The following is a 56775-nucleotide window of genomic DNA, read 5'->3' on the forward strand; positions in this document are numbered from 1 at the left end:
GTCGCCGCCCTTGAGCCGCCACACGAAACCGGGCGCCTCGTCGGAGAGCCGGTTGATGGGGTCGAGGGCCGCGACGAAGTCGGCGAGCTCGGGCGAGTCCTTGGGCGCGCGCATGTGGGCGATGTTCAGCTGAGCCAGGTGCATGACGGTCAGCAGACCACCCCGTCCCCTTCTATGTCAATTTTTATTATTTTTAGAGATCCTCCTTGGCGAAGGCGACACAGCACTCCCCCGGGCGCGGGTCCAGCTGGGCCGCCACGGCCTCCTCGCCGAGCCCCGCCAGCAGCCCCTGGCACAGCGCCAGGTTCACCGAGCAGACCAGCAGCGGATGCTCCTCGGCGAGCAGGTGGAAGGGACAGTTGCGCAGCCGCAGCCGCCCCTCCTCCTCGTACGGCTCGTAGCCGCGCCGGCGCAGCACCTCGCCGAGGTCCTCCCCCGGCCCGGCGAGCCCGGCCCCGGCCCGGCGGGCCACCTGCTCGGCCTGCTCGTCCCCGCCCAGCAGGTCGACCACCTCGGCCAGCGTCCGCGCCAGCGTCCGGTAGTCCCTGGGCGGGACGCTGACCTGCCACTCCCCCGGCGTCCGGCGGTAGACCTTCGACGGACGGCCGCTGCCCGGGCCGGTCCTGTCCGTCAGCCGTTTGAACCCCGCCTCCAGCAGCCCGGCCTCGACCAGCTTGTCCAGGTGGAAGGCGGCCAGGGTCCGCTGCACCCCCACCGCCTCGGCGGCCTCGTTGCGTCCCACCTCGCGCCCCCGGGAGGCGACGTAGTCGTAGACGGCCCGCCGTACCGGATCGTGCAGGGCCGCCACCGCGTCGAGGTCATCGCTGCTCACAGCCCGGATTCTAGGGCGGGGCCGGGGCCGCCGCGCCGTACGGGGAAGACGCCCGGTCAGTAGGCGGCCAGGACGTCGACGACGAAGACGAGGGTGTCGGACGGTTTGACCAGCGGCGGCAGGCCCCCGCGGTAACCGAGCGCCGGGGGGACGATCATGGCGACGCGGCTGCCGACCGGGACGCCGACCAGGGCCCTGTCCCAGCCGGGGATGACGCTGCCGTCACCGATCCGCACGGCCTTGGGCTGCCCGTCGCCCCACGTGGACTCGGCTGCGCCCGTGCCCCAGACCCGGCACTCGTACTGGGTGACCAGGAGCTGCCCGGCCTGGATCCTGGGCCCGTCGCCCCGGATGAGGACCTTGCTCCGCAGCTGCGCGGGCGGCCTGGCGTCCGGCAGGCTGACGGCCGGGCGCTCGCCGGGCCCCCCGCCGATCTCGACCCCGGCGAGGGCGCCGGGGCCGCCCCTGCCCCGGGCCGCGGCATCCGGCGAGAACGCGCCCAGGACGTCGACCACGTAGAACAGCTCGTCGTCGGCGGTCATCCCGCCGGGCGGGTTGGGGCCGTAGCCCTCTCCGGGCGGGATGGCGGCCACGACGCGGCTGCCGACCCGGCGCCCCTGCAGGGCCTTGCCCACCCCGGAGATGGACCGGCCCAGCGGGAAGGAGGCGGGCGCGCCCTGGTTGAAGCTGGAGGCCAGCAACCGGTTGTCGGCACCGTCCCACACGTGCGCGGTGTAGTGGGCGACGACCAGGTCACCGCCCTTGATCACGTTCCCGGTGCCGGTCATCTGCTCGCGGATCCGCAGGTCACCGGCGGGCTCACCCTCAGGGAAGACGACCTTGGGCCTGACGCCGAAGTCTCCGAGCACCTCGATGTCCGGGCCCGGCCGCCCGCCGGCGGAGGTGCAGGCGGCGGCCAGCACGAGCGAGAGCGCGGCGAGCAGTGGCGGGGTACGCATGCGACTCCCAGGGCCGGGGATGAGCCAACCCTAACGCCCTATTGGGAGAATTGTCAGTAGAGCGCGGAGCCCGGCCGTGCGGGCGCACGGCCGGGCTCCGGCGAGATCCGCGGCTGTCCGCGGAGCCGTCAGTAGGCGGCGACGACGTCCACGAGGAAGACCAGGGTGTCGGTGCCCTTGATCTTCTCGCCGGAGCCCTGCTTGCCGTAGCCGAGGTCCGGCGGGATGCTCAGCAGCACCCGGCTGCCGACCGGGACGCCGACCAGACCCTGGTCCCAGCCCTTGATGACCTTGCCGGTGCCGATCTGGAACATGATCGGCTCACCGCCGCGCGACCAGCTGCTGTCGAACTCCAGGTCCGAGCCCCAGATCTTCCCGGCGTACTGGACCAGGATCGACTGGCCGGACTTGACCTCCGGCCCGCTGCCCTTGATCACCGTCTTGGCGACGAGCTCCTTGGGCGCCTTCTCCTTGGTCTTGGTGGTCAGCTTGGGCGCGGCGTCGCCGCCCGGGTTGTCCACCTTCACACCCTTGAGGCCCGGGTCGGTCGCCTCACCCTTGGCCGCCTTGCCCTCGGGGACGCCCACCACGTCGACCACGAAGACCTGCGACTGGCCCGCGGGCGCCTGCGCCTGCTGCGCGGCGGGCAGCGCGTCCTTGGCGACGACCGACAGGAAGCGGCCGCCCCCCTTGGTCTCGGCGAAGCCCTTGCGCAGGATCTGCGGGACCTGCTCGTTCATCGTGATGAGCTGGGGGCCGCCCTCGTCGTAGGTCGAGCCGGCCAGCTTGTTCTCCTTGCCGTCCCAGGTGTAGACGGTGAAGTTGGCCACCACGCTGCCGCCCTCCTTGGCGGCGGCGCCGACGGTGCCGGGCGTGATCACCTGGTAGGAGGAGGTCTCGACGACCTTCGCGGGGAAGGCCACCGTCGGCTTGGCGTTCGCCGCACCCGTCACCTTCAGCTCTGAGACCGCGCCGGCGGGGCTGCTGGAGGCGGTGCCGGTGGCGGCACCGCCTCCGGCACCGCAGGCTGCGGCGAACAACAGAGGCACTGAGGCCAGGACGGCCAGGCTGCGGCGGCGCATAGGTATCCCTCAAGCAGACGTCAGGTTCGCGCCACATTACCCGCCCGGGCATACGGATGAGTTAAGCCAGGGACCGATCTTGCCGAAGCGTGACCATCACATTCCCGCGATCAGTTTGTCCACCCTTTCGTCCACGCTGCGGAAGGGGTCCTTGCACAGCACGGTGCGCTGCGCCTGGTCGTTGAGCTTCAGGTGCACCCAGTCGACGGTGAAGTCGCGGCGCTTCTCCTGCGCCTTGCGGATGAACTCCCCGCGCAGGCGCGCCCGGGTGGTCTGCGGCGGCACCGACTTGGCCTCGAAGATCTTCAGGTCGGAGGCCACCCGCTCCACCGCGCCGCGCTTCTGCAGCAGGTAGAACAGGCCGCGGCGGCGGTGCACGTCGTGGTAGGCCAGGTCGAGCTGGGCGACCCGGGGGCTCGACAGGGGCAGGTCGTACTTCTTGCGGTAGCGCTCGATCAGCTGGTATTTCGTCACCCAGTCGATCTCGCGGGCCACCAGGTCCAGGTTGCCGGTCTCGACGGCGTTGAGCGTGCGCTCCCACAGCTCCAGCACCCGGTGGCTGGTCTCGTCGCCGCCGCGGCGGTCGACGAAGTCACGGGCCTTGGAGAGGTATTCCTGCTGGATCTCCAGCGAGGACGCCTCACGGCCGTTGGCCAGCCGCACACGCCGCCGCCCGGTCATGTCGTGGGAGACCTCCCGGATCGCCCGGATCGGGTTCTCCAGCGACAGGTCACGCATCACCGTGCCCGCCTCGATCATGCGCAGCACCAGGTCGGTCGCGCCGACCTTGAGCAGCATGGTCGTCTCGCTCATGTTGGAGTCGCCGACGATGACGTGCAGGCGGCGGAAGCGCTCGGCGTCGGCGTGCGGCTCGTCGCGGGTGTTGATGATCGGGCGCGACCGGGTGGTCGCGCTGGAGACGCCCTCCCAGATGTGCTCGGCCCGCTGGGAGACGCAGTAGACCGCGCCACGGGGGGTCTGCAGCACCTTCCCGGCGCCGCAGACGATCTGCCGGGTCACCAGGAAGGGGATCAGCACATCGGCCAGGCGGCCGAACTCGCCGTGCCGCCCCACCAGGTAGTTCTCGTGGCAGCCGTAGGAGTTTCCGGCCGAGTCGGTGTTGTTCTTGAACAGGTAGATGTCGCCGGCGATGCCCTCCTCGCGGAGCCGCTTCTCGGCGTCGACGAGGAGACCCTCCAGGATCCGCTCCCCCGCCTTGTCGTGGGTGACGAGCTCCACGACGTTGTCACACTCGGGGGTGGCGTACTCGGGATGGCTGCCCACGTCCAGATAGAGACGGGCGCCGTTGCGCAGGAAGACGTTGCTCGATCGGCCCCATGAGACGACCCGGCGGAATAGATAACGCGCGACCTCGTCGGGTGACAGCCGCCGCTGCCCCCTGAACGTGCAGGTGACGCCGTACTCGTTCTCAAGCCCGAAGATGCGACGATCCATTGCCTCACACTATTCGCCGAACCCCTCTTGCGGGAGGGATCAATGAGGTTTTCGGTCGTACGGCTTATGCCCCGGGCGATGTACTGCTAAGCACGGGCACGGCCGCGCGCGGCGGCCGTGCGGCCCGGCTCAGGGGGTGTAGATCTCCTGGAGCTTGACGATCTCCCCCCGGTAGACGGTGATCAGCGCCGGGCGCCGATACTCCTTGACCCGGGCCAGCAACGTCGCGCGGGAGCAGCGCTTGGCGCCCAGACCCTGCCTGTTCACGGTGAAGCCCGCCAGATCGGCCGAGCAGCCGAAGGCGCTGAGGAAGACGACTTTCTTGGCGACAGGCGAGGCGTAGGCGGAGACGTGGCCCTCCGACGGGCCCACGAAGTGGCCCTCGCTGTATTTGTCCTTCACCCACTTGATCGGCGTGTACTCCACCTGGCCGGTGCTCACATGGGTGATCCAGCCGCGCAGGATGCCGTTTTTGCGGGGGCTGATGCGCTTGGTGAAGTCGTGGCCGGGGTCGGCCTGGAACGTCGTGCCGAAGATCTTCGGCACGGGGAAGTCGGGGACCGTCGCGGCCTCGGCGGGGACCGCCCCGGCCAGGGCGAGGGAGAACACGGCGGCGACAGCCGGCAGGGAGCGCTTCATGCCCGATACGACGACGGCTGCGGGGGTCCGGTTGCCCGGGGACCCGGTGATCCGCATCACACGGCGAGCGCCGCGCCCCCCGCGTGGGGGGCGCGGCGCTCGCCGTCGCGTGGTCAGCCGCCCGAGCCGGTGTCGATCTCCCCCTCGGGCGCGGTGGGCGGAGCGTCGGCCGCCCCGGGCTCGGGGGCCGGCGCGGCCGCCCCGGCCCCCTCGGCCAGCAGCCGCTCCAGCCTCGGGCCGGTGAGCCGCAGGAACTTGCGGTGCGGCCGGTTGCGGTCGAGCACCGCGACCTCGAGCTGGCTCGCCGGGGAGCGTTCGCCGCCCGGTTCGGTCAGCGCGAACAGCGCCGCCTCCAGCGCCTCGGCCAGCGGCAGGCCGTCGCGGTAGCGCTCCTTGAGCCGGCCCGCGACCGCCTCGGCCTGACCGCCCATCGCCACCAGGCCGGTCTCGTCGAAGACCGAGCCGTCGAAGGTGAGGCGGTAGATGTGGTCCTCGTCGGAGGAGTCGCCCACCTCGGCGACCACGATCTCGACCTCGAAGGGCTTCATCGACTCGGTGAAGATCTGGCCGAGGTTCTGCGCGTAGAGGTTGGCCAGGCCCCGCGCGGTGACGTCGTCGCGGGCGTAGTTGTAGCCGTTGATGTCGGCGTAGCGGATGCCGCCGAGCCGCAGCGCCTCGAACTCGTTGTAGCGGCCGACCGCGGCGAACCCGATCCTGTCGTAGATCTCACTGATCTTGTGCAGGGCACGCGAGGGGTTGGGGGCGACGAACAGGATGCCGTGCTCGTACTGCAGAACGACGACGCTACGGCCCCGCGCGATCCCCTTGCGCGCGTAGTCCGCCTTGTCCCGCATCTGCTGCTCGGGCGAGACATATCCAAAAGGCATGGACACCTGGGGTGTTCCTCTCGTGTTAGCGCAGCGGGGCGGCGGGGCCGTCGGGGGAGCTCATCCGCTCGTCGAGGACGGTGTGGACGTATCCGGCCACCTCGTCGTCGGACAGGCGGCGGAAGCCGTCGGCGGTGATCAGCGCGACGACCGGCCAGATCTTGCGGGTGACGTCGGGGCCGCCGGTCGCCGAGTCGTCGTCGGCGGCGTCGTAGAGGGAGTGGATGAGCGCCAGCACGGTGTCCTCCGGCGAGGCGTTCTCTCGGTAGAGCTTCTTCAGGGCGCCGCGCGCGAAGATCGAGCCGGACCCGATCGAATGGTATTGCTGCTGTTCGTAGGGGCCGCCTCCGACGTCGTAGCCGAAGATCCGGCCACCGTCGATCTCGGGGTCGTAGGCGGCGAACAGCGGCACCACGACCAGTCCCTGCATCGCCATGCCGAGGTTTCCGCGGATCATGGTGGCGAGCCGGTTGGCCTTGCCCGCCACCGAGAGCGTGCGGCCCTCCATCTTCTCGTAGTGCTCAAGCTCGACCCGGTAGAGCCGGGCCATCTCGATGCCGGTGCTCGCCGCCCCGGCGATGCCCATGCACGAGTAGTCGTCGGTCCGGAACACCTTCTCCATGTCCCGCTGGGAGATGATGTTGCCCGAGGTCGCCCGGCGGTCACCGGCCATCACCACACCGCCCGCGCAGGTCGCCGCGACGATCGTGGTGGCATGTGGAATCCGGTCGCCGACCGGCGCTGCCAGGGCCTCGTTCCGGCCGGGCAACAAGTCCGGCGCGTAGGAGCCGACGAACTCGGTGAACGAGGAAATGCCGCTGTTCGTGAAGATGTGATTCACCATGCCGGCGGGCAGGTCCCTGTGCGATCCCACGCGACTCCCTCCAAAGGTGCGGTCCTTTAAGGCCCGACCTTACTCATCTTGCCGTGCTGCTTGCACTTCCCTGGATCAGCTCAGCGCGAACCACCTCCGATCGGATCTTTGAATCTTTACGCCCGGGTAAGCCCGTGTAATCGTCGAGTTGTCGTGACATGCCTAACCCCCAAGAAGAGGTCACCGTGAGACTCTTCCGCCGACCGGTCCTGATTGCGACACTTACCGCCACCGTCCTCACGCTGCCCGCCTGCGGCTCCGGCGCCCCCGCCGGGGCGGGCGGCACCACCCTGACCATCACCGCCAACTCCATCTCCGGCGGCAAGAACGCCGCCGGCGCCGACTGGATCAAGCAGTGGGTCATCCCCCGGTTCGAGGCCGCGCAGAAGGCCGCCGGACACGAGGTCCGCGTCCTGTTCCAGCCGAACGGCGTGGACGACGAGCAGTACAAGACCAAGGTCGCGCTGGATCTGAAGTCGAGGACCGGCGCCGACGTGATCGACCTCGACGGGATCTGGGTGGGCGAGTTCGCCCAGGCGGGATACGTCAAACCGCTCACCGAGGTGGGCGGGGCGGCCGTGGAGACATGGGAGGGGTGGAGACAGATCCCCCAGGCCGTGCAGGGGCTGGGCATCTTCGACGGCAAGAAGTACGGGCTGCCGCAGGGGACCGACGGGCGGGTCCTCTACTACAACAGGGAACTGTTCCGGCAGGCCGGCCTGCCGGAGCGGTGGCAGCCGGGCAGCTGGCAGGAGATCCTCGACGCGGGGGCCGCGCTGAAGAAGGTCCCCGGCGTGACGCCGATCCAGATCAACGCGGGCACCGCGATGGGCGAGGCGACCGCGATGCAGGGCGCGCTGCCCCTGCTGGCCGGCGCCGGCGCGGAGATCTACGCCGGCGGCAAGTGGGCCGGCTCCTCCCAGGCGGTCAAGGACGTGCTGGGGTTCTACCGGCAGATCTACGCCGGCGGGCTGGGCGACCCGAAGCTCCAGCAGGAGGCCAAGGGCCGCGACAAGTCCTTCGCCGAGTTCGCCGACGGCAGGATCGGCATCCTCGCCGAAGGTGACTACTTCTGGCGGGCGGTGATCGACCCCAAGGTGGGCGTGGCCCCGATGGCCGACCGCGACCGGGTGGTGGGCTACGCCAAGATCCCCGCCATGCGGCCCGGCGCCGGGATCCGCGGCCAGGACTTCGTCAGCATGTCCGGCGGGGCCGTACGGGTGCTGAACCCCTTCTCCAGGAATCCCCGGCAGGCATGGGAGCTGCTGTCGTTCATGCACTCCGCCGAGGCGGTCAAGGCCGAGCTCGCCGGGGCCGCCCGCGTCACCTCCCGCTCCGACGTCAACGCCGAGGTCCTCGCCGCCGACCCGATGCTGAGGTTCATCTCCGAGGAGGTCCTGCCGATCACCGCCTACCGCCCCGGCCTGGCCGTCTACCCCCAGGTGTCGGCCGCCCTGCAGGAGGCGACGGCGGACGTCGTCGCCGGCCGGACCGCCGAACAGGCCGCCACCGCCTACCGGGCCAAAGTGGAAGGACTGGTCGGTGGCTCCGGCAACCTCGCCGACTGACCCCAAGGCCGTACCGGCCAACCGGACCGAGGAGCGAGGGAAGCCGTCGGTCATCGGCACCCGAGCCGCGACGCGCGGCGTCGCCGTGAGCACGCCGTGAGCACCGACGCGGCGGGGCTGGGCCGGGCACGGGCGGTCGGGTTCGTGCTGCCCGCGCTCGTGCTCATCGGGGTTTTCCTGATATTCCCGGCTGTCTGGACGGTCTATCTCGGGCTCACGGACTACCGGCTGACCGGCCTGGCCGCGGCGGAGCCCCGGCTGGTGGGGGCCGACAACTACGTCACGGCCCTCGGCGACGGACGGTTCCGGAACTCGCTCCAGTTGACCGTGCAGTACGTGCTGGGATCGGCGATCATCGGGCAGGCGGGGCTGGGGTTCGCCCTCGCGTGGATCATGCGCGACCGGCGCGGGCCCGTGCGGCGGCTGGTCGAGGGGCTGGTGCTGCTGTCGTGGATCCTGCCGGGATCGGTGGTGGCGTTCCTGTGGATCGCCCTGCTGGACCGTGACGGCGGCACGCTCAACGCCCTGCTCGGCACCCCCGGCGCGGCCTGGCTGCTCGACCACCCGATGCTGTCGATCATCGTGTTCAACACCTGGCGGGGCACCGCCTTCTCGATGATGCTCTACGCGGCGGCGCTGGAGAACGTCCCCCCGTCCCACCTGGAGACCGCCCGCCTGGCCGGGGCTTCGACCTTCCAGCAGCTGCGCGACGTGGTCCTGCCCCGGATCAAGGGACACGTGCTCACCAACGTGCTGCTGACCAGCCTGTGGACCTTCAACGACTTCACCCCGTTCCTCATCACCGCGGGCGGGCCCGAGGGCCGGTCGGAGATCCTGCCCTTCTACGTCTACAGCACCGCCCTGCGCGGCGGGCAGCTCGGCTTCGGCGCCGCCGTCTCCTTCCTCATCCTCCTGATCAACCTCGTCTTCGCCCTGGCCTACCTGCGCCTGCTGCGCGAGCGGCGGGAGGTCTCCGGATGAACCTCGTCCGGCACGTGCTGGGCCGGCTCGCCTCGGCCGCCTTCCTGGCGGTCGTCGTCGCCTTCTTCGCGCTGCCGATGCTCTGGCTGGCCTCGGCGCCCTTCGACGCGCACCCCTCCGTCACGGTGTCGCCGCCGGAGTTCACGCTGGACAACTTCCGCGCCATCCTCGACAACCCCTACGCGCTCGGCTCCATCGGCAACTCCGTGATCCAGGCGGGCGGCGCGGCGGTGACCGTGGTCGTCCTGGCCGCGCTGGCCGCCTACGCCCTGTCCCGGGTCCGGGTGCCCGGCCGCGACGCCCTGCTGTACGTGCTGTTGCTGCTCTCGTCGGTCGTCACGGGCACCGCCGCGATGGTGCCGATCTTCGAGCTGGCCACCCGGCTCGGCCTCGTCGACACCCATCTCGGGGTCGTCCTCGTCGTCTCCGGCGGCCTGCTCCCGGCGGCGATCTTCATCCTCAAGGACTTCATGGACGCCACCCCCACCTCCTACGAGGAGTCCGCGCGGGTCTTCGGCGCCTCCCCGCTGCAGATCCTGCGGCACATCGTGGTCCCCCTCGTGCGGCCGGGCCTGGCCACGGTCGCGGTGTGGGCGGTGGCCAGCGTGTGGGGCGGCTTCCTGATGCAGTACATCCTGCTGCGCGACCCCGGCAAGTCCCCCAGCGCGGTCGTCCTCTACACCCTCTACACCGAGGGCGGCCAGCCCGACCTCGCCCTCATCTCGACGTTCTCGCTGCTCTACTCGCTGCCGGTGGTACTGATGTACCTGTTCGTCAGCAGCAGGTACGGCTTCCGCTTCCATGGAGGGATCAAGCGGTGATCTCCGTACAGGGTCTGACCAAGGTGTTCCCCGGGGGAGCGCGGGCGCTCGACTCCCTCGACCTCGACGTCGGGGAGGGGGAGTTCTTCGCGCTGCTGGGCCCGTCGGGCTGCGGCAAGACCACGCTGCTGCGGAGCATCGCCGGCCTGGAGACCCCCACCTCCGGAAGGATCGGCATCGGCGGGAGCGACGTGACGGCGCTGCCGCCCGGCCGCCGCGACGTCGCCATGGTCTTCCAGGACTACGCCCTCTTCCCCCACATGGACGTCACCGCCAACATCGCCTACCCTCTGCGGATCAAGAAGACGCCCCGCGTCCGGCGGGAGGCCAGGGCCGCCGAGGTCGCCGCCAGGCTCAGCCTGACCGAGCTGCTCGGCAGGCGTCCCGGGCAGCTGTCGGGCGGCCAGCAGCAGCGGGTCGCGCTCGCCCGGGCCATCGCCTGCCGTCCCCGGGCCTTCCTGTTCGACGAGCCCCTGTCCAACCTCGACGCCCGGCTCCGACTGGAGGCCCGCACCTTCCTCAAGCGCCTGCAGGACGAGCTCGGCGTCACCACCGTGTTCGTCACCCACGACCAGGGCGAGGCCCTCGCCCTGGCCCACCGGATCGCGGTGATGGACGCCGGGCGGATCGCCCAGGTCGGCACCCCGGCCGAGATCTTCCACCGGCCCGCCACCACTTTCGTCGCCTCCTTCATCGGCGCCACCCCGATGAACCTGCTGCCCGGCGAGGCCGGCGGCGGCGCGCTCCACGTGGCGGGGGCGGTGCTGCCCGCACCCGAGGGGCTGCCCGACGGCGAGCGGGTCGTGTACGGCGTGCGCCCGGAGTACACCGACCTGTCGGCCACCAGAAGAGACGACGGGTTCGCCGGGGAGGTCGCCGTGCTGGAGAACCTCGGCACCGCGACCCTCGTCACCCTGGAGGGCGCCGGCCACCTCGTCCAGGCCGTCGTCCCCGAAGGTCACGAGCCCGCCGTCGGCGCGGCCGCCTGGGCGGTCCCCCGGCGCGGGCGCGCCCTGGTCTACCGCGACGACCGACTGGCCGGGCAGGCATGAGGGCGCTGCGCGTCACCGGCCGGTGGACGTTGGAGGACCGGCTGGCCGCCCCCGTCCACGACGTCCCGTTCGAGCTGCCCGCCGACGCCCGGGGCTTCACCGTCCGGCTGTCCTACGACCGCTCGGCGGGTGTGCTGGACCTCGGCTGCCACGGGCCGCTGGGCTTCCGCGGCTGGTCCGGCGGCGCCCGCTCCGAATACACGGTCACCCCCACCTGGGCCACCCCCGGCTACCTGTCCGGCGAGCCCGAGCCCGGCCTCTGGCGGGTCCTCCTCGGCCTCCACCGCGTCCCGCCGGGCGGCCTGCCGTACGAGCTGAGGGTCATCCCGCACCTGTCCCCGCCCCTCACCCCGCCCGCCCGGCCCGGCCTGCGGCCCCCTCCCCCGCCCCGCGAGCCGGCCGCGACCAGGCGCGGCCTGCCCTCGCTCGGCGGGCTGCGCTGGCTGGCCGGGGACCTGCACGCCCACACCGTCCACTCCGACGGCTCGCTCAGCGTCTCCGAGCTGGCCTGCCTGGCCGCCGACCGGGGCCTGGACTTCCTCGCGGTCACCGACCACAACACCGTCAGCCACCACGCCGAGCTGCCCGCCGCCGCCACCTTCGCCTCCATCACCCTCGTCCCCGGCCAGGAGGTCACCACCGATCTCGGCCACGCCAACGCCTTCGGCGACATCGGCTGGATCGACTTCCGCCAGAGCCCGGACCGGTGGGCCCGGGAGGTGCGCGACAGGGGCGGGGTGCTGTCGATCAACCACCCCGTCGCCGGCGACTGCGCCTGGCGCCACCCCATGACCACGCGGCCACCCGCCGTCGAGGTGTGGCACTGGAGCTGGTGGGACCGGACCTGGGGCGCGCCGCTGGCCTGGACCCAGATCTGGTCGGCGGGGGCGGCGATGGTCGGCGGCAGCGACTACCACCGGCCCGAGGAGGGCCATCCGCCCGGCGACCCCACCACCTGGGTGCTCGGCGGCGACCCCCTGGAGGGGCTGCGCACCGGCGCCACCGCCGTGTCCGCCACCCCCGACGGGCCGCTGCTGCTCCGCCACGGCGACGACTTCCTGGTCGTCGGCGGCGACGGGCTGGTGCTGTGGGGGCCGGACATGCGGCGGGCCGTCGTCGGCGACCGGGTCACCGTCCCGGCCCGGCCCGGCCCCCACCGGCTGGAGACCTTCCGCAACGAGGTGATGGCACTGTGCACATGAGGATCGCGGTCGCCGGGCTCGGCGTCGCCGCGCAGGTCATATACCTGCCGCTGCTGGCCAGGCGCCGGGAGCTGTTCGAGGTGACCGACGTGTGCGACCTCGACCCCGCGCAGGCGGAGTCCGTCGGGCGGCGGCTCGGGGCGCGCTGGTGCGCCGACCCCATGACGATGCTCGACCGGGGCGGCTTCGACGCGCTCATCGTGCTCACCGCCGGGACCCACGGGGCCCTCGTCGCCGCCGCCCTGGAGCGCGGCCTCGCCGTACTGTGCGAGAAGCCCCTGGCCTACAGCCAGGCCGAGGCGCGCGCGCTGAAGAACGAGACGCGGCTGATGGTGGGCTACATGAAACAGTACGACCCGGCCGTGCGGCGGGCGGTGGCGCTGCTGGAGGGGCGCACCGTCCGGCACCTGGACGTCACCGTGCTGCACCCCACCGGCGAGGCCCAGCTCGCCTTCGCCCGTGTCCGGCCCTCGCGGCCGTCCCCGGCGGCCCTCGAACCCTGGATCAGAGCCGACGAGAAGGCCCTGGACACCGCCCTCGGAGCCGCGCCCGCACCGATCAGGTCACTGTATTCGGGGGTCGTGCTCGGCAGCCTCTGCCACGACCTCGCGCTCATGCGCACCTTCAGCGGCCCGCCCGCCACCGTCGAGCACACCGCCGTGTGGGAGGGGCCCTCCATCGAGGTCGGCGGAGCCCTGCGGCAGGGCCGCTACAGCCTGCGCTGGCACTACCTGCCCGGCCACCCCGCCTACCGGGAGACCGTCAGCGTCCACCACGAGGAGGGCACACTGGAGCTGGTCTTCCCCTCCCCCTATCTGATGAACGCCCCCACGGTCCTGACCTCCAGCTCCCTGGACGGGACGACGGAGGTCAGGACCGTCCACCGCGACGTGTCCGAGGCGTTCGAACGCCAGCTCGAGGCCTTCCACGCCCTCGCCACCGAGGGCACCGCCCCGCTCACCGGGCTCGCCGGCGGCCTGGCCGACATCGTGACAGCCCAGAGAATCATCAGGTCGGTCGCCGGGCCGTCGACCGGAGGCGAGGCGCATGACGCCTGACATCGTGGTCGTCCCGCACACCCACTGGGACCGCGAGTGGTACCTGCCGTTCCAGCGGTTCCGGCTCGGCCTGGTCCGCATGCTCGACGAGGTCCTCGACACCATGGCCGCCGACCCCGGCTACCGGTTCACCATGGACGGCCAGCTCGCCGCCCTGGAGGACTATCTGGAGATCCGCCCCGAACGGCTCCCCGAGGTGAGGGGGCTCATCGCGCAGGGCCGCCTCGCCGCCGGACCGTGGCTCATCCTCGCCGACGAGTTCCTCTGCGCCGGGGAGACGCTGATCCGCAACCTCGAGTACGGCATGCGCGGCGCCGCCGAGCTCGGCGGCGTCATGCGGGTCGGGTATCTGCCCGACCAGTTCGGGCACTGCGCCCAGATGCCGCAGATCCTGCGCCAGGCCGGCCTCGGGCACGCCTGCCTGTGGCGCGGCGTGCCCGCCTCCGTCGACCGCGACGCCTTCGCCTGGGTCGGCGCCGACGGCACCGCGATCCGCACCCAGTATCTCCCTGGCGGGTACGGCAACGCCGTCGCCCTGTTCAGCGGCCCTCCGGAGGCGCTCGCCGACCGTCTCGCCGCCTTCACCGAGACCATGCGCCCCTGGCGTCCCACCGGCCCCCTGCTGGCCATGTACGGCGCCGACCACAGCGCCCCGGCCGCCGACATCACCGCCGCCGGGCTGCGCGTCGCGACCCTCCACGACTACGTCACCGCCCAGGACCCCGCCGTCACGGGCCTGCCGGCCGTCCACGGCGAGCTGCGCTCCCACGCCCGGGCCAACATCCTGCCCGGCGTCCTCTCGGCCCGCATGCCCGCCAAACAGGCCATGGCCCGCGCCGAGCGCGTCGTCACCCGCTACGCCGAACCCCTGGCGGCGCTCTGGCTGCCCGGCAGCACGGCCGCCTCGAAACTGCTCGACATGGCCTGGCGCCGCCTCATCGCCTGCAGCGGCCACGACTCCATCACCGGCTGCGGCGCCGACGAGACCGCCCAGCAGGTCGCCGCCCGCATCGCCGAGGCCGAGCAGATCGGCCAGGCCGTCGTCGACATGGTCAGCGCCTCCCTCGCCGACCGGGCCGGCCGCGACGACCTCGTGGTCGTCAACCCCTCGCCCTTCCCGCGCACCGCCCTGGTCCTGGCCGACCTGCCCGACAGCCGCGCCGCCCTGTCAGCCCCGGACGGCGGCCGGGTGCCGTCGCAGCGGCTGGAGCTGGCCCCCACCCTCCTCGACGAGACCGTCATGGACGACCTCACCCGGCTCCTCGGCCGGGTTCACGAGCGCGAACTCCTCGGCCTGCAGATCGTCTCCTGGTCCGCCTCCGCGGACGTCTCCGAGAACGTCTTCACCATCGTCGTCGGCCGCCACGCCACCAGCGGCTACGACTACGCCGACCTCCGGGCCGCGGTGCTGCGCGGCGCCGCGGCCCGGCCGGGCCCCTGGCGGGTGCGCACCCTCGCCGAGCCCGTCGTCACCGTCGCCGCCCACGTCACCGTCGCGCCGCTGGGCCGTACCGTGCTGACCTCCACACCCGCGCGGGCCGCCGCGCCGGACTCGCCCGGCTGGGAGCGCCCGGCCGACGGCACGCTCGACAACGGCCTGCTCCGCGTCACCGTCGCCCCCGACGGGACCCTGTCGCTGTCGTCGGCCGGCGCCGAGGCCCACGGCGTGGGCCGCGTCGTCGACGGCGGCGACGCCGGCGACACCTACAACCACGCCCCGCCCCGCGCCGACGCCCTCGTCGACACCCCCGTCAGGGTCGAGGTGGAGAGCGTCTACGCCGGGCCGCTGGTGTCGGTGCTGGAGATCCGCCGCGTGTACGCCTGGCCGGCCGGCGGCACGCCGCAGGCCCGCTCGGAGGCCACCGAGAGCGTCACCGTCACCACCCGGGCCGAGCTCCGGGCGGGCGAGCCCTACCTGCGCCTGGAGATCTCCTTCGACAACCGCTGCCGCGACCATCGGGTCCGCTGGCACGCGCCGCTCCCCCGGCCGGCGGCGGAGTCCTTCTCCGAGGGGCAGCTCTCGGTGGTGCGGCGCGGCCTGACGGGTGAGGGCGGCTGCGGCGAGACCCCCCTGCCCACCTTCCCCGCCGAGGGCTTCGTCACCGCCGGCGGCCTGGCGGTCCTGCTGGACCAGGTGACCGAGTACGAGCTGACCGGCCGCGAGCTGGCGCTCACCCTGATCCGCTCGGTGGGGCTGCTGTCGAGGGACCGCCACGCCTACCGCGACGAGCCCGCCGGCCCCCAGCTCCCCACCCCCGCCGCCCAGTGCCCCGGGCCGGTCACGATGCGCCTGGCCGTACTGCCCCACGCGGGCGCCTGGCACGAGGCGGGGCTGCCGCGCCTGGCGGAGGAGTATCGGCACGCGCTGCTGGCGGTGCCGGGGTCGGGCCGCCTTCCCGCCGCCTCCCCGGGCACGTCCGCCGGGGGCGCCGGCACGCCCATCACCGTCGAGGGCGCGGGAGTGGTGCTCACGGCGCTGCGCGAGCGCGGCGACGTGCTGGAGATCCGTCTCGTGGCCGAGCACCCCTCGGCCACCGAGGCCGTCATCCGCGGCCCGTTCGCCACCGCCCGCCACTCCGACGTGCTCGGTGTGGCGGGCGGGCGGTTGGAGGTCGCCGGCGGCGTGGTGCGGCTGCCGCTGCGCCCCTTCGAGATCGCGACCGTTCACCTGACGAGATCGGGCTGAGCGCGTCCCTTCTCACCCTGTGGCATGGCCGGTGATCCCACCGGAGCGTGTCAGGTGGGTGCGGCCGGGCCCCCGGCAAGCGGCATGCCCGTCAGACTGTGATTGATTACGGCTGAATTCGGCGTGCGAACTGACTCTTTTGTATTTCGGACAGTATTCGTCCCTTCGGAAACCCCGGGCCGCACCCGGAGAGTCTTCCCCCGCCCAGCCCTCCGTTTACCGCGGTCCGAGGTGGAGCCCCTTCGGGAAGTGCTCCTCGCAATGGCGGGCGCGGCCGTCCGCCATCCGCGTGCCGGTCCGGACTCGGCGACCGGCCCGGCCGGCCCGCGGCCGGGACGGGTTTCCGGACTGACCGTTGAATCCACCTCAAGCCTGACCGTTTGTCCGGACCCGTCTTCTACTCGCCGCCCTTTTGGACGTAACTCCGCACGAACTCCTCGGCGTTCTCCTCGAGGACCTCGTCGATCTCGTCGAGGATCGAGTCGACGTCGTCCGAGAGCTTCTCGTTGCGCTCCTGGACGTCGGAGGTGTCCACCGTGGTGGTCTCCTCCACGTCCTTGTCGCTCCGGCTGCCGTGCTTCTGCCCGCCGGTCTCCTTGCTCGCCATCTGTGGCACCTCCGCTTGGGGGACGCTTGTGCTTCATATCTTCCCCGAACCGGCAGACATTTCGCGCGGATCGTCCCGCGATCTTCGCGAGAACGCGTCGCGGCCGCTCCGAGGTCCTGCCTGTCAGAGAACCCGCTCCCGCCCCCCTGAGGCAAATTCTTCCCCACTTGACTGGATAGCGACCCTATCCAATAATTGGCTAGCGCAGCTATCCAATGAAAGGACCCCCATGTCACCCGCATCGCTGAGCACCGCCGGAGTGCTCCTGATCACCGTGCCCACCATCGCCTTCGGCGGCGTCTCCCTGCTCGCGCACATCATGCGCGGCATCCCCGGCTACCTGGACAACCCGGTACGGCGGGGCCTGTGGCGGGCCGGGCACGCGCACGCGGGCATCCTGGTGCTCTTCGCGCTCGTCGCGATGGTCTACGTCGACCAGGCCGACCTGTCCGACGGCCTGAAGACCCTCGCCCGCGTCCTGATCGTCGCGGCACCGATCCTGATGCCGATCGGCTTCTTCCTGTCGGTCGTCCGCCCCTCCGACACCAAGCCGAACAGGCTGATCTGGCTGACGGTCCTGGGCGGGGTGTCGCTGGGCGCCGGGACGTTGCTGCTGGGCATCGGCCTCGTCTGACCGCCTTTACTTGGTAGATTCACATATTTCCGTATTCTTACTGACACGCCCGGACCGCTCCAGTTAGGCCCGAGGGGGACGAAACTGCGATCATTGGCAGGTGAGCACCATCGTCGCCAGCCGGTACAAACTCGTCTCCCCCGTCGGCCGTGGAGCGACCGGCGTCGTCTGGCGCGCCTACGACCTGCTGCTCGAACGAGAGGTGGCGCTCAAGGAGATCGTCCTCCCACCCGGGCCCGAGGCGGCCGAGCGGCGGCGCCTGGTGGTGCGCGAGGCGCGGATGGCGGCGCGGCTGAGCCACCGGGGCATCGTCACGGTGCACAACCTGGCCGAGGAGGCCGAGCGGCTCTGGATCGTCATGGAGTTCCTGGAGGCGCTGACCCTGCACGACACGCTGGTCCAGGCCGGGCCGCTCCCTGCGGACCTGGTGGCCGCGATGGGCCGCCGCCTGCTGGAGGCGCTGCGGCACGCGCACGACGGCGGGGTGATCCACCGCGACATCAAGCCGGCCAACATCATGCTGACCGGCGACCGGGTGGTGCTGGCCGACTTCGGCTTCGCCGCGCCCGAGGGGGCGACCAACACCTCGATGCGGGGCACGCCGGCGTTCATCGCGCCGGAGGCGCTGCACGGCCGGGGCGGCACCCGTGAGGCGGACATGTGGTCGTTCGGGGCGACCCTCTACATGGCGGTGGAGGGCCGGACCCCGTTCCGCACGGTCAACTCGATGGCCGCTCTGGTGGAGGCGCTGCGGGAGCCGGCGCGCGCGCCGCGCCGGGCGGGCCCCCTGGAGCCGGTCCTGCGCGGGCTGCTGCGCAAGGACCCGAGGGCGCGGCTGAGCGCCGAGCAGACCTCGGCCATGCTGGCCAACGTGGCCGTCCCGGCGCGGCCCGGTCTGGTGCGGCCGGACAGCGCGGCCTGACCCGGTGCGGCCCGGCGGCACCGCCGGACCGCACCGATCACCGATTGCCCGCCGGAATTAAGAAGGCAATCAAAACTCCGCCGCACCCGTTCAATACTCGGCTATCCGTGCTACTCAATCGTTATGCGCAATCACCTATCACGGCGGCGGCGTGCACCGTTCCAGATGTAAACATGAATCAGCTGAGGGGCCCGGCTTCTACTGCAACGGATGGTTCATGGGAACGGGAACGGGAAACACACGGCTACTGGGTGGCCGTTATCAGCTGATTTCACCGATCGGGCGGGACGGCGTGGGCATCATGTGGCGCGCCCACGATTCACGGCTCCGCCGGAATGTGGCCATCAAGGAAATTCAGCCGCTGTTCCGGGAACATGGGGCGGACCTGCAGGAGGCGCGCCGCAGGGCGCTGCGCGAGGCGCGTTCGGCCGGGCGGCTGAACCACCCGGCGGTGGTCTCGGTGCACGACCTGCTGGAGGAGGGCGGACGGCTCTGGATCGTGATGGAGCTGCTGGAGGCCCTCACGCTGAAGGAGACGGTACGGCACCTGGGCCACCTGCCGGTCCACTGGGCGGCCTGGATCGGCTTCCAGCTGCTGTCGGGACTACGGCACGCCCACGGGGCGGGTGTGCTGCACCGCGACATCAACCCGGGCAACGTCCTGCTGACCGGCGACCGGGTGGTGCTGTCGGACTTCGGGATCGCGGCGCTGAGCGGGGAGGCGAGCGCCTCGACGACCGTGCCGATCGGCTGCGCGCCCGGCTACCTGGCGCCGGAGCGGCTGCGGGGCAGGCCGGCGACCCCGGCCGCCGATCTGTGGTCGTTCGGGGCGAGCCTGTATTTCGCCGTGGAGGGGCGCGCACCGTATCCCGGCTCCGACTCCCCGGCGGTGCTGGGCACGGCGATGACCAGGAATCCGGACCCGCCGGCGAAGGCCGGACCGCTCCGGGCGGTCCTGGAGGGGCTGCTCCGGCGCGATCCGGCGGCCCGCATGAGCGCCGGGCAGGCCGCGCGCCTGCTGTCGGATGTCCTCCGGCTGGAGGGGGTGACGGTCGCGTCGCCGCGGTTGCCCACGGCCCGGCCCCAGCACTTCACATCGTAGATCAGCCCATCCTCACGAGAGACGCGCGACCGGTGCCGGCCGGGGCCGGCCCGCCCGAGGAGGAGCCGAGCACTAGCGGCACGCCGCCACGAACCGGGCGGCCAGATGGGGGCCGCCGGCCCAGTGCAGGTGCAGGTAGGAGGCGACCACCCGGCCATCGGCGAACCCGTCGCCGCCGCCCCGCCAGCGGAACAGGGGCCGCTCCGGCGCGGGCCGGACGGCGGTGCGGTGGAACTCGTGGCCGCGGTACCGCTCACCCTCCCTGGTCAGCACCGAGTCCCGGACGGCCACCGCGTCCCGGTATCCGAGGGTGAGCGCGCCGGTCATCCCGGCCTCGACGTCCAGGACCCCGCACATCGGCCTGCCGTCCAGCTTCCGGGCGAGATACAGCAGGCCCGCGCACTCGGCTGAGATCGGCCCGTCGAAGGCGGCGATCTCCTTGCGCAGCGGCTCGTTGGCCGACAGCTCGGCCGCGTAGACCTCGGGGAAGCCGCCGCCGATGACGATCCCCCGGCTCCCCTCGGGCAGGGCCTCGTCGGTGAGGGGGTCGAAGGTGACGACCTCCGCTCCGGCGGCCGTCAGGAGTTCGGCCTGTTCGGTGTAGCCGAAGGTGAACGCCTGGCCGCCGGCGACCGCGATCCTCGTCGTGGCCGGCGCGGTCCCAGTGGCCGGCGCGGTCCCAGTGGCCGGCGCGGTCCCAGTGGTCGGCGCGGTCCCAGTGGTCGGCGCGGCCCCGGTGGCCGCCGTCTCCGGTGCGTCCGCCGCGACGGGCCCGGCCGGGCCGGGGCTCCACGGGCGGGCGCGCAGCGGCGGCGCGGTGCGCGCCAGCCGTACCAGTTCCTCCAGGTCGCAGGAGCCGGCCACGAGGGCGGCGACGGCGTCGACGGCCCGGGTGGCCTGCGTCCGGCGTTCGGCGGCGGGGACGAGGCCGAGATGCCGGGAGGGGACGGAGACGGCGTCGCTGCGGCGGATCGCGCCCAGCACCGGGACGCCGCTCTCGGCCAGGGCCTCGCGGCAGAGGTCCTCGTGCCGGGCCGAGCCGATCCTGTTGAGGATCACCCCGCCGAACCTGAGCCGGGTGTCGTAGGAGGCGAACCCGTGCACGAGCGCGGCCACGGACCGGCTCTGTTTCGCCGCGTCCACGACCAGGACCACGGGGGCGTCGAGCAGCCTGGCGACGTGCGCGGTGGAGGCGTATTCGCTCGCGCCCGCCCCGTCGTACAGGCCCATCACCCCCTCGACCACCGCGAGGTCGGCCCCGGCCGCGCCGTGCAGGAACAGCGGGGCGACGAGCTCCTCCCCCACCAGCCACGGGTCGAGGTTGCGCCCGGGGCGGCCGGTGGCCACGGCGTGGTATCCGGGATCGATGTAGTCGGGTCCCACCTTGTGCGGGGAGACCGCCATCCCCCGGCGGGCCAGCGCGGCCATCAGTCCGGTCGCCACGGTGGTCTTCCCGGCCCCCGAGGCCGGGGCGGCGATGACCAGGCGGGCTACCATTCGATGCCCTTCTGGCCTTTCTGCCCGGCGTCCATGGGGTGCTTGACCTTGCCCATCTCCGTCACCAGGTCGGCGACGGCGACCAGGCGGGGGTCGGCGTCGCGTCCGGTGACGACGACGTGCTGGCCGCCCGGCCGCCCGGCCAGGGTGTCGACCACCTCGTCGGCGTCGATCCAGCCCCACTTCATCGGATAGGTGAACTCGTCGAGCACGTACAGGCGGAACGTCTCGGCGGCGAGGTCGCGTTTGATCTGTTCCCAGCCCTCGCGGGCGTCGGCGGCGTGGTCCTCCTCGGTGCCGGGGCGCTGGATCCAGGACCAGCCCTCCCCCATCTTGTGCCAGGAGACCGACCCGCCCTCCCCCGAGTCGCCGAGCACCCGCAGGGCGCGCTCCTCGCCGATGCGCCATTTGGCCGACTTGACGAACTGGAACACCCCGATCGGCCAGCCCTGGTTCCAGGCGCGCAGGGCCAGGCCGAAGGCGGCGGTGGACTTGCCCTTGCCGGGGCCGGTGTGCACGATCAGCAGCGGCCGGGTGCGGCGCTGCCGGGTGGTCAGGCCGTCGTCGGGCACGCTGACCGGTCTGCCCTGGGGCATCGTTGATCACCTTTCATCGTCGTGCGGGCGCCGTCACGCGGCGCTCCGGCGCTCACGGATCATCCCGGCGAGGTCGGTGAGGTCGTCCAGGCGCACGGTCTCGGCGCCCATCCGCTCCGCCAGGGAGCGGGCCAGGCCGAGGCGGACGTGCCCGCCCTCGCAGTCCACCACCACGCCCGTCACCCCGGCCAGCAGCCCGGCGGCGCGGTGGGAGTCCTCGACGGTGCCGGAGGTGGCCCGTCCGTCGGTGACCAGGACCACCAGCGGGCGTCTGGCCGGGTCGCGCAGGCGCTCCACTCGCAGCACCTCGGCGGCCCGCAGCAGCCCCGCGGCGAGGGGGGTGCGCCCGCCGGTGGGCAGCTCGCGCAGCCGGGCGGCGCCCGCCTCGACAGAGGAGGTGGGCGGCAGCACGAGGTCGGCGCGGCTGCCGCGGAAGGTGACCAGCCCGACCTTGTCGCGCCGCTGGTAGGCGTCGAGCAGCAGGCCCAGTACGGCCGTCTTGACCGCGCGCATGCGCTGCCGGGCGGCCATGGATCCGCTCGCGTCCACGACGAACAGCACCAGGTTGCCCTCGCGGCCCTCGCGGACGGCCTCCCTGAGGTCGTCGCGCCGCAGCAGCAGGCCGGGACCGCTCCTGCCCCGGCTGATCTGGTACGGCGCGGCGGCGCCGACGGTCGCCTTCAGGTGCAGGGAGGCGGGGCGGCCCCGGGGGGTCCGGGCGCCGGTGGTCCGGCCGAGGGGGGTCGTGGCCCGTGACCGCCGTCCGGGGGCGCCGGCTCCGACGCCGGGGACGGTGAACAGCCTGGCGGGCCGCGCCGGGTCGGCGTCGAAGGCGTCGAAGGTCTGGTCTCGGCGGGCGCCCCCGGCCGCCGGCCCCGGAGCGGCGGCCGGCGACGGGTCGCCGGGCCGTGCGGGGCCGGCGGCCGGAGCGCCGGGGTGGGCGCGGTCCTCACCGGCGGCGTCCCGGCCGGAGCGGTCCGCCGGGCCGTCCTCCCCGCGACCGTCGTTCACCGAGGTGTCCCGGCCGGGGCCGTCCCCCGCGGGACCCCCCTCCCCCGGGCCGTCCCCGCCGGAGCCACCGGGGCCGCCGGGGTCCGGGCCGTCCGGATCGTCGTCGGGGCCGTCGGGGAACCGGTCGAGGATCTCCTCCAGTTTGGACTCGTCCAGACCGGGGGCGTCGAAGGGGTCGCGGCGGCGGCGGTGCGGGAGGGCGAGCCTGGCGGCCTCCCGCACGTCGTCGGCGGTGACGGCGGTACGGCCCTGCCAGGCGGCGTGGGCGATCGCCGCGTTCGCGGTGACCAGGTCCGCCCGGAGGCCGTCCACCTCGAACGCCGCGCAGACCGTGGCGATCTGCCGGAGCGCGGAGTCCGGCAGGACCACCTGCGCCACCCGGGCCCGCGCCTCGGCGATGCGTGCCGCCAGCGCCCGCTCCTGCCCGGACCAGCGGGCGGCGAACCCGGCCGGTCCGGCCTCGAACTCCAGACGCCGCCGCACCACCTCCGCCCGCTGCGACGGCTCCCGCGACGCCCGGACCTCCACGGTCAGCCCGAAGCGGTCGAGGAGCTGCGGGCGCAGCTCTCCCTCCTCCGGGTTCATGGTGCCCACCAGCAGGAACCGGGCGGCGTGCCGTACCGACACCCCTTCGCGCTCGACGTAGCAGGTGCCGAGCGCGGCGGCGTCGAGCAGCAGGTCGACCAGGTGATCGTGGAGCAGGTTGACCTCGTCGACGTAGAGGACGCCCCGGTGGGCGGCCGCCAGGAGGCCGGGTTCGAACGCCTTCACCCCCTCGGTGAGCGCGCGTTCGAGGTCGAGGGAGCCGGCCAGGCGGTCCTCGGAGGCGCCGACCGGCAGCTCGACCAGGCGCGCGGGCCGCGCGGCCGCCGTCCGGTCCCGGTGCGGCCCGTCCGGGCACTCGGGGTCCGGCGCGGCGGGGTCGCAGGAGAAGCGGCAGCCGTCCACCGCCTCGACGGCGGGCAGGAGCGCCGCCAGCGCCCGCACGATCGTGGACTTGGCGGTCCCCTTCTCGCCCCGGACCAGCACCCCGCCGACGCGGGGGGAGACGGCGTTGAGGATGAGCGCGAGTTTCAGCTCCTCCGACCCCACGATCGCGGTGAAGGGGTAGCGCGGGTCACGCACTTTCGGGATCTCCTTGGATGTCGTCACGCCGGGTAGCTCAGCCGCCAGCGCCCGCCGCGCCCGGTGAGCGCGACGCGGGCCAGCGGCGCGACGTCGACGCGCCAGAAGGCTGGGGCGGGGGCGCCGAGGGCGTGGACGACCGCGGCGCGGATGAACGAGGGGTGGGTGATCGCGACGGTCCGGCCGGGGGCCCGGTGGGAGAGCCAGCCGGCCACCCGGCCGAGGAGCCCGGCGACCGACTCCCCTCCGTGGGGCGCGGCGCCGGGGTCGGTGAGCCAGGCGGCGAGGGCCTCGGGTTCGGCGGCCTCGACCTCCTCCAGCGTCCGGCCGCTCCAGCGTCCGTGGTCACAGTCGGCCAGCAGCGGGTCGGGGTCGATCCGCAGGCCGAGCGCCGTGGCCGTCTGGGTGCAGCGCAGCTCCGTGGCGCAGGCCGCCGGGCCGTGACCGAAGTGCCCGGCCAGGCCGGCGGCCCGGCGCAGGCCGCGTCCGTCGAGCGGTTCGTCGCCCGGGAACGCGGCCCGCGCCGTCGCCTGGGTCGAGGCGTGGCAGACCAGCAGCAGCCGCGTGACCCCCGAGGGGGCCGTCACACCGGGCTGCGCCTGCGCGCGGCGAAGGCGAACAGGGCGCCGACGCCGAGCCAGAAGACCGCTTGGGTGCCGATGGAGGCGATCCGGAAGTCCCACAGCAGGTCGGCGGGGAAGCCCTGGGGCACCTCGCTGATCTCCGGCAGGAGGATCCAGGCCGCCGCGACCGGTATCAGGACCGCGGCGCCGGCCGCCGCCCAGCGCAGCCACGGCTCGCTCCGGTCGGCGTAGCGGTGGGTGGCCGCGCCCGCGGCGACGGAGAGGATCCCGATGGCCACGGCGACCAGGTAGAGCACGGTGCGCTGGTTGATCGTCTCAGGGTCGCCGACGGCGGGCGGGTTGGCGGGATACTTCAGGAAGGGCACCAGGACGATCGCGGTGAACGCGGCGGCCGCGAGGGTGACCGCGAGCGCCGGTTCCGACCGGGGCCCGGCCCGGCCGCGCAGGGCCGCGTAGGCGAGGGCGAACAGCCCGCCGACGGCCAGCCCGTACAGGCCGAGGGCGAGGAAGAGGCCGAACCGCTGGCCGTCCCTGCTGACCAGTGCCTCGTCCTCGCCGTGGGAGTGCCCCGCGGGCGCGGCCTCCCCGTGGGAGTGGGATCCGGTGGCCGGGGCGGCGGCCGCGGCCGCCTCCTCCAGCGCGATGGCCTGGTCGATGCGCGGCTCGCCCACGGTGTAGGCGAAGGCGGCCGCGATCAACCCGGCGAGCAGTCCGACGAGCATGCCCCGGACGATGAGTTTGATGATCACTTGCGGCTCAGTGGCACGGAACGCCGAGCAGATGGCGCCCGTCGTGCATGAGTTCGTGCAGGTAATTCCCGGCCTGCGAGATCGCTCCCTGGTCGAAGGCGACCAGGTAGGCGATGAGCAGCAGCACCGGTACGGCGAGCAGCCAGCGGGTGAGGGAGATCCATGGGATGGGCTGGGCGTGCGGAGCAGAGATCTGGCTCACGGCCACCTCCTTCGGGATTGACGCGTCCCTTTTCGTAGGTCGGTGGCGGCCGAGTGACCTGGCTCCCGGCCCTTGGGCCGGTTACAGTGGCGCGACCGCACCGGAATCTCACCGGATTTCCCTCGCACCGCCACAAAACACCCGGAACGTACCCCGGTTGTCCGCCGCCCGTCAATCCGGGCGGCGCCGGGGACCCGGGCGGGACACGCCGTCCGCACCCTCGGCGGGCACGGGCCGCAGGGCGGCGGCCCGCTCCGGCCGGCGCCCCGCGACAGGATCGGCCCTACTCGCCGGTGAGCGCGTTCACCAGGTCGGCGGCCGTGCGGCAGCGGTCGAACAGCTCGCCCACGTGGGCCTTGGTGCCGCGCAGCGGCTCCAAGGTCGGGACGCGCTGCAGGGACTCGCGGCCGGGGATGTCGAAGATGACCGAGTCCCAGGAGGCGGCCGCGACCGACTCGCTGAACTGGCTCAGGCAGCGGCCCCGGAAGTAGGCCCGCGTGTCGCCGGGCGGCGCCTCGATGGCCCGCTGGACCTCCTCCTCGGTGACCAGGCGCTGCATCCGGCCCCGGGCGACCAGCCGGTTGTACAGGCCGCGGTCGGGGCGGATGTCGGAGTATTGCAGGTCGACGAGCTGCAGGCGTGGGTGGGACCAGGCCAGGCCGTCGCGGGTGCGGTAGCCCTCCAGCAGCTCCAGCTTGGCCACCCAGTCCAGCTCCCTGGACAGTTGCATCGGGTCTTCGGCCAGGCGGGTCAGGACCGACTCCCAGCGGTCCAGGACGTCCTTGGTGAGCTCGTCCACGCCGTTGCCGCTGCGCTCCTCGGCGTATTTGCGGGCCAGCTCCAGATACTCCATCTGGAGCTGGACGGCGGTGAGCTTGCGGCCGTCGCGCATCGCGATCTCGTATCTGAGCGTCGGGTCGTGGGAGACCGCGCGCAGCGCCTGGACGGGGTTCTCGACCGCGAGGTCGCGGGTGAAGTAGCCGTCCTCGATCATGGCCAGCACCAGCGCGGTGGAGCCGAGCTTCAGGTAGGTCGAGATCTCCGACATGTTGGCGTCGCCGATGATGACGTGCAGGCGGCGGTATTTCTCCGGGTCGGCGTGCGGCTCGTCCCGGGTGTTGATGATCGGCCGCTTGAGCGTGGTCTCCAGGCCCACCTCGACCTCGAAGAAGTCGGCCCGCTGGCTGATCTGGAAGCCCTCGCCCCGCGAGTCCTGGCCGATGCCGACCTTGCCTGCGCCGGTGACGACCTGCCGGGAGACGAAGAACGGCGTCAGGTGCCTGACGATGTCGGCGAACGGCGTGGCCCGCCGCATCAGGTAGTTCTCGTGGCAGCCGTAGGAGGCGCCCTTGTTGTCGGTGTTGTTCTTGTAGAGCTGGATCGGGGCGTTGGTCGGGATCGCCGACGCGCGGACCGCGGCGTCGTGCATGACCCGCTCCCCCGCCTTGTCCCAGATCACCGCGGCCCGCGGGTTGGTGCACTCGGGAGTGGAGTATTCGGGATGGGCGTGGTCGACGTAGAGCCGAGCGCCGTTGGTGAGGATCACGTTGGCCAGGCCCAGGTCCTCGTCGGTGAGCTGGCTCTGGTCGGCCACCTCCCTGGACAGGTCGAAGCCCCGGGCGTCGCGCAGCGGGTTCTCCTCCTCGAAGTCCCACCGCGCCCGCCGCGCCCTGGCGGCCGAGGCGGCCAGATAGGCGTTGACGACCTGGGAGGAGGTCACCATCGCGTTGGCCCCCGGCTGTCCGGGCACGGAGATGCCGTATTCCGTCTCGATGCCCATCACCCGCCGTACCGTCATGCGCACCCTCTGTTCATCCGGGACTTGACTTCTCCGCCGTATATATCCCCGACCCTAGACCCTTCACTATGCCCGGTGACCAGACAGTTATGGCACCGAGGCCGTTTCGCCCGTCGCGAAGGGCGTCCGGAAGGGCGGGGAGGGCGGCGCGGACGGCGGTACGGACGGCGGTGCGGCCCCGCGGCGGCGCCTGGCCTTGACGAACTCCTGAACGGGCCGTTCGACCAGCCGGTACACCAGATAGGAGAAGGCCATCGCGGCCAGCGTGGTGACCACGGCGGTCAGCCAGGGCGGCAGCGTGTCCCGCAGGGCGGGGATGATCAGGACGGCGGCCGTGGTGTGGAACAGGTAGAGCGGGTAGGTCAGGGCGCCCAGGACGACCAGGCCGCGCCAGCGCAGCCGGCTCAGCCAGCCGAGCGCCACCATCGCCATGAGCACGTAGAAACCGATCACGGTGGCCGCGACGGCCCACTCCGGCACGGGCATGGCGGCGTAGCCGACCTTCTCGATCCGCCCGGCGACCCGGTCGAGCGCCGAGTTGACCGCCAGGCCGGCGCTGATCCCGGCCAGGCACCACAGGACCAGCTTGGGCCCGTGCTTGGTCATCAGGAAGAAGGCCATGCCGCCGACGAAGTACGCCGCGTACTTGGGCATCACCACGAGGTCGACCCACTTGTCCTCGCTGCCGGTGAAGAACCCGGCCGCCAGCAGCCAGACCCCCATGAAGACGAGGCACCGGTTGAACGTCACCCCGACGAGCACCAGGACCGAGATCAGCACGTAGAAGCGGAGCTCGGCCCAGAGCGACCAGTAGACGCCGTTGGCGTCGTAGACGCCGAAGGCGCGCTGGAGCATCGTGAGGTTGACCCCGTACTCCCCGGCGCTGAGCTTGGGGTCCAGCGCGGTGGCGGCGCTCAGGCCGTAGACCGCGGCCGTGGCGCCGACGCTGACCCAGTAGGCGGGGAACAGCCGCACCAGCCGGGACAGGGCGAAGGCGCCCAGCCCCCGGCCCCAGATGCTCATCAGGATGACGAATCCGCTGATCATGAAGAACAGCTCGACGCCCAGGATGCCGAGGCCGGACAGCGTGGAGATCGCCGGGAACAGCTCCGACGGGCGCTCCCCCCACACCGAGGCGAAGGCGATGAAGTAGTGGAAGGCGAGCACCGCCATGGCGGCGACGAAACGCAGGAGGTCGAGTTCGGCGAGGCGGCCGCTCCCCCGAGCCGCTCCACGGGACCCCACGCCGGTCACCTGACGACCGGGCCGAAATGTTCATGCACGCCACTTGGACGGCGTTTAGATCATTTGGGTTCCATGTGACGCCGTTCGACTTGCGGGACGGACGGGACGGCGCCTCGCGGCCGGGCCGGGGTGCGGGCCGTGGTCTCCGGACCCCGCACCGGCGCGGCCCCGCGGAGGGGCGCCGCGCCGGTGCGGGCGCCGCCGGGAACGCCGACGGCGCGGCTCTCCGGAAGGAGCGCCGCGCCGCCGTGGGTGGTGCCGTGAACGCCGGTGGCGCGGCCATCTCGGGGAACGCCGCGCCGCCGTGGGTGGATCAGAGGTATTGGCCGGTGTTGGCCACCGTGTCGATGGACCGGCCGGCCTCGGTGCCCTGCTTGCCCGTCACGAGGGTGCGGATGTAGACGATCCGCTCGCCCTTCTTGCCGGAGATGCGGGCCCAGTCGTCGGGGTTGGTGGTGTTGGGCAGGTCCTCGTTCTCGGAGAACTCGTCCACGCAGGCCGCCAGCAGATGCTGGATCCGCAGGCCCTTCTGCCCGGACTCGAGGAACTGCTTGATCGCCATCTTCTTGCTGCGGTCGACGATGTTCTGGATCATGGCGCCGGAGTTGAAGTCCTTGAAGTAGAGGACCTCCTTGTCGCCGTTGGCGTAGGTCACCTCGAGGAAGCGGTTCTCCTCGCTCTCGGTGTACATCCGCTCGACCACCCGCTGGATCATGCCCGAGATGGTGCCCTCGCGACTTCCGCCGTGCTCCGCGAGGTCCTCGGGGTGGAGGGGGAGGTCTTCGATGAGGTACTTCGAGAAGATGTCCTTGGCCGCCTCGGCGTCCGGCCGCTCGATCTTGATCTTGACGTCCAGGCGGCCGGGCCGCAGGATCGCCGGGTCGATCATGTCCTCGCGGTTGGAGGCGCCGATCACGATCACGTTCTCCAGGCCCTCGACGCCGTCGATCTCCGACAGGAGCTGGGGGACGATGGTGTTCTCGACGTCGGAGGAGACGCCCGAGCCGCGGGTCCGGAAGATCGAGTCCATCTCGTCGAAGAACACGATCACCGGGGTGCCCTCGGAGGCCTTCTCACGGGCCCGCTGGAAGACCAGACGGATGTGCCGCTCGGTCTCACCGACGTATTTGTTGAGAAGCTCGGGACCCTTGATGTTGAGGAAGAAACTCTTTCCGGACTGGCCGGTCTTCTCCGCGACCTGCTTGGCCAGGGAGTTGGCGACGGCCTTGGCGATGAGCGTCTTGCCGCAGCCGGGCGGGCCGTACAGCAGCACACCCTTGGGCGGACGCAGTTTGTGCTCGCGGAAGAGGTCGGCGTGCAGGTAGGGAAGCTCGATCGCGTCCCGGATCTGCTCGATCTGCCGCATGAGCCCGCCGATCTCCTCGTAGGAGATGTCGGGCACCTCCTCCAAGACGAGCTCCTCGACCTCGGACTTGGGGATGCGCTCGTAGACGTAGCCCGAGCGCGGCTCCAGCAGCAGTGAGTCGCCGGCCCGGACCGGCTGGCCCAGCAGCGACTCGGCGAGCTTCACCACCCGCTCCTCGTCGGCGTGCGAGATCACCAGCGCGCGCTGGCCGTCCTCAAGGAGCTCCTTGAGCATCACGATCTCGCCGATGTCCTCGTATCCGAGGGCCTCGACCACGTTGAGCGCCTCGTTGAGCATGACCTCCTGGCCACGCTTCAGCGAGTCGGCGTCCACCGCTGGACTGACGTTCACCCGAAGTTTGCGGCCACCGGTGAAGACCTCCACCGTGCCGTCTTCCCTGCTTTCGAGGAACACGCCGAATCCGGATGGCGGCTGCGCCAACCGGTCGACCTCCTCCTTCAGCGCGACGATCTGGTCTCTGGCCTCCTTGAGGGTGGCCACCAGACGCTCGTTCTGGCCGGTAACGGCCGCCAGATTCGCCTGCACTTCATGGAGACGCTCTTCGATGACCCTGGCCTGCCGGGGAGACTCCGTCAGCTTCCGACGTAGCGCGGTGAGCTCCTCCTGCAGGAAGGAGACCTGTGTTGTGAGGTCAGCGACCTCCCGTTCGCGCTGCGCGGCTCGAGCCTCAGCGTCGTCGCGAGCTGCCACGGCGTCACCTCCTTCCCAGTCGAGACCGACTACTCAAAACCCTACCCATCTGGGGGCTGTCCGTTACCTGGTAGAGCAGTGTTCGTATGGCTACATTAAGTGGGCAATGATTAATCCCTTATGGTGCGTTTAGCCCTGGGAGCATGAGAACACGTCGATCTGTTCCCTTGTCACGGGTAAACGTACCGTCGTGGCCGAATCGTCATCATCTGGTGGAAGAACCGAGCTCTTCGCCATGTGCCCCCTTTGCCGGACGCCTACGACGGGGTGGTGGCGTCACCCCGTCCGCCATGCGGCGGGCGGTGACGAGGAAGCCGGTGTGCCCGACCATCCGATGATCGGGCCGTACGGCCAGGCCCTCGACATGCCAGTCGCGAACCAGGGTCTCCCACGCATGGGGCTCGGTGAAACTCCCGTGTTCGCGGAGAGTTTCGACCGTGCGCGACAGCTGGGTGGTGGTCGCCACGTAGCAGCAGATGACACCGCCCGGCGTGAGTGCCTTGGCGGCGGCGTCGACGCACTCCCACGGAGCGAGCATGTCCAGGATGATCCGGTCGACGTCGCTCTCGTCGAGCGCCTCCACGAAGTCGCCCACCACCAGGCGCCACTGGTCCATCGGACCGCCGTAGAACTTCTCCACGTTCTTGGTGGCGATCTCGGCGAAGTCCGCACGCCGCTCGTAGGAGGTGACGCTGCCCTCGCCGCCGACGGCGCGCAGCAGGAAGCACGTGAGCGCCCCGGAGCCGACGCCCGCCTCGACGACGCGCGCGCCGGGGAAGATGTCGGCCATGGCGACGATCTGCGCCGAGTCCTTCGGATAGATGACCGCCGCGCCGCGGGGCATGGACAGCGTGTAGTCCTGGAGCAGGTGCCTGAACGCGAGATACTGGGTGCCGCCGGAGGAGCGCACCACCGACCCCTCGGGCTGGCCGATCAGCTCGCTGTGCGGGATCCCGCCCTTGTGCGTGTGGAAGACCCCGTCTTCCTTCAGCGTCACCGTGTGACGCTTGTTCTTGGGGTCGGTGAGCTGAACCTGATCCCCGGCCTGAAACGGCCCATGCCTGCGAAAACCCATGCCCGCAAGGTTATCGGCGTACGGCCGCCGCCCGGTCCGGCCCGGAGCCGCGCGACCCCTGTTCAGGTGAGATCGGAAACGATTCGCCCACGATAGGGGTAGCTGATAGCACTTGAAGGGTGTTTCCTCGAGACGTGATCCCCGCCGGCCCGGTCGTCATGCGGGCACTCAGCACCGACGACGTGGAGCTGATCGCCCGCGCCTGCGCCGACCCGCAGATCCGGCGCTTCATCCCGACCGTGCCGGTGCCCTACACCCACGACGACGCGGTCTCCTACCTGAAAGTCGCCGAGCAGCTGTGGGAGAGCGGCGGCGCCTCCTTCGCCGTGGCGGACGCCGACACCGACGAGTGGCTTGGCAACATCGGGCTCAAGCCCCTCGACTCGCGCGGCAACGGCGAGATCGGCTACCTGATCGCGCCGTGGGCGCGGGGCCGCGGGGCCGCCACGGCGGCCACCAGGGCACTGACCGAGTGGGCCTTCGCCCACGGGGTGCGGCGCATGGAGCTGCTGGCCGACGTGGAGAACCTGCCCAGCCAGCGGGTCGCGCTGGCCGCCGGCTTCCACCGCGAGGGCGTGCAGCGCTCGGCCGAGGACCGGCGCGACGGCACCCGCGGCGACCTGGTCTCCTTCGCCAGGCTCTCGGACGACTCCGGTGACCGCATGCGACCGTATCTGCCCCCCTTCCCCGGCGGCTCGCTGTCCGACGGCGTGGTACGGCTGACGCCGCTGGCCGAGGCCGACGCCGACGACTACCACGCGCTGCAGAACCTGCCGGAGGTCGTGGCCTACAGCGTGCCCCCGCAGGCCCCCGATCCGGTCGAGAGCGAGACGGCCTGCCGGGAGGCGGGCATGCGCTGGCTGGCGGGCGACCGGGTCGAGGCGGCCGTCCGCGACGCCGGGACCGGCGTCTTCACCGGGCACATCCAGCTCACCTCGGTCATCCCGCCGCTGGGCCAGGCCATGGTGGGCTACAGCACGCTGCCGGAGTTCCGCGGCCGGGGCCTCACCACCCGGGCGGTGGGCCTGCTGGTGGAGTGGGCCTTCGAGCACACGCCCCTGGCCCGGATCGTCGCGGGCACCTCCCCGGACAACGTCGCCTCGCACCGGGTGCTGGAGGGCGCGGGCTTCCGCCGGGAGGCCCTCCTGCACGGGCTGCTGCCGGGTCCCGACGGCACGCGCCTGGACGACCTGCAGTGGTACCGCCTGCGCCCCCGGGGGTAGCCCTGCAGTGGTACCGCCTGCGCCCCCAAGGGTAGCCACGCGGCGAGGGGCTCTCAGTCGGCGCCGAACTCCGTCCTGAGCCTGGCGAAGGCCGCGTCGGTGCCCTGCAGGGCACGGTCGATGTCGGCGTCGGTGTGGGCGGCCGACAGGAACCAGTTGTGCCAGGGGTGGAGGTAGACCCCCTCCCGCAGACAGGCGGCCGACCAGAACATGCCCTTCTCCAAGGTGGCGTCGCCCTCGAAGGAGAGCCACGGGATCTGCGCCGGGCCGGTCTGGTTGACCACGAAGCCGTGGGCGGCGGCCTGCGCGGCCAGGCCCTCGCGCAGGCGGGTGCCCGCCCGCTCCATCAGGGCCACTCCGCCGATGTCGCGCAGGGTCTCGATGGTGGCCTTGGCCGCGGCCATCGGCGCCGCGTTGAACCAGAACGAGCCGGTGGAGTAGATCGTCTGGGCCGGGCCCCGCAGGGAGTCCACACCCGTGACGGCGGCGATCGGGTGGCCGTTGGCCATGGCCTTGCTGAAGGCGTACAGATCGGGGCGGACCCCCAGGGTCTCCCACGAGCCGCCGAGGTCGAGCCGCCAGCCGCCGCGCACGTCGTCGATCACCAGCGCCGCGCCGATCCGGTCGGCCAGGGCCCGCAGGCCCCGGGCGAACTCGGCGGCGGCGAGCTCCTGGTCCTCGAAGGAGTCGTGTTTGAAGGGCGTCACGATGATCGCCGCGACGTCGCCCTCCGCCCGGGCCGCGGCCTCCTCCGCGCTCGCCAGGTCGTTGTAGGCGTATTCGATCAGATCGGCGCGCTCGTTGGGGGTGGTGCCCGACGGGCTGGGCGTGCACCAGGGGTCGGCCCCGTGGTAGGAGCCGTGGGCCATGAGCACCTTGGTCCGGCCGGTGGCGGCCCGGGCGACCATCAGCGCCTGGGTGGTGGCGTCGGTGCCGTTCTTGGAGAACATCACCCAGTCGGCCTGCGGGATGGTCTCCACCATGAGCTCGGCGAGCTCAACGTAGACCGGGCCGGGTCCGTTGAGGCAGTCGCCGGCGGCGAGCTGGGCGGCGACTGCGGCCTCCACGGCGGGGTGGCGGTGGCCGAGCACGATGGGGCCCCAGGAGCACATGAGGTCGATGTACTCGCGGCCGTCCGCGTCGAGCTGGCGGCATCCCTGGCCGCCGACGAAGAACTGCGGGTAGCCGGGGCCGTGCAGGGCCGCGTTGAGGTGGCCGTACATTCCGCCCGGGACGACCCTGGCGGCCCGCTCACGGAGGTTGGCGTCGATGGACATGTGTCGTCCTTTCACAGTTGGGACGGTCGCGGCCGGACGGCCGGGGCCGCGCAGGCGGCCGGCACCGGCCGGCTCATCGGCTCTCCCGCAGTTCCTGTGCCCCGTCGAGGCCGGCGTCCGAGCCGAGCCCTCCGGCGACCCGGGCGGCCACCGCGGTGCCGAGTTCCGCGGCGCCGGTCACGTCGCGGCCGTCGACCAGGCCGGCGATGAACCCGGCGCAGTAGGCGTCGCCGCAGCCGGTGGTGTCCACCACGGGGACGTCGAGGGCGGGCAGCCGGGTGAGGCCAGACGCGGTGGCGATCAGGCTGCCCTCGCCGCCCAGCGTGACCAGCACCGCCCTGGGCCCCTCGGCCAGCAGCGCGAGCGCGGCCTCCTCCACGCCGGCCGCGCCGCTCATCATGAGCGCCTGTTCCTCGTTGGGCAGCAGGTAGTCCACATACGGCAGAAAGCTCCGCGCTCCCCGCATCAGATCGGCCATATTGGACAGTAGGTCCATCGTGATGACCGTGCCCGCCCCCCGCGCCTCGGCCAGCAGGGCGAAGAAGTCCGGGTCGTGCAGGCCCCAGGTCACGTCCATGCCGCCCAGGTGCACGACCCGCGCGCCGCTGACGCGCCCGCGGTCGAGGTCGGCGAGGGACAGGCCGAGGTTGGCGCCGGGCACGTGGAAGGAGGGGCGTCCCCCGTCGGGCCTGATGGGCAGGATCGAGGCGGCGGTCTGCTCGCCGTCCTTGCGGACGACGCCGGTGACGTCCACCCCGCGCCGCTCCATGATCATGAGGAGGAGGTCGCCGAGCTCGTCGCCGCCGACCGCCCCCATCGAGGCGACCGGGACGCCGATCCCGGCCAGGCAGACGGCGGTCCCGGCGGCGGCGCCCGCCGCGGTGACGCGGATCTGCTCCAGCAGGTGGGTGTCCTGCCCGGCCGGGATCGATTCCACCGGCCGGGCGAGCACGTCCACGATGTGCACCCCGAGGGTGACGACAGTCATAGTGAGCCCTCCTCATGTCTTCAGCGGATAATAGACGGGCGCCCGAATACCGTGTCAACGAGGGAAACCAGGGAGGGCCGGATGCCGAAGATCGTCGACCACGGGGAACGCCGGGAGGAGGTCGTCGAGGCCGCCCGCCGCATCATCCTGCGCGAGGGCATCGAGGCGGCCACGACCAGGGCCATCGCCAAGGAGGCCGGTTACTCCAACGGCGTGCTCACCCACTACTTCGCCGACAAGGACGACATCATGCTGTCGGCGCTGCGCTCCTCGCACCGGCGCATCGTGGAACGGCTGCACGGCAAGCTCTCCGGCCGCGGCGGACTGGCCGCGCTCCGCGAGCTCCTGCTCGACAACCTGCCGCTGGACGACGAGCGCGCCCGGGAGAGCGGGCTGGAGATCGGCTTCTGGAGCCGGAGCCTGACCAGTCCGGCGATGCTGGAGGCGCAGCGCGCCGAGGCCGAGGAGCTGCGCTATCTGGTGCGCAGCCTGCTCGGCGCGGCGGCCGAGGCCGGGGAGATCTCCACCGGGGAGGATCTCGGCGACGTCACCGAGCGGCTGCTGGCCCTGGTGGACGGGCTGAGCGTGCGCAGCCTGCTCTACCCCGGCCGGCTCGGCGCGCAACGCCTGGAGAGGCTGCTCGGCGCCGAGCTGGACCGGCTTCAGGCCACCAGCGCGTAGAGCCGGTCGGCCAGCCCTCCGGCGGTGGGCCGCCCGGCCACGTCCCCGATGCAGGCCTGCACCAGCTCGGCCAGCTCGGGCCCCAGGCCGGGGTGGAGCGACGGCGGCGTGCTGTAGACCTTGCGCAGGGTCAGCAGCGGATCGTGGACGGGCAGCTCGCCGTACAGGCCGGTGCGGGTCGCCGCCCAGTGCAGCGTCGCGCCGAGCGACCACACGTCCCCGGCGGGAGCGGGCCTGTCGCCCTGCAGCAGCGCCGGGTCGGTGAACTCCACCGAGCCGATGCCGCCCATCCCGGTCACCGTCGCCCCCGGCATCAGCACCTGCGACAGCCCCAGGTCCGAGAGCTTGCCCCCCTCGTCGGTGAGCAGCACGTTGCCGGGGCGGATGTCGCGGTGCACGATGCCCTCCTCGTGCAGCGCCTGCGCGGCGTGGGCCACGCAGGCGACCGAGCGCAGCGCCCGCTCCCGCGACGGCGGCTCGGCGGGCCTGCCCAGCGAGCCGCCGGGCAGATACTCCATCGAGTAGTAGAAGACCCCGCCCTGCTGGCCCGCGTCGTAGAGCGTCACCAGGTACGGCGAGCGCACCGCGGCGAAGGCCTTCAGCTCGCGCGTGGCCCGCCGGAAGGCGTCGCCGCCGGTGCCCCCCACCACCTTCACCGCGACGTACTCGGCCTCGACCGGCAGGCGGCCGGGCCTCCTTGCCAGATAGAACTCGCCGTGGTTGCCCGCCCCCAGCGAGCGGACGAACTCATAGTCGGCGATGCCTTCCACCGATATCTCCCCTCCGCGCCTCATGCGCCCCTCGCGGCCACATCCCGCACACGGTAACGTCGCCATGGTCATTCTCGGGGCTTTTCATTACGTACGGGAAGCGTGCTTGCAAGTGCTCCACGTGGATCTGCTCCTGCTCGACCTGGTGATCGTCCTGGCCGCCGCGCGACTGCTGGGGGCGCTCGCCAGGCGGCTCGGCCAGCCTCCGGTCGTCGGTGAGATCGTGGCGGGCATCCTGCTCGGTCCCACGCTCCTCGGCCCGCTCATCGGCGAGAAGCTGTTCGGCGCGGAGATGCGCCCCCCGCTCCAGGCGCTGGCGAACGTCGGCCTGGTGCTGTTCATGTTCGTCGTCGGCCTGGAGCTGGACCAGAAACTGGTCAGGGGCAAGGGCCGGATCGCGGTGACCGTGGCGCTCGGTTCCACCGTGCTGCCGTTCGTCCTGGGCTGCGCACTCGCGCTCGGCATCGCCGGCGACCACGTGGGCGGCGCCAAGACGCTCGCGTTCGTGCTGTTCATGGGCGCGGCGATGGCCGCCACCGCCTTCCCGGTGCTGGCGCGCATCCTCACCGACCGCGGCATGCAGCGCATCGCGCTCGGCGGCATGTCGCTGGCCGCCGCCGCGGTGATCGACGTGCTCGCCTGGACGGTGCTCGCCGTGGTGGTGGGCATCGCCGGGGCCGGCGACGCCGAGGGGCAGTGGAAGGTCCTGCTCGCCGTGCCGTACGCGCTGGTGATGTTCCTGGTGGTCCGGCCGCTGCTGACCCGGCTGGTGCCGGCCCACGAGAAGGCGGGGCGGCTGACGCCGAGCCTGCTGTCGCTGGTGCTCATCGGCCTCATCGGCTCGGCTTGGGCCACCGAGTGGATGCACGTGCACTTCATCTTCGGGGCGTTCATGTTCGGCGCGGTGATGCCCCGCGAGGGCGCCGAGCGGCTCAACCACGAGATCCTGGAACGGCTGGAGCAGCTCGCGGTGCTGTTGCTGCTGCCGATGTTCTTCGTGGTGGCGGGGCTCAACGTCGACCTCCGCGCGCTGGACCTGTCCAGCCTCGGCACGCTGGCCGCGATCCTGGCGGTGGCGGTCGGCGGCAAGCTGCTCGGCTCCTACGCGGCGGCGCGGGCGCAGCGGCTGCCCAACCGGCAGTCCTGGGCGATGGCCACCCTGCTCAACACCCGCGGCCTGACCGAGATCGTCATTCTCACCGTCGGCCTGCAGAAGGGCGTGCTCGACAACGAGCTCTACTCGCTGATGGTGGTGATGGCCCTCGTCACCACCGCGATGACCGGCCCGCTGCTGCGCTGGGTGTATCCCGACCGGCGGGTGGCCCGCGACATCGCCGAGGCCGAGCGGGCCGCCCTCGGCGAGAGCGCCGCCCATCGGGTGCTGGCCGTCGTCCCGGGCTCCCCCGCCGAGCAGGGGCCGCTGGCGGACCTGGCGGCCACCCTGGCCCGGGCCGCCTCCCCGTCGGAGGTGGTCCTCGCCCACCTGCGCCCCTACCCGCGGGGCCGCCTGGAGGTCGGCAACGGCCTGTCCTCCGAGCTCGCCGAGCTGGCCGAGACCCTCCACGAACTGGAGAGCCTCGCCGTCACGGCCCGCCGCCACGGCTCCGAGGTCAAGGTCGTGAGCCGGTTCAGCGGCGACGTGGCGGCCGAGCTGCCCGAGCTGGTCGGCGGCGCGCAGCCCGATCTGGTGGTGCTGCCGGCCGGCGCCCCCGGCTACACCGGGATCCGCGCCGGCGCCGTCTGCCGCGTGGTGACGGTCTCCGCGCTCCCGGACGCTCCCGGCCCCCAGGAGGGCCTCCTGGGCTCTGCGGCCTCCCTGGGCGTCCCCGGACGGCCCCAGGCGCCCCTGGACGGTCCCGGCCTCCAGACGCCCGCGGGGCCGCCGGCCTCCACCGGTCTCCGGATCTCCCCGGACGGTCCCGGCGCCCCGGGCTCCGCAGACCCCTCCGGTCAGGTCCTGGCCGCGGCGGGGCCGATCGCGGTGCACCACGGCGCCGGCGACGCCGCCGCCCACGTGGCGCTCACCCTCGCCCTCCTGCAGGGGCGCCCGCTGGTCGTCGCCGGTGGCGGCCGGGCCTCGGCCCTGGCCCAGCGGCTGGCCAGACTCGGGGTGGCGGCCACCTCCGGCCCGGTCCCGGCCGGCGCGCTCGTCGTGGCCCCCGACACCGGGACGGCGGTGGACGGCGCCCACCTGCTGGTCCGCGCCGAGCAGGACGCCGACCCGGTGGACTGGTCGGCGGCCGTCTCCGCGATGCGCGCCCCCGCGGACCGGCCATGACCGCGACGACGGCCGCTCCGGCGGAGCGGGAGCACGGGCGTCACCCCGGTCACGCCCCACCGGGGCGCCCCCCGCAAGATCTTGTCACGGGCTCCGGAGAGGGTGCGGAATCTCGCGTCCGGCGGCTGCGTCCGTAGGCCCGTGGGAGATCCTCCTGGGCCGGCCGTACCTTCGTACGCGGCGCGCCGCTCTGCGAGGAGGTCGTCCGTCCGCAGCGGACGATGAGGGAAAGGGGAGTGCCCACTCCTTTCCACTCCTAACGTATAGCGCACCGGGGGGCTTGCCACAAGACCCGGGTCGTGCCGCAGAATCGTCGGCCGAGGCCGGAACCTGCGGAAACTGGGAGTCACGAAGTGCGTGTGTTGTCGTCGACGTATGGGTCGCGCGGGGACGTCGAACCGCTGGCGGGACTCGCGGCGAGTCCGCGGGAACTCGGCGCGGAGGTGCGGGTGTGCGCGCCGCCGGACGAGGAGTTCGCGGCGCTGCCGGCCGGTGTCGGCGTGAACCACGCGGGATCGCCGAGCCGGGACCCAGAACATGAGAACCCGCGGACCCTGGCGACCTGAGCCGGCAACGGCCACGGGCCCGCCTCAGGCGGAGCGTCGCCCGTCATCGCCACCAGGTCCGTCACGCCTTGCCACGCGTAACGACCGCAAGCCACCTCTAATCGGAGCTGATACCGTGAACCCGCTGACCACCAGCGCGTTTGACCTTCCCGACCACCTCTCCCCCAAGGCCGACCCGGCGCTGATCGCCGGCGACGAGCAGCACTTCGCGGCCATCGCGGAGAGCCTCGAGCGGTCGATCGCCGACCTGTCCGACCGCCTCGACGCCGAGCGCAGGGCGCCCGGCGGCATCGGCCGGCAGGCGATGGACCGGGACTTGGAGATCCACCGGCTGACCGCCCGCCTGCGAGCTCTGCGTCGCTTCGGTCTGGACCTGTGCCTGGGACGCATCGTCAGCGCGGACGACGCCGAGCCCGTGTACATCGGACGGCTCGGCCTCACCGACAGCGCGGGCCGCCGGCTGCTGCTCGACTGGCGCTCCCCCGCGGCCGAGCCGTTCTTCGGAGCCACCCACGCCAACCCGATGGGGCTGGCGAGCCGCCGCAGGTATCGCTGGACCCGCGGCCGGATCAGCGACTACTGGGACGAGGTGTTCACCTCGGACGGATTCGAGGGGCACGCCGCGCTCGACGACCAGTCCGCCTTCATCGCCAGCCTGGGCGGCAACCGGTCGGCCCGGATGCGGGACGTGCTCGGCACCATCCAGGCCGACCAGGACGCCATCATCCGCGCGGGATCCCGCGGCGCTCTCGTCGTCGACGGCGGTCCGGGTACGGGGAAGACCGTCGTCGCGCTGCACCGCTCCGCCTACCTCCTCTACTCCGACCCTCGCCTCGGTCACCGCCGGGGCGGCGTGCTGTTCGTCGGCCCGCACCAGCCCTACCTGGCCTACGTCGCCGACGTCCTCCCCAGCCTCGGAGAGGAGGGCGTGCAGACCTGCACCCTGCGAGACCTCGTCACCGAGGGAGCCGAGGCGGCGATCGAGACCGACCCGGAGGTGGCTCTGCTGAAGTCGTCGGCGGACCTGCTGAAGGCGATCGAGCCGGCCGTCAGGTTCTACGAGAACCCGCCCACCAAGGGGATGACGGTCACGACCCCCTGGTCCGACATCTGGCTGAGCGCCGACGATTGGGCCGAGGCGTTCGAGGCACCGGAACCCGGTACTCCGCACAACGAGGCGCGCGACCAGATCTGGGAGGAGCTGCTCACGATCCTGATGGACAAGCACGACGGCGACGTCTCGGCCGACCTGCTCCGGAAGTCGCTGCTGCAGGACAGGGAGCTGCTCACGACCTTCAACAGGGCGTGGCCGCTGATCGAAGCGGCTGACCTCGTCGGAGACCTGTGGTCGGTACCCGCCTACCTGCGGAAGTGCGCTCCCTGGCTCAGCCTCGACGACGTTCGGAAGCTGCAGCGCGGGGACGCCCAGGCCTGGACGGTGTCCGACCTGCCGCTCCTGGACGCGGCACGGCAGCGGCTCGGCGACCCGGAGGCGTCACGGCGCAAGCGCCGGCAGGAAGCCGCTCTCGCCGCCCAGCGCGAGCACATGGCCCAGGTCGTCGACAACCTGATCGAGGCCGACGACGACGGCGAAGGGCTCGTGACGCAGCTGCGCCGAGCGGACCTCCAGCGAAATCTGGTCGACGAGTCCGAGCTGCCCACCCTCGACCCGGACCTGCTCGCCGGCCCGTTCGCGCACATCGTCGTGGACGAGGCTCAGGAACTGACCGACGCGGAGTGGCAGATGTTGCTGCTCCGGTGCCCGTCCCGGAGCTTCACCATCGTCGGGGACCGCGCCCAGGCCAGGCACGGGTTCACGGAGTCGTGGCAGGAACGGCTCGAGCGGATCGGGCTCGACCGGGTCGACCTGGCCTCCCTGAGCATCAACTACCGGACGCCGGAAGAGGTCATGGCGGAAGCCGAGCCGGTCATCCGGGCCGTGCTCCCGGACGCCAACGTGCCGACCTCCATCCGCAGCAGCGGCGTCCCCGTCGTGCACGGATCCACTTCGGAGCTGGGCTCGATCCTCGACGCCTGGCTCGCCGCGCATGCCGACGGGATCGCCTGCGTCATCGGTGATCCCACGTTCCGGGCGACGTCCCGCGTCCGGTCGCTGAGCCCGGAGCTGTCGAAGGGGCTCGAGTTCGACCTGGTCGTCCTCATCGATCCGGAGGCGTTCGGCGAGGGGATCGAAGGGGCGGTCGACCGCTATGTCGCGATGACCCGGGCGACCCAGCAGCTCGTCATCCTCACGAGCTCCTGACGCCGGACGGACACCCGCTCCCGGTGCTCCTGATCGGCACCGGCCTCGACACCGTCACCCCGTACGGCGTGCAGCACCAACCGGTCGTCACGGCCTACCAGGCGCAGCCCGTCAAACGCCTCGAACACCGTGTCTTCGCGACCGACCACGCGCTGTCGGACCATCGCGTGGCCCCGGCACGTACGATCTTGGACTTCCTGGCGCGGCGCCCATGGGACGGGGGCGGTGACAGGCGCCGCGGTCCGTGATCGTCACCCGCGTCAGCGGCCTCATCCGGTGTCCGCCCCACCCGGCCGGTCTCGCAGCCCCCTCGTTCACGCGGATGCGCAGTCACCGCCATCACGCAGGGCTACCGGCCGGGGACACGCTCGGGTGGAGACCCCGGCCCGGAGAAGGGACCGGGCGGCACGGCGTGGGCCGTGCCGCCCGGCCGGGTCGGCTAGCGGTTGCGGTGCGACTCGTAGCGCATGGTGCGGGAGACGCCGATCCGCACGGTCGTGCCGGGCAGGATCGCCACCGCCTCGTTCGGCGGGATGTCGTAGAAGTTGGGGTCGCCCGGCGGCTGGATCTGGGTGCCGTTGACCGACCCCAGGTCGACCAGGTTGACGTCCCAGCCGTCCAGCGCCACCCGCAGGTGACGGCGGGACACCGAGCCGTCGGGGCTGGTGACCTTGGCGGGGCGGACGGAGCCGTCGGCGACCTCGGGGGCCCGCTCGGGGTCGCGGCCGACCAGATAGTCGGTGTCGAGGCGGAGCGTCATGCCGTCGTCGAGGAGCAGCACGCCCAGCGGCGGGCGCGGCCCCTTGTAGGGGACGAGCGTGCGCTGCACCAGCGCGATGCCGCAGACCGCGCAGTAGGGCACCCGGGGGTCGTTGAAGTGGTCGTTCTTGCAGTCGACCCCGTAGACCAGCGGCCGCGACTCCGGCTCGGCCGGCTCCGGCCCGGCCGGCTGGGGCTCGGACGGCTGGGGCTCGGGCGCGGCCTGCGGGCCGCCCGGGGTCAGCAGTTCGTACTCGAACGGCTGGTCACGGACGTCGACGGGGTCGCCGCCGATCCCGCTCACCCTGGCGGCCTCCTCCTGCGAGACCACGGCCGGCAGGGGCTCGGACGGCGGCCCCTGCGGCGGGCCCGGGACGGGGTCGGGCTGCCAGGCCGCCGGGGGCGCGGAGAACTGCGGCTCCGGCGCGGGCTGCGGGGCGGGGGCCGGAGGGTAGTGCTCGGGAGAGCTCATCGGGTAGGGCGCCGGAGGCGGACCGTCGGCCGCCGGAGCGGGCCGCTCGGGATACGCCACGGCCTGCGGCGTCTCCGCCTGAGGGACGGCCTCCACCGGGACGGCCGGCGGCCGGGCGGCCGGCGCGGCGGCCTCCACCCGGGACGCGGAGCGCTGGGCGGCCGGTGGCGCCGCGGCCTCGGTCAGGTCGCACGAGACCCCGCCGGCGACGATCACACCGCTGTCCAGCCGGGCGAGCGGGTGCGCCGCGCCGGCGTCGGGCAGGCGCAGCTCCACCCGGGTCACCGGGCCGGGCACCAGCCGGTCGGACCAGGTGAGCGCGTCACGGCCGGCCAGCTGGACCTCTCCACCGGAACCGGTGACCGACGCGTACGCCGGGCCGCTGACCAGCACGGCCACTCCCCCGGCGACGGGACCGGCGACGGCGCACGCCACGGGCTCGCCCATCATGACGGCCAGCACCTGGGCGATCCGGCGGGCGAGCGCGCGGCCGTCCCCGCCGGAGGCCGCGGTCTCCCGCAGCGCTCCCAGCAGGTCGTCCACGACGGCCTCGGCCGCGTCACACACCAGCAGCAGGCCATCCACGTGGGCGACCAGCCCGTTGCCCGGAAGCGGACGCACCACCCCGAAGCCCTCGTCGGTCACAGAACTCTCCCTCCCCGAAAACGCCATCGGATGAACGGCACGCGCATCGGACCGTTCGCCACCAGCCAGACGCATACCCAGACGACCGTGAAATGCGTCCAGAACGCGGCCGGCGGGACCGGGTCAATGAAATCGGCTGCATCGGACCGTAGCAAAAAGTACAGCAGAAGACCTTCGGGAACGAGCGTCAGCAAACCGAACAGCGTCGGCCAGTCCTTCTCCCATCGGAACTGCATGAGGAAGTGGTAGACCAGCTCCCAGCCGATCCCCAGCACGGCGACCGCGGCCAGGACCACGAAGCCGGTGGCGTAGCGGTCGCCGAGCGGCCCGGAGAGGCCGGGCAGCACCGGCACGATCAGCAGCGTGATGATCGCGCCCACGGTGGCGAGCAGGAAGAGACGCGTCTGGATGCGCCCCATCAGAGTCGGAACCACGGAGGATTACTCCTTACACCGGCGAGTTGAAGGCCCATTTGAACCACTGCGAGGTCGACCGCAGTGGCCCCATCTTGCGGACGAACCCCCGTCTGGCCAGGTCGTCGGCGATCTCCTGGGCCGCGATCTGCAGCCCGAGGAAGGTGTCGACGCCGGGGAAGTAGCCGCCCAGCGTCGCCGATCCGGAGGCGTACAGGGCGCCGTCACCGCTGGCCGTACCCTTCACCTCGAAGTGGCGCTCCACCTCCAGCCGTCCGACCGGGTTGCGGTAGGCCCCGCTGTGCCGGAGCAGGTCCTCGTAGATCCGGTGCTCGGCGATGTCGGCCTCAAGACCCGTGCAGTCGATGATGTAATCGGCCACCGGCTCGCGGACGATGCCGTCGCTGCTGCGCACGTAGCTGACCAGCCGCCCGTCGGGGGCGCGCTCCACCCGGTCCACGGTGCCCTGCACCGGGTGGTAGTAGCCGCCGCTGCGGCCCGCCCGCATCTGCTCCTGCCAGCGCCGGCGGTAGGGGGTGTTGGTGCCGCCCATCTCCTTGTACTTGGCGGCCCGCTCGGCCCCCTCCAGCTTGCGCATCTGCGCCTTGAGCTGGCCGCCCCAGACCGACTTGGGGTAGTTGAAGCCCTGGTAGGCCCAGCCGTCGCCGCCCTTGCGGCGCGCCCAGATGTGCGGGCCGTGGGAGCCGGTGACGAAGGTCCGGAAGATGTGCACGATCTGGGTCTGCAGCCGGAACTTCTCCCGGTCGTCGAACAGGCGCTGCAGCACACGGGAGGCCACGATGCCGCCGCCCCGGATGACCACCGTGCCGGGGCGGGTCTTGAGGAACTCGTAGACCTGCTCGTGCGGCTCGTAGGCGTTCACCACGTGCTGGTAGTCACCGTGCTTGGTGCGGAACTCCTGCAGGTCGGGCAGGAACTTCAGGCCCGGGTAGCCGATCGCGATGTGCACGAAGCGCGAGCGGAAGATGACGCGCTTGGTCGGCGCCGTGCCCTCCGGCGGGGTGACCACGGTGAAGTAGCCGCCGCCGGCCCGGCGGCGGACCATCCGGACCTGGCCCTTGACCAGCATGTCCCAGTAGTTGATGCGCTTGGCCTCGCGTTCGAGGCTCTCGAAGACCGTGCCGGCGCGCGGCGTCCAGTAGTCGTTCAGGAGCGGCTCGGTCAGCAGCTGCCACAGGTAGGCCGGGGTCTTGTCGGTCCAGGTCTCCTGCAGGGCGTAGGAGGGGAAGCCCCAGAGGTTGTCGGGGCGCGAGGAGGAGTCGGAGCGGATCCGTTCGGAACGGGGGATCTGCGAGCACCTGGTCAGGAACTCGTAGGTCTGCCACGGATGGTCGATGTTGGAGACCACCCGCATCTGGGAGGTGGGCACGCCGTAGATGCGCAGGTAGTCCAGCGTCACGAAGGAGCCCATGCCACCGCCGACCGTCAGGAACGGGATGTCGTACATGGGGATTCCGGCTGCGGCGACCAGCTGATCGCTCCACTCGGGCGTGTTGATCAGCTCCGGAGTGAGGTCACCGGCGGGCGCCGGCGTGTTGGGGGGTGCCAATTGTGCGTCCCTTAGCTACATGGCCAACCGGTCAGGTCGTCCAGAACACTAGTCGTGGTGCGCACCGAAAACGAGAGGACGGAAGGTGCGTTCTTCCCCCCGCACCGCCGCCTCGTCACAGCGCGCATCCAGTGAGACGCCCGAAGTCCCCCGATGGTTCGCTCAGACCCCGCTGAACACCCGGTTCACATCCGACGTGGCCAGCACTCCGAAGATCTCACCGCCGCGTTCCACGAGGAGGTATTCCCCCGCCGGGGCCTCGCGCATGGCGTCGATCAGGGACTCCCCCGACAGGTCGGCGGCCAGCACCAGCGACGGTTCGAGGCTGCGCGCCAGCGAGCCGGCCGTCACCCAGGGGCGGCGGTTCTCCGGGGTGGACTCCACCGCGACCTCGTTGACGATCCCCGTCGGGCGGCCCTCGTGGTCGACCACCACCATCGCGCCCGCCTGGGCCTCCGCGGCCCGGCGCAGGGCCTCGGCCAGCGGCACGTCGCCGGTCACCGCGATGGCCCGCCGGGCCAGGGCGCGGGCGTTGACCTGCGGGATGCGGGCGCGGACCCGGGCCCCGCGCAGCGCCTGGGTGGCGCCGAGCCAGATGAAGGAGGCCAGCAGCACCGACCAGATGAGCTCCCAGCCCGGCGTCTGCCCGCTCATCAGCGCCAGGCCGACGGGCACCGCGACCAGGACGACGGCCAGCACACGGCCCACCCAGGCGGCGGCGATCGTGCCCGAGCCGGGGTTGCGGGTGACCTTCCAGACCCCGGCGCGGAGCATGCGCCCGCCGTCGAGCGGCAGCCCCGGCAGGAGGTTGAAGATCCCGACGATCAGGTTGGCGAACCAGAGCTGGAAGGTCAGCACCCCGAGGATGGTGCCCGGGTCGATGACCTGGTAGGCGGCGAACCCGATCCCGGCCAGCCCGAGCGAGAGCAGCGGCCCGGCGAAGGCCACCATGAACTCCCGGCCCGGGGTCTCCGGCTCGCGCTCGATCTCCGAGACGCCGCCGAGCAGGTAGAGCGTGATGCGGCGGACCGGCAGGCCGTACATCCTGGCGACCACGCAGTGCGCCAGCTCGTGCAGCAGCACCGACACGTACAGCAGCACCGCGAACAGCAGCGCCACGGCGTAGGTCGTCGGGACGCCCAGCTCGGGCAGTTGGGCGATCACGATGGGTTGATAGGTGAAGGTGATGAACGCCGCCACGATGAGCCAGGTCGGCGAGACGTAGACCGGGATGCCGAACGGCCGGCCCATCCGCAGCCCTGGGCTGTCCTGACGCGGGCTCTCGCTGCTCACCGCTGGCTCACCACTCCTCGTTCGCTGCGCCTTCGGCCTTGATGCTACGCGCCATCGGGCCAACCGCAGACGTCGCGAGGCCACCTTGAGCACAAACTGTCGTCAGTGTGACCTACAGTGCGGACATGTCACTGACCGAGCCCACGATCATCGGAGCGCTGTCGCCCTCCCGCGCCGGTGACTTCATGACGTGCCCGTTGCTCTACCGCTTCCGGGTGATCGACCGGCTGCCCGAGCCGCCGTCACCCGCCGCGGTGCGCGGCACGATGGTCCACTCGGTGCTGGAACGCCTCTACGACCTCCCCGCCCCCGGGCGCACGGTCGCCGCGGCCCTGGAGCTGCTGGAGCCGCAGTGGCGCAGGATGCTGGCCGAGGACCCCTCCTACGGCGGCATGTTCGCCGACGAGCGGGAGCAGGCCCAGTGGCTGGCCCAGGCCCGTTCCATGCTGGAGCGCTACTTCACCCTTGAGGACCCCACCTGCCTGGAGCCCGCCGAGCGCGAGCTGTATGTGGAGGCGGTGCTCGACAGCGGTCTGATGCTGCGCGGCTACATCGACCGGCTGGACGTCGCGCCGACCGGCGAGGTGCGCGTGGTCGACTACAAGACCGGCAGCGCGCCCGGGCCGGCCTTCGAGGCCAAGGCGCTGTTCCAGATGAAGTTCTACGCGCTGACACTGTGGCGGCTGCACGGCTCGGTGCCCCGCCTGCTGCAGCTGATGTATCTGGGGGGCGGCGGCGAGGTGCTGCGCTACGCCCCCGACGAGGCCGACCTGCGCGCCACCGAGCGCAAGGTGCAGGCCCTGTGGACGGCCATCGAGCGGGCGATGGAGACCGGCGAGTGGCCCCCCAGGCCCGGCCGCCTGTGCGACTGGTGCAGCTACAAGGAGCTGTGCCCGGAGTTCGGCGGCACTCCCCCGCCGCTGCCCGAGCGGCAGCCCGGCGACACCGTGCGCAGCACCCGCGGCGCGCCCAGGGCCGCCACCGACGAGCTCTGAGCGGCACGGGCCGGCGCGCGAGGGCGTGAGAGGCCCTGGGGACGGCGTCCGGCGCCGGGCCGGTCCACAGCACGGATTCCCGCGGGTCATCCGTGGGGATGAGGGCGATATCCCCCTGCAGCAGGGTGGCTGTGAGGGTGGGACGCCTAAATTGATTGTGTGCGCAACACCCCGGACGGCCTGCGGGCCTGGCTCCACCGACACCCGCTGATCCCCGACGCCGTCCTGGCGGGGATGCTGGCGGCCGCCGCGGTGCCCTGCGCCTACGCCCCCTCCCTGGCCGGCTTCGACGCCCCTGCCGGGCTCCGGGAGCCCGGCGCGCTGAGCCTCGTCCTGACCGTGGCCGGCTGCCTGTCCACGGCGCTGCGCCGCAGCCGGCCGTTCGCGATGCTCTTCCTGGTCGTCCTCGTCGAGGTGACGCTGGCGTCGCTGGACCAGAGCGGCTCCCTGCTCTGGGTGGCCGCGCTGGTGCTGGTCTACACGGTCGCCGCCCACCGCGGCCTGGCGCTCAGCCTGTGCGCGCTGGCGCTGAGCCTGACCTGCCGCGCCCTCCTGGCGGTGACGGTCACCGGGCCCGCCGACCGGACGGCCCACCTGTTCGTGGCCGTGCTGACCATGACCCTGTGGATCGCCGGCCGGAGCGCCCGGCTGCGCCGGGCCTACCTCGCCGAGCTGCGCGAGCGGGCCGCCCGGACGGAACGGGCCCGGGAGTCCGACACGCGGGCGGCCAGGGCCGAGGAGCGCTCCCGCATCGCCCGTGAGCTGCACGACGTGGTCGCCCACCACGTGAGCGTGATGACCGTCCAGGCTTCGGCGGCGCGCCGGGTGCTGGCCACCAACCCCGACGGCGCCCGGGAGGCGCTGTCGGCGATCGAGGAGATGGGCCGGACCGCGATGGCCGAGATGCGCAACATCGTGGGCGTGCTCAGGACCGACGCGGCGCCCGCCGAGCGCAGCCCGCAGCCGGGGGTGCAGGAGATCCCCACGTTGGTCGACCAGATGCGCGAGGCGGGCCTGCGGACGCAGCTGTGGATCGAGGCCGAGGGAGGTCCGCTGCCGCCCGGTGTCGACCTGGCCGCCTACCGGCTGGTCCAGGAGGCGCTGACCAACAGCCTGCGACACGCGGGGCCCCGGGCCCGCGCCTGGGTGACGGTACGGCAGGGCCCGGGCGAGCTGGCCGTACAGGTCGAGGACGACGGCCGCGGCGCCGAGCCGCCCGCCCCCGCCACCGGCCGGACCGGGCACGGGCTGGTCGGCATCCGTGAGCGTGTGGCCCTCTATGGTGGAATCCTGAGGATCGGCCCGCGTCCAGAGGGCGGGTTCGAGGTCAATGCCCGGTTTCCCCTCAAGGACGTGTGATGACGATCAGAGTGTTACTGGTGGACGACCAGCCACTGCTGCGCACCGGTTTCCGGCTCATCCTGGAGGCCGAGCCGGACGTCACCGTGGTGGGCGAGGCCGGGGACGGCAAGGCCGCCCAGGACCAGTCGCGCGCGCTGATGCCCGACGTGGTGCTGATGGACATCCGGATGCCGGGCGTGGACGGCATAGAGGCGACCCGCCGGATCGTCCGGGAGGCCACCGGCGGGGCCCACGTGCCGAGGGTGCTGGTGCTGACCACCTTCGACCTGGACGAATACATCGTCGAGGCGCTGCGCGCCGGGGCCAGCGGCTTCCTGCTCAAGGACGTCCCGCCCGACGAGCTGGTGCAGGCCATCCGGGTGGTCGCGGCGGGCGACGCCATCGTCGCGCCGAGCGTGACCCGGCGGCTGCTGGACAGGTTCGGGGCGCGCCTGCCCTCGGCGCACCAGCAGTCCACCCCGGCCCGCCTGGACCGGCTCACCGAGCGTGAGATGGAGGTGCTGCGGCTGATCGCCCGGGGCATGTCGAACGCGGAGATCGCCGCCGAGCTCGTGGTGAGCGAGACGACGGTCAAGACCCACGTCGGCAACGTGCTCACCAAGCTCGGCCTGCGCGACCGCGTCCAGGCGGTGGTCCTGGCCTACGAGACCGGTCTGATCACCCCGGGCGCCATCCCCTAGCCTCCCTGCGGCAGGAGTGCCCCGGAGCGGAGCCCGGCGAGGATCCGGGCGAGCACCGGCCGGGTGTCGGCACGCCGCCAGGCGACGGCGGTGGTGCAGCGGCAATCGTCGGCCAGCAGGACGAACACCACTCCGGCGCGGGCGTAGTGCTCGTCGGTGCCCTCCGAGAGCAGCGCGACGCCCTGGCCGGACGCGACCAGCTCCAGGGTCTCCTCGATCGCGGAGGAGCCGACCTCGCCCGCGATGTCCGTCACCCCGATGAAGGCCGGGTGGCGGAAGGCCCGCCAGACCGGGTCGGGGCTGCGGGGCACCACCCAGACGCGGCCGGCCAGGTCGGCGGGGCCGGCCACGGGCAGCCGGGCGAGCGGGTCGCCGACCGGCACCGCGACGGCCCGCCGGTCGCTGCCGAGGATCAGTGTGTCCAGGGCGTCGCCGGTGGTCAGCGGCGGCCACACCACGGCCAGGTCGCTGGCCCCAGTCAGCAGGCCGCAGGCCGGGTCGTCGAAGTCGAAACGGCGCAGCCGCACCCGCCCGCCGGAGACGTGCCGCACGCCGTCGAGGAGCCGGGAGGTGCGCGCGCCGGCCGCCTCGCCCATGAAGCCCACGGTCAGCTCGGTGTCGCCCCCGGTCAGCAGAGCCGTGAGCTCGTCGGCGGCGGCCGTCACCGCCGCCGCGTGGGCCAGCACCCGGCCGCCCAGCTCGGTCAGGCGCACGCCGTCGCGGTCGCGGACCAGCAACCGCCGCCCGGCGGTGGCCTCCAGCCGCTTCACGGCGGTGCTCACGGTGGGCTGGCTGACCCCGAGCGAGATGGCCGCCTCCCGGAACGATCCGGTGCGGGCCACCGCGACGAACGCCCGCACGGCCGGCAAAGTGACGTCCATTCCGCAAGGATAGCCATCGGCTATCGGCATAGCCGCAAACTATTAACCCGGGCCGAGCTCCCCGGCCGACGGTTGACCCATGACAGACCAGCCGGGCGCACGGACGTCCGAGACCGGGCGGCGGAGTCAGGCCGATCCGGCCACCGCCCCTCCGGCGCCGCCCGGCGCCCCCGTACCAGACGCCGGGTCCCGGCGGGCCGACACGCGACCGGCCCCCGGATCCGCGCCGGACACGCAGATCCCACAAGGTGACACACGGTCGGACCTCGGATCCGCGCCGGGCGGCACACGACCGGACCTCGGGCCCCTGCCGGACGTGGAGACCCCACCGGGTGACACGCGGTCGGACCTCGGGCTCGCGCTGGGCGCGGCGGCGGGGGCGGCCACCTACTCGGCGGTGTTCGGCGCGGCGGCGGTGGAGCAGGGCTGGTCCGCGTGGGAGGCGGTGCTGGCCAGCGCCGTGGTGCACGCCGGCGGCAGCCAGATCGTCGGGCTCACCGCGCTGGGCGGCGGCGCCTCCGAGGCGCTGGGCGGCGCGGCGGGGGCCGTCGGGCCGGGCGGCGGCGCGGTGGCCGCGGCGGTGGTCGCCGCGTCGCTGGTCAATCTGCGGCTGACCGCGTTCGGGCTGGCGCTGGGCGACGTCTTCCGGACCAGGTGGGGCCGGTGGCTGGCCGCGCACCTGGTCTCCGACGAATCAGTGGCGGCCGCGGTGTCACGCGGGGTCCCGGCCGCGCGCAGGCGGACGTTCCTGCTGGTCGGGATGGTGTTGTTCACCGGCTGGGTGGGCGGCACGGCCGCCGGGGCGGTGCTCGGCTCGGTGCTGCCGGCCGGAGCCCGGGGAGCGGTGGACGGGGCCGCCGTGGCGGCCTTCGCCGCGCTGCTCGTCCCCCTGCTCCGCACCCGCCGCCAGACGGCGGTCGCCGCGGGGGCCGCGGCCCTGGCGCTGGTGGCGTCGTGGTGGCTGCCACCGGGCCTGCCGATCCTCGTCGCCGCGCTGGCCGCCGTCCCGGCCTTGGTGAGGTCCGCGTGAACGCCGTCCCGCCCGCCCACGGCCCCGTCCGCGCCCCTGCTCACAGCAGGGCCCGGCCGACCACCCCGACCCCCGTGGAGGCCACGTGAGCGTCGTTCTGCTGTTCGTCGCGGGGCTGGCCGCCGTGACCTACCTGCTCCGGCTGGCCGGGGTGAGCACGGCCGCCCGGGCCGGGGTGGACGGGCGCTGGAGTCTGTTCACCGCCCTGCTGCCGGTGGCGCTGCTGGCCGCCGTCGTGACCGTCCAGGCGGCGCCCGCCGGCCGTCCGGCGGTCCACCTGGCCGTCGCCGCCGTCGTGGCGGGGCTGGCCGCCCGGCGCCTCGGATTCCTGCCCGCCATGCTCCTCGGCACCGCCGCAGGAGCGCTCGTGAGCCTTGGAGGCTTTTGATGATCATACGTGGACTGGACCCTGACGACCTCGGCGCCTGCCTGCGGCTCGCGGAGGACCGGCGGTGGTCGCGTGAGGAGCGCAAGTGGCTCTTCCTGCTCCAGGGCGGGGAGGGCTACGGGATCGTCGACCCGGACGGGGAACTGGTGGCCTCCGCCGTACTGACCCGCTACGGCACGCGCACCGCGGCGGTCAGCATGGTGTTGGTGGCCTCGCGTCACGGGGGGCGGGGGCTGGGCAGGCGTCTGATCGGCCATGTGCTGGAGCAGGCGCGCGGCGCGACCGTCTTCCTGAACGCGACCGAGATGGGCCGCCCTCTCTACGAGCGGCTCGGCTTCCGGGTGACGGGTGGGGTCGCCATGCATCTGGGGACCTTCACCGGGCAGGCGTCCGGCACGTCCCGCGCCGCCTCCCCCGAGGACCTGAAGGCGATCGCCGACCTCGACGCCGAGGTCGTCGGCGCCGACAGGTCCGCCCTCCTGGCGAGGTACGCGGGCTTCGCCGAGCAGCTCCGGGTGATCGAGGGCGGGCGGGGGATCTCGGGGTACGCCGGGATGTGGCGCAACGTGGGCAGCACGGTCGTCGGGCCGGTGATCGCGGCGAGCCCCGCCGACGCCCGGTCCCTGATAGCCGATCTCGCCTCCCAGGTCGACGGCCCGGTCCGGCTGGAGATCGAGGACCGTAACGCGCCGCTGGCGCGGTGGCTGGCCGGGCACGGGGTGGTCGCGGGGATGCGGACCTCGGACATGGTCGCCGGCGGGGAGTCCCTGCCCGGCGACCGGAGCCGGTTCTTCGCGCCGGTCATGTCCGCGCTGGGCTGACGGGCCCGCCCCACGGGCAGCCATCCGGCCGGGCCTCCGCCCGCTCACGCCCGCACTGTGCCGACGGACCCGCCCGACGGGCCACCCGGCCGGACCCCACCCGGTCGCGCCTGTCGGGCGGCGGGCACGGGCCCATGCCGGGATGCCGGGATGCCGGGCCGCCCCCGCCCGGTCAGGTCCAGGCCGAGGTGACGGGGGTGCCCACCTCCGTCGCGGTGGGGTCGTGGGCGCTCGCGGCGGCCTGGATGCTCCCGGCCGCGATCTCCTCGGCCCAGTGGCAGGCGACCTTGCGGCCGGGACGTATCTCCCGCAGCTCGGGCGGCTCGTCGGCGCACCGCTCCGGCCGGCGGAACGGGCAGCGGGTGTGGAAGCGGCAGCCGGCCGGGACGTCCACCGGGGACGGCAGGTCCCCGGTGAGCAGGATCCGCCGCCTGCGCTCCTCGACCTCGGGGTCCGGGATCGGGATCGCCGACATCAGCGCGATCGTGTAGGGGTGCAGCGGCTCGGCGTACAGCTCGTCGGAGGAGGCCTCCTCCACCAGCGCGCCGAGATACATCACGCCGATGACGTCGCTGACGTGGCGCACCACCGCCAGGTCGTGGGCGACCACGATGTAGGTGAGGCCGAGCTGCTCCTGCAGGTCCTCCAGCAGGTTGACGATCTGGGCCTGGATCGAGACGTCCAGGGCGGAGACCGGCTCGTCGGCGATGATCAGGGCGGGGTTGAGGGCGATCGCCCTGGCGATGCCGACACGCTGGCGCTGGCCGCCGGAGAACTCGTGGGGGTAGCGGCCGGCGGCCGCGGCCGGGAGTCCCACCAGGTCGAGCAGCTCGCGCACCCGCCGGGACCTGCCGCCGGTGAAGCCGTGGGCCCGCAGCGGCTCGGTGAGCACCGACTCCACGCTCTGGCGGGGGTCGAGGCTGGCCAGGGGATCCTGGAAGATCATCTGCATGTGCCGCCGGAGCAGGCGCATCCGCTCCGGGCCCAGCGTCCCGACGTCGGCGCCGTCGAACAGGACGGTCCCGGCCGTGGGCTCCACCAGCCTGAGCACGGCCTTGCCGAGCGTGCTCTTGCCGCAGCCCGACTCCCCCACCAGGCCGTAGGTCATGCCGCGCCGTACGTCGAGGTCGACGCCGTCGACGGCCCGGACGTGGCCCGCGACCCGTTGCAGCAGGACGCCTTTCCTCACCGGGAAGTGGACCTTCAGCCCCCGGACGGACAGCAGCGGCTCCGGGCTCATGGGGTGACCACCTCGGCCTCCAGCGGGTTGAAGCAGCGCAGGCCATGGGGGTCTCCGCGCAGTCGGGGGGCCGCGGTGGCGCACTCGGCGATCCGGTTGCGGCAGCGGGGGGCGAAGGCGCAGCCCCGCGCCCAGGGGATGGTGTCGCGGGGCGAGCCCTGGATGGGTTCGAGGCGTACGCCGCGCGGCCGGTCGAGACGGGGGACGGAGGCGAGCAGCCCGCCGGTGTAGGGGTGGCGGGGGCGGCGGAAGAGCTCGTGGCGGGGGGCCCGCTCGACGATCCGGCCGGAGTACATCACGTGCACCGTGTCGCACATCCCGGCGACCACCCCGAGATCGTGCGTGATCAGCACGAGGGCGGTGCCGGTGTCGGAGACCAGGGCCTTGAGCAGCTCGAGGATCTGCGCCTGGATGGTGGCGTCCAGCGCCGTGGTGGGTTCGTCGGCGATGAGGAGCCGGGGGCGGCAGGCCAGCGCGGTCGCGATCAGCGCGCGCTGGCGCATGCCTCCGGAGAGCTGGTGGGGATACTCCCTCAGCCGCCGCGAAGGGTCGGGGATGCCCACCCGGCGCAGCAGGCCGGCGGCCTCCTGCCGTGCCTCGCCCGAGCTCATCGCGCGGTGGCGGACGAGCACCTCGGCCACCTGGACCCCGATGGGCACCACCGGGTTGAGCGAGGTCATCGGGTCCTGGAAGACCACGGCCAGGTCCCGGCCGCGCAGGGCGCGCAGCTTGTCGGCGGGCAGGGAGAGCAGCTCGGTCCCGTCGAAGGCGACGCCGCCCTCCACCAGGACGCCGCGCCGCGGCAGCAGGCCCATGACCGCCAGGGAGGTGACGGACTTGCCGCAGCCCGACTCCCCCACCAGGCCGACGGTCTCGCCCGGGGCCACCGTGAAGCTGACACCGTCCACGGCGCGCACGTCGGCGCGGCCCCGCTGCCGGAAGACCACGTTCAGGTCCTCGACCTTGAGCAGACTCACACGTCACCGCCGATATTTGGGGTCGAGGGCCTCGCGCAGCGACTCCCCCAGCAGGGTGAAGCCGAGCGCCGCGAAGACGATCGCCAGCCCGGGGAAGACCGCGAGCAGCGGCGCGCTGGACAGGTAGCGCTGGGTGTCGGCCAGCATCCGGCCCCATTCGGGGATGCCGGGGTCGTTGCTGGACAGGCCCAGGAAGGCCAGGCCGGCCGCGTCCACGATCGCGGTGGCCAGGGTCAGCGTGCCCTGCACGATGACCGGGGTCAGCGAGTTGGGCAGGATGTGGCCGAGCACGATCCGCCGCCGCCGCACGCCGACCGCCCTGGCCGCCAGCACGTAGTCGGACTGGCGCTGGGCCAGCATCTGGCCGCGCAGCAGCCGGGCGAAGATCGGCATGTTCACCACAGCGATGGCGATCATCACGGCGTCCAGCCCCGCCCCCAGCATGGCCGCGACGCCGATGGCGAACAGCAGGCCGGGGACCGACAGCACCATGTCGACCAGGCGCATCACGACGGTGTCGACCACGCCTCCGAAGGTCCCGGCGAGCAGCCCGAGCAGCAGCCCGCCCGCCATGCCGAGCAGCAGCGAGACCACGCCGATGACCAGGGACCAGCGGGCCCCCCACAGGACGCGGGTGAGCTCGTCGCGGCCCAGGTCGTCCAGGCCGAACCAGTGCTCGGCGGACGGGCCCGGGATGGAGGTGGGGGTGACCTGGCCGACCGGCCGGTCCGGCGGGAAGGGCGCCAGCCACGGGGCGAGCAGGGCGACCGCGACGAACAGGAACACCAGGAGTGCGCCGATGACCGCGACGGGGTTGCGCCGCAGCCGGCGCCAGGCGTGCCGGCCGAGGCCGCCGCCGGCCTCCTCCGGCGCGATGGCCGCCTCGGCCTGGGACAGGCTCATGCCGCCCACCTCGCCAGGACGCCTCGACCGTTCACGCCACCCTCACTCTCGGGTCGATGAGCCCGTAGGCGATGTCGACCAGCAGGTTGACCAGTACGAAGACCACGGCGGTGAACAGGATGAAGCCCTGCAGCACGGCGTAGTCCCTGGCCGCGATCGAGTCGGCCGTGAACTTGCCGAAACCCGGGAAGGCGAAGACGGTCTCGGTCAGCACGGCGCCGCCGAGCAGCAGCCCGACCTGCAGGCCGACGATCGTGGTGACCGGGAGCATGGCGTTGCGCAGCACGTGCCGCCCCCGGATCGTGGACCGCCTGAGCCCCTTGGCCTCGGCGGTGCGCACGTAGTCCTCGTGGAGCACGTCCAGCACGGAGGCGCGGGTGATGCGCACCACGATCGCCAGCGGGATGGTCCCGAGCGCGACACCGGGCAGGACCAGGTGCGCCAGCGCGTCCCAGAACGCCTCCAGGTTACCGGTGACCAGCCCGTCCAGCACGTAGAACCCCGTGGGGTGCGCGGTGTCGAGCAGCGGGTCCTGGCGGCCGTCGGTGGGCAGGATCCCGAACTTCTCGGCGAAGACGAACTTGAGCATGTAGCCCAGGAAGAAGACCGGGATCGTGATGCCGAACAGCGATCCGGCGACCGAGACGTGGTCGAGCCAGGTGCCGTGGCGGCGGGCGGCGAAGTAGCCGAGGGGGATGCCCACCCCCACCGCGAAGATCATCGCGGTGAGGGAGAGCTCCACCGTGGCGGGGAAGGTCCGTAGCAGTTCCTCCAGGACCGGGTGCTGGGTCCGGCTGGACACGCCCAGGTCTCCGCGCAGGGCGTTGCCCGCCCAGGTGAGGTACTGCTCGTACCAGGGGCGGTCCAGGCCGTAGAGCCTCCTGACCCGCTCGACGGCCTCCGGTGTGGCCCGCTCCCCCAGCAATGCCTCGGCGGGCCCGCCCGGCAGCGCCCTGACCCACAGGAACAGCAGGATCGAC

Annotated in this window: 53 protein-coding genes and 1 riboswitch (2 of these 54 cut by a window edge); of the genes, 22 read left to right on the plus strand and 31 right to left on the minus strand. The window is 72.6% G+C overall.

Annotated elements, in window-relative coordinates:
• The 8 genes from ACZ6R6_RS10330 to prcB form a co-directional block, all read right to left on the minus strand.
• Window positions 1-144, minus strand: the beginning of a protein-coding gene (locus tag ACZ6R6_RS10330) for a DUF3291 domain-containing protein (RefSeq protein ID WP_470091994.1). Its footprint begins 333 nt before the window's first position; the window shows 144 of its 477 coding nt (coding positions 1-144); its start codon is at window positions 142-144; its stop codon lies beyond the left edge, outside the window.
• A 49-nt stretch (window positions 145-193) separates the two neighbouring features.
• Complete coding sequence (locus ACZ6R6_RS10335) at window positions 194-832, minus strand: helix-turn-helix transcriptional regulator (RefSeq protein WP_470091996.1); 639 nt, start codon at window positions 830-832, stop codon at window positions 194-196.
• Window positions 833-888: 56 nt separating this feature from the next.
• Window positions 889-1791 (minus strand): FKBP-type peptidyl-prolyl cis-trans isomerase, encoded by a 903-nt coding sequence (locus ACZ6R6_RS10340; RefSeq protein ID WP_470091998.1) that lies wholly within the window; start codon window positions 1789-1791, stop codon window positions 889-891.
• 128 nt (window positions 1792-1919) lie between these two features.
• Window positions 1920-2873 carry an FKBP-type peptidyl-prolyl cis-trans isomerase gene (locus ACZ6R6_RS10345; protein ID WP_470092000.1) on the minus strand — a complete coding sequence of 318 codons (954 nt, stop codon included), beginning with the start codon at window positions 2871-2873 and terminating at the stop codon, window positions 1920-1922.
• Window positions 2874-2969: 96 nt separating this feature from the next.
• Entirely contained in the window at window positions 2970-4328 is a 1359-nt protein-coding gene (gene pafA / locus ACZ6R6_RS10350; protein WP_031161482.1) for a Pup--protein ligase, read from the minus strand.
• 129 nt (window positions 4329-4457) lie between these two features.
• The gene (locus ACZ6R6_RS10355; protein WP_470092002.1) at window positions 4458-4967 is read right to left on the minus strand and encodes a hypothetical protein; all 510 of its coding nucleotides are present in this window, start codon (window positions 4965-4967) and stop codon (window positions 4458-4460) included.
• A 113-nt stretch (window positions 4968-5080) separates the two neighbouring features.
• Complete coding sequence (gene prcA, locus ACZ6R6_RS10360; RefSeq protein ID WP_306875687.1) at window positions 5081-5854, minus strand: proteasome subunit alpha; 774 nt, start codon at window positions 5852-5854, stop codon at window positions 5081-5083.
• Window positions 5855-5879: 25 nt separating this feature from the next.
• Window positions 5880-6728 (minus strand): proteasome subunit beta, encoded by an 849-nt coding sequence (gene prcB / locus ACZ6R6_RS10365; protein WP_470092004.1) that lies wholly within the window; start codon window positions 6726-6728, stop codon window positions 5880-5882.
• 185 nt (window positions 6729-6913) lie between these two features.
• On the opposite strand from prcB, the gene ACZ6R6_RS10370 reads away from it, so the two are divergent.
• The 7 genes from ACZ6R6_RS10370 (at window position 6914) to ACZ6R6_RS10400 (ending at window position 16096) form a co-directional block, all read left to right on the plus strand.
• Window positions 6914-8296 (plus strand): extracellular solute-binding protein, encoded by a 1383-nt coding sequence (locus ACZ6R6_RS10370; RefSeq protein ID WP_470092006.1) that lies wholly within the window; start codon window positions 6914-6916, stop codon window positions 8294-8296.
• A gap of 96 nt (window positions 8297-8392) precedes the next feature.
• Window positions 8393-9277: a carbohydrate ABC transporter permease gene (locus tag ACZ6R6_RS10375; RefSeq protein ID WP_470092008.1), complete on the plus strand. Its 885-nt coding sequence runs from the start codon at window positions 8393-8395 to the stop codon at window positions 9275-9277.
• Window positions 9274-10098 carry a carbohydrate ABC transporter permease gene (locus ACZ6R6_RS10380; RefSeq protein WP_470092010.1) on the plus strand — a complete coding sequence of 275 codons (825 nt, stop codon included), beginning with the start codon at window positions 9274-9276 and terminating at the stop codon, window positions 10096-10098. Before ACZ6R6_RS10375 ends, ACZ6R6_RS10380 begins: the two co-directional genes overlap by 4 nt.
• Window positions 10095-11150: an ABC transporter ATP-binding protein gene (locus ACZ6R6_RS10385; RefSeq protein WP_470092012.1), complete on the plus strand. Its 1056-nt coding sequence runs from the start codon at window positions 10095-10097 to the stop codon at window positions 11148-11150. Before ACZ6R6_RS10380 ends, ACZ6R6_RS10385 begins: the two co-directional genes overlap by 4 nt.
• Window positions 11147-12352 carry a CehA/McbA family metallohydrolase gene (locus ACZ6R6_RS10390; protein WP_470092014.1) on the plus strand — a complete coding sequence of 402 codons (1206 nt, stop codon included), beginning with the start codon at window positions 11147-11149 and terminating at the stop codon, window positions 12350-12352. Before ACZ6R6_RS10385 ends, ACZ6R6_RS10390 begins: the two co-directional genes overlap by 4 nt.
• Window positions 12349-13410, plus strand: a complete 1062-nt coding sequence (locus tag ACZ6R6_RS10395) for a Gfo/Idh/MocA family protein (RefSeq protein ID WP_470092016.1) — start codon at window positions 12349-12351, stop codon at window positions 13408-13410. Before ACZ6R6_RS10390 ends, ACZ6R6_RS10395 begins: the two co-directional genes overlap by 4 nt.
• Window positions 13400-16096 (plus strand): glycoside hydrolase family 38 N-terminal domain-containing protein, encoded by a 2697-nt coding sequence (locus ACZ6R6_RS10400; RefSeq protein ID WP_470092018.1) that lies wholly within the window; start codon window positions 13400-13402, stop codon window positions 16094-16096. The genes ACZ6R6_RS10395 and ACZ6R6_RS10400 overlap by 11 nt, the downstream gene beginning before the upstream one ends.
• A 397-nt stretch (window positions 16097-16493) precedes the next feature.
• On the opposite strand, the gene ACZ6R6_RS10405 is transcribed toward ACZ6R6_RS10400, so the two are convergent.
• Window positions 16494-16703 (minus strand): ubiquitin-like protein Pup, encoded by a 210-nt coding sequence (locus ACZ6R6_RS10405; RefSeq protein WP_306869159.1) that lies wholly within the window; start codon window positions 16701-16703, stop codon window positions 16494-16496.
• Between the two features lie 229 nt (window positions 16704-16932).
• On the opposite strand from ACZ6R6_RS10405, the gene ACZ6R6_RS10410 reads away from it, so the two are divergent.
• The 3 genes from ACZ6R6_RS10410 (at window position 16933) to ACZ6R6_RS10420 (ending at window position 19361) form a co-directional block, all read left to right on the plus strand.
• Complete coding sequence (locus tag ACZ6R6_RS10410) at window positions 16933-17337, plus strand: hypothetical protein (protein WP_470092020.1); 405 nt, start codon at window positions 16933-16935, stop codon at window positions 17335-17337.
• Window positions 17338-17437: 100 nt separating this feature from the next.
• Window positions 17438-18259, plus strand: a complete 822-nt coding sequence (locus tag ACZ6R6_RS10415; protein ID WP_470092022.1) for a serine/threonine-protein kinase — start codon at window positions 17438-17440, stop codon at window positions 18257-18259.
• Between the two features lie 217 nt (window positions 18260-18476).
• The gene (locus ACZ6R6_RS10420; protein WP_470092024.1) at window positions 18477-19361 is read left to right on the plus strand and encodes a serine/threonine-protein kinase; all 885 of its coding nucleotides are present in this window, start codon (window positions 18477-18479) and stop codon (window positions 19359-19361) included.
• Window positions 19362-19433: 72 nt separating this feature from the next.
• Here ACZ6R6_RS10420 and ACZ6R6_RS10425 read toward each other — a convergent pair whose 3' ends face one another.
• The 10 genes from ACZ6R6_RS10425 to ACZ6R6_RS10470 form a co-directional block, all read right to left on the minus strand.
• Window positions 19434-20858, minus strand: coding sequence for a cobyrinate a,c-diamide synthase (locus ACZ6R6_RS10425; protein WP_470092026.1), 1425 nt, complete (start codon window positions 20856-20858; stop codon window positions 19434-19436).
• On the minus strand, window positions 20852-21454 hold the full coding sequence (gene cobO / locus ACZ6R6_RS10430) for a cob(I)yrinic acid a,c-diamide adenosyltransferase (protein ID WP_470092028.1): 603 nt from the start codon (window positions 21452-21454) through the stop codon (window positions 20852-20854). The genes ACZ6R6_RS10425 and cobO overlap by 7 nt, the downstream gene beginning before the upstream one ends.
• Window positions 21455-21487: 33 nt before the next feature.
• Window positions 21488-23590 (minus strand): putative cobaltochelatase, encoded by a 2103-nt coding sequence (locus tag ACZ6R6_RS10435; RefSeq protein WP_470092030.1) that lies wholly within the window; start codon window positions 23588-23590, stop codon window positions 21488-21490.
• 23 nt (window positions 23591-23613) lie between these two features.
• A complete protein-coding gene (locus ACZ6R6_RS10440; RefSeq protein WP_470092032.1) occupies window positions 23614-24177 on the minus strand; it encodes a histidine phosphatase family protein in 564 nt (187 codons plus the stop codon).
• Window positions 24174-24923, minus strand: coding sequence for a CbtA family protein (locus ACZ6R6_RS10445; protein WP_470092034.1), 750 nt, complete (start codon window positions 24921-24923; stop codon window positions 24174-24176). The genes ACZ6R6_RS10440 and ACZ6R6_RS10445 overlap by 4 nt, the downstream gene beginning before the upstream one ends.
• A gap of 7 nt (window positions 24924-24930) precedes the next feature.
• Window positions 24931-25125, minus strand: coding sequence for a CbtB domain-containing protein (locus tag ACZ6R6_RS10450; RefSeq protein WP_306869134.1), 195 nt, complete (start codon window positions 25123-25125; stop codon window positions 24931-24933).
• A 30-nt stretch (window positions 25126-25155) separates the two neighbouring features.
• Window positions 25156-25272, minus strand: a riboswitch (cobalamin riboswitch).
• 136 nt (window positions 25273-25408) lie between these two features.
• Window positions 25409-26923 (minus strand): depupylase/deamidase Dop, encoded by a 1515-nt coding sequence (gene dop / locus ACZ6R6_RS10455; RefSeq protein WP_306869132.1) that lies wholly within the window; start codon window positions 26921-26923, stop codon window positions 25409-25411.
• A gap of 87 nt (window positions 26924-27010) precedes the next feature.
• Entirely contained in the window at window positions 27011-28168 is a 1158-nt protein-coding gene (locus ACZ6R6_RS10460; RefSeq protein WP_451932589.1) for an acyltransferase family protein, read from the minus strand.
• Window positions 28169-28481: 313 nt separating this feature from the next.
• The gene (arc, locus tag ACZ6R6_RS10465; RefSeq protein ID WP_306869126.1) at window positions 28482-30245 is read right to left on the minus strand and encodes a proteasome ATPase; all 1764 of its coding nucleotides are present in this window, start codon (window positions 30243-30245) and stop codon (window positions 28482-28484) included.
• Window positions 30246-30450: 205 nt separating this feature from the next.
• Window positions 30451-31320 (minus strand): tRNA (adenine-N1)-methyltransferase, encoded by an 870-nt coding sequence (locus ACZ6R6_RS10470; RefSeq protein ID WP_451933438.1) that lies wholly within the window; start codon window positions 31318-31320, stop codon window positions 30451-30453.
• A gap of 119 nt (window positions 31321-31439) precedes the next feature.
• On the opposite strand from ACZ6R6_RS10470, the gene ACZ6R6_RS10475 reads away from it, so the two are divergent.
• A complete protein-coding gene (locus ACZ6R6_RS10475; protein WP_470092037.1) occupies window positions 31440-32543 on the plus strand; it encodes a GNAT family N-acetyltransferase in 1104 nt (367 codons plus the stop codon).
• Window positions 32544-32596: 53 nt separating this feature from the next.
• Here the strand turns inward: ACZ6R6_RS10475 and ACZ6R6_RS10480 are convergent, their stop codons facing one another.
• Window positions 32597-33820, minus strand: a complete 1224-nt coding sequence (locus ACZ6R6_RS10480) for an aminotransferase class III-fold pyridoxal phosphate-dependent enzyme (protein ID WP_470092039.1) — start codon at window positions 33818-33820, stop codon at window positions 32597-32599.
• Window positions 33821-33893: 73 nt separating this feature from the next.
• On the minus strand, window positions 33894-34808 hold the full coding sequence (locus ACZ6R6_RS10485) for a carbohydrate kinase family protein (protein WP_470092041.1): 915 nt from the start codon (window positions 34806-34808) through the stop codon (window positions 33894-33896).
• Window positions 34809-34889: 81 nt separating this feature from the next.
• Between ACZ6R6_RS10485 and ACZ6R6_RS10490 the strand changes: the two genes are divergently transcribed.
• Window positions 34890-35489, plus strand: coding sequence for a TetR/AcrR family transcriptional regulator (locus ACZ6R6_RS10490; RefSeq protein ID WP_451933435.1), 600 nt, complete (start codon window positions 34890-34892; stop codon window positions 35487-35489).
• Here ACZ6R6_RS10490 and ACZ6R6_RS10495 read toward each other — a convergent pair.
• Window positions 35471-36259, minus strand: coding sequence for a serine/threonine-protein kinase (locus ACZ6R6_RS10495; RefSeq protein WP_470092043.1), 789 nt, complete (start codon window positions 36257-36259; stop codon window positions 35471-35473). The genes ACZ6R6_RS10490 and ACZ6R6_RS10495 overlap by 19 nt on opposite strands.
• Window positions 36260-36371: 112 nt before the next feature.
• Between ACZ6R6_RS10495 and ACZ6R6_RS10500 the strand changes: the two genes are divergently transcribed.
• The 4 genes from ACZ6R6_RS10500 (at window position 36372) to ACZ6R6_RS10515 (ending at window position 41614) form a co-directional block, all read left to right on the plus strand.
• A complete protein-coding gene (locus ACZ6R6_RS10500; protein ID WP_470092045.1) occupies window positions 36372-38537 on the plus strand; it encodes a cation:proton antiporter domain-containing protein in 2166 nt (721 codons plus the stop codon).
• 353 nt (window positions 38538-38890) lie between these two features.
• The gene (locus tag ACZ6R6_RS10505; RefSeq protein ID WP_470092047.1) at window positions 38891-39103 is read left to right on the plus strand and encodes a hypothetical protein; all 213 of its coding nucleotides are present in this window, start codon (window positions 38891-38893) and stop codon (window positions 39101-39103) included.
• Window positions 39104-39218: 115 nt separating this feature from the next.
• Window positions 39219-41366 (plus strand): RNA polymerase recycling motor ATPase HelR, encoded by a 2148-nt coding sequence (gene helR / locus ACZ6R6_RS10510; RefSeq protein ID WP_470092049.1) that lies wholly within the window; start codon window positions 39219-39221, stop codon window positions 41364-41366.
• A 23-nt stretch (window positions 41367-41389) separates the two neighbouring features.
• On the plus strand, window positions 41390-41614 hold the full coding sequence (locus tag ACZ6R6_RS10515) for a hypothetical protein (protein WP_470092051.1): 225 nt from the start codon (window positions 41390-41392) through the stop codon (window positions 41612-41614).
• 191 nt (window positions 41615-41805) lie between these two features.
• On the opposite strand, the gene ACZ6R6_RS10520 is transcribed toward ACZ6R6_RS10515, so the two are convergent.
• The 4 genes from ACZ6R6_RS10520 to ACZ6R6_RS10535 all read right to left on the minus strand — a co-directional run bounded on the left by ACZ6R6_RS10520 (window position 41806) and on the right by ACZ6R6_RS10535 (window position 46476).
• Entirely contained in the window at window positions 41806-43242 is a 1437-nt protein-coding gene (locus tag ACZ6R6_RS10520; RefSeq protein WP_470092053.1) for an FHA domain-containing protein, read from the minus strand.
• A complete protein-coding gene (locus ACZ6R6_RS10525; protein ID WP_451931256.1) occupies window positions 43239-43676 on the minus strand; it encodes a hypothetical protein in 438 nt (145 codons plus the stop codon). Before ACZ6R6_RS10525 ends, ACZ6R6_RS10520 begins: the two co-directional genes overlap by 4 nt.
• 13 nt (window positions 43677-43689) lie before the next feature.
• The gene (locus ACZ6R6_RS10530; RefSeq protein WP_470092055.1) at window positions 43690-45225 is read right to left on the minus strand and encodes a hypothetical protein; all 1536 of its coding nucleotides are present in this window, start codon (window positions 45223-45225) and stop codon (window positions 43690-43692) included.
• 162 nt (window positions 45226-45387) lie between these two features.
• Window positions 45388-46476 carry a site-2 protease family protein gene (locus ACZ6R6_RS10535; RefSeq protein WP_470092345.1) on the minus strand — a complete coding sequence of 363 codons (1089 nt, stop codon included), beginning with the start codon at window positions 46474-46476 and terminating at the stop codon, window positions 45388-45390.
• Window positions 46477-46643: 167 nt separating this feature from the next.
• Between ACZ6R6_RS10535 and ACZ6R6_RS10540 the strand changes: the two genes are divergently transcribed.
• The 3 genes from ACZ6R6_RS10540 to ACZ6R6_RS10550 all read left to right on the plus strand — a co-directional run bounded on the left by ACZ6R6_RS10540 (window position 46644) and on the right by ACZ6R6_RS10550 (window position 49555).
• A complete protein-coding gene (locus ACZ6R6_RS10540) occupies window positions 46644-47513 on the plus strand; it encodes a RecB family exonuclease (RefSeq protein WP_470092057.1) in 870 nt (289 codons plus the stop codon).
• A 159-nt stretch (window positions 47514-47672) separates the two neighbouring features.
• Window positions 47673-48872, plus strand: a complete 1200-nt coding sequence (locus ACZ6R6_RS10545; protein WP_470092059.1) for a sensor histidine kinase — start codon at window positions 47673-47675, stop codon at window positions 48870-48872.
• Window positions 48872-49555: a response regulator gene (locus ACZ6R6_RS10550; protein WP_306869091.1), complete on the plus strand. Its 684-nt coding sequence runs from the start codon at window positions 48872-48874 to the stop codon at window positions 49553-49555. Before ACZ6R6_RS10545 ends, ACZ6R6_RS10550 begins: the two co-directional genes overlap by 1 nt.
• On the opposite strand, the gene ACZ6R6_RS10555 is transcribed toward ACZ6R6_RS10550, so the two are convergent.
• Window positions 49552-50436, minus strand: coding sequence for a LysR family transcriptional regulator (locus tag ACZ6R6_RS10555; RefSeq protein ID WP_470092061.1), 885 nt, complete (start codon window positions 50434-50436; stop codon window positions 49552-49554). The two genes, ACZ6R6_RS10550 and ACZ6R6_RS10555, sit on opposite strands and share 4 nt — an antisense overlap.
• A 316-nt stretch (window positions 50437-50752) precedes the next feature.
• On the opposite strand from ACZ6R6_RS10555, the gene ACZ6R6_RS10560 reads away from it, so the two are divergent.
• From ACZ6R6_RS10560 to ACZ6R6_RS10570, 3 genes are all read left to right on the plus strand, one after another.
• The gene (locus ACZ6R6_RS10560; protein ID WP_470092063.1) at window positions 50753-51466 is read left to right on the plus strand and encodes an AzlC family ABC transporter permease; all 714 of its coding nucleotides are present in this window, start codon (window positions 50753-50755) and stop codon (window positions 51464-51466) included.
• An 85-nt stretch (window positions 51467-51551) separates the two neighbouring features.
• Window positions 51552-51854 (plus strand): AzlD domain-containing protein, encoded by a 303-nt coding sequence (locus ACZ6R6_RS10565; protein WP_470092065.1) that lies wholly within the window; start codon window positions 51552-51554, stop codon window positions 51852-51854.
• Window positions 51854-52675: a GNAT family N-acetyltransferase gene (locus ACZ6R6_RS10570; RefSeq protein ID WP_470092067.1), complete on the plus strand. Its 822-nt coding sequence runs from the start codon at window positions 51854-51856 to the stop codon at window positions 52673-52675. The genes ACZ6R6_RS10565 and ACZ6R6_RS10570 overlap by 1 nt, the downstream gene beginning before the upstream one ends.
• A gap of 172 nt (window positions 52676-52847) precedes the next feature.
• On the opposite strand, the gene ACZ6R6_RS10575 is transcribed toward ACZ6R6_RS10570, so the two are convergent.
• The 4 genes in view from ACZ6R6_RS10575 to ACZ6R6_RS10590 are tightly spaced (at most 31 nt apart) and all read right to left on the minus strand, a layout consistent with a single transcriptional unit that may run on beyond the window.
• Window positions 52848-53915, minus strand: a complete 1068-nt coding sequence (locus ACZ6R6_RS10575) for an ABC transporter ATP-binding protein (protein WP_470092069.1) — start codon at window positions 53913-53915, stop codon at window positions 52848-52850.
• On the minus strand, window positions 53912-54892 hold the full coding sequence (locus ACZ6R6_RS10580; RefSeq protein ID WP_470092071.1) for an ABC transporter ATP-binding protein: 981 nt from the start codon (window positions 54890-54892) through the stop codon (window positions 53912-53914). Before ACZ6R6_RS10580 ends, ACZ6R6_RS10575 begins: the two co-directional genes overlap by 4 nt.
• A gap of 3 nt (window positions 54893-54895) precedes the next feature.
• The gene (locus ACZ6R6_RS10585) at window positions 54896-55795 is read right to left on the minus strand and encodes an ABC transporter permease (RefSeq protein ID WP_470092072.1); all 900 of its coding nucleotides are present in this window, start codon (window positions 55793-55795) and stop codon (window positions 54896-54898) included.
• A 31-nt stretch (window positions 55796-55826) separates the two neighbouring features.
• Window positions 55827-56775 carry the 3' portion of an ABC transporter permease gene (locus ACZ6R6_RS10590; RefSeq protein ID WP_470092074.1) on the minus strand. Its footprint extends 56 nt past the window's final position, so only the last 949 of its 1005 coding nucleotides appear in the window; its start codon lies off the right edge, out of view; it ends in the stop codon at window positions 55827-55829.

Source organism: Streptosporangium sp. NPDC048886, assembly GCF_055586905.1.

Coding starts and splice junctions, on each gene's coding strand:
- ACZ6R6_RS10535 (WP_470092345.1), bottom strand. CDS start 46,476: ATGGGCCGGCCGTTCGGCATCCCGGTCTACGTCTCGCCGACCTGGCTC.
- ACZ6R6_RS10480 (WP_470092039.1), bottom strand. CDS start 33,820: ATGTCCATCGACGCCAACCTCCGTGAGCGGGCCGCCAGGGTCGTCCCG.
- ACZ6R6_RS10410 (WP_470092020.1), top strand. CDS start 16,933: ATGTCACCCGCATCGCTGAGCACCGCCGGAGTGCTCCTGATCACCGTG.
- ACZ6R6_RS10420 (WP_470092024.1), top strand. CDS start 18,477: ATGGGAACGGGAACGGGAAACACACGGCTACTGGGTGGCCGTTATCAG.
- prcA (WP_306875687.1), bottom strand. CDS start 5,854: ATGCCTTTTGGATATGTCTCGCCCGAGCAGCAGATGCGGGACAAGGCG.
- ACZ6R6_RS10550 (WP_306869091.1), top strand. CDS start 48,872: ATGACGATCAGAGTGTTACTGGTGGACGACCAGCCACTGCTGCGCACC.
- pafA (WP_031161482.1), bottom strand. CDS start 4,328: ATGGATCGTCGCATCTTCGGGCTTGAGAACGAGTACGGCGTCACCTGC.
- ACZ6R6_RS10490 (WP_451933435.1), top strand. CDS start 34,890: ATGCCGAAGATCGTCGACCACGGGGAACGCCGGGAGGAGGTCGTCGAG.
- ACZ6R6_RS10570 (WP_470092067.1), top strand. CDS start 51,854: ATGATCATACGTGGACTGGACCCTGACGACCTCGGCGCCTGCCTGCGG.
- ACZ6R6_RS10380 (WP_470092010.1), top strand. CDS start 9,274: ATGAACCTCGTCCGGCACGTGCTGGGCCGGCTCGCCTCGGCCGCCTTC.
- ACZ6R6_RS10470 (WP_451933438.1), bottom strand. CDS start 31,320: ATGGGTTTTCGCAGGCATGGGCCGTTTCAGGCCGGGGATCAGGTTCAG.
- ACZ6R6_RS10345 (WP_470092000.1), bottom strand. CDS start 2,873: ATGCGCCGCCGCAGCCTGGCCGTCCTGGCCTCAGTGCCTCTGTTGTTC.
- ACZ6R6_RS10585 (WP_470092072.1), bottom strand. CDS start 55,795: ATGAGCCTGTCCCAGGCCGAGGCGGCCATCGCGCCGGAGGAGGCCGGC.
- ACZ6R6_RS10425 (WP_470092026.1), bottom strand. CDS start 20,858: ATGGTAGCCCGCCTGGTCATCGCCGCCCCGGCCTCGGGGGCCGGGAAG.
- ACZ6R6_RS10400 (WP_470092018.1), top strand. CDS start 13,400: ATGACGCCTGACATCGTGGTCGTCCCGCACACCCACTGGGACCGCGAG.
- ACZ6R6_RS10485 (WP_470092041.1), bottom strand. CDS start 34,808: ATGACTGTCGTCACCCTCGGGGTGCACATCGTGGACGTGCTCGCCCGG.
- ACZ6R6_RS10405 (WP_306869159.1), bottom strand. CDS start 16,703: ATGGCGAGCAAGGAGACCGGCGGGCAGAAGCACGGCAGCCGGAGCGAC.
- ACZ6R6_RS10555 (WP_470092061.1), bottom strand. CDS start 50,436: ATGGACGTCACTTTGCCGGCCGTGCGGGCGTTCGTCGCGGTGGCCCGC.
- ACZ6R6_RS10540 (WP_470092057.1), top strand. CDS start 46,644: ATGTCACTGACCGAGCCCACGATCATCGGAGCGCTGTCGCCCTCCCGC.
- ACZ6R6_RS10340 (WP_470091998.1), bottom strand. CDS start 1,791: ATGCGTACCCCGCCACTGCTCGCCGCGCTCTCGCTCGTGCTGGCCGCC.
- ACZ6R6_RS10575 (WP_470092069.1), bottom strand. CDS start 53,915: ATGAGCCCGGAGCCGCTGCTGTCCGTCCGGGGGCTGAAGGTCCACTTC.
- ACZ6R6_RS10355 (WP_470092002.1), bottom strand. CDS start 4,967: ATGAAGCGCTCCCTGCCGGCTGTCGCCGCCGTGTTCTCCCTCGCCCTG.
- cobO (WP_470092028.1), bottom strand. CDS start 21,454: ATGCCCCAGGGCAGACCGGTCAGCGTGCCCGACGACGGCCTGACCACC.
- ACZ6R6_RS10390 (WP_470092014.1), top strand. CDS start 11,147: ATGAGGGCGCTGCGCGTCACCGGCCGGTGGACGTTGGAGGACCGGCTG.
- dop (WP_306869132.1), bottom strand. CDS start 26,923: ATGACGGTACGGCGGGTGATGGGCATCGAGACGGAATACGGCATCTCC.
- ACZ6R6_RS10395 (WP_470092016.1), top strand. CDS start 12,349: ATGAGGATCGCGGTCGCCGGGCTCGGCGTCGCCGCGCAGGTCATATAC.